Origin of the sequence: Streptomyces sp. NPDC014991, from assembly GCF_043080665.1 — a bacterium.
Classification (GTDB): Bacteria; Actinomycetota; Actinomycetes; order Streptomycetales; family Streptomycetaceae; genus Streptomyces.
The window spans coordinates 64,863-120,314 of the sequence record NZ_JBIBVY010000015.1 but is presented as its reverse complement, the minus strand read 5'-3'; the positions used below and the strand labels follow the sequence as shown (position 1 = coordinate 120,314).

Annotated in this window: 53 protein-coding genes, 1 tRNA gene and 1 pseudogene (1 of these 55 cut by a window edge); 31 read left to right on the top strand and 24 right to left on the bottom strand. The window is 73.4% G+C overall.

Annotation, left to right across the window (positions count from 1 at the left end):
- Together hmgA and ACF1BE_RS23355 are read right to left on the bottom strand one after the other, a co-directional pair.
- Window positions 1-1,266 carry the 5' portion of a homogentisate 1,2-dioxygenase gene (gene hmgA / locus ACF1BE_RS23360; protein WP_392201014.1) on the bottom strand. Its footprint begins 45 nt before the window's first position, so the window shows 1,266 of its 1,311 coding nt (coding positions 1-1,266); it begins with the start codon at window positions 1,264-1,266; its stop codon lies off the left edge, out of view.
- Between the two features lie 381 nt (window positions 1,267-1,647).
- Window positions 1,648-1,833, bottom strand: a complete 186-nt coding sequence (locus tag ACF1BE_RS23355) for a hypothetical protein (protein ID WP_392200949.1) — start codon at window positions 1,831-1,833, stop codon at window positions 1,648-1,650.
- Window positions 1,834-1,891: 58 nt separating this feature from the next.
- On the opposite strand from ACF1BE_RS23355, the gene ACF1BE_RS23350 reads away from it, so the two are divergent.
- The 8 genes from ACF1BE_RS23350 (at window position 1,892) to ACF1BE_RS23315 (ending at window position 11,888) form a co-directional block, all read left to right on the top strand.
- Entirely contained in the window at window positions 1,892-2,554 is a 663-nt protein-coding gene (locus ACF1BE_RS23350; RefSeq protein WP_392200948.1) for a TetR family transcriptional regulator, read from the top strand.
- Between the two features lie 186 nt (window positions 2,555-2,740).
- On the top strand, window positions 2,741-4,972 hold the full coding sequence (locus ACF1BE_RS23345) for a molybdopterin oxidoreductase family protein (RefSeq protein ID WP_392200947.1): 2,232 nt from the start codon (window positions 2,741-2,743) through the stop codon (window positions 4,970-4,972).
- A gap of 124 nt (window positions 4,973-5,096) precedes the next feature.
- The gene (locus tag ACF1BE_RS23340) at window positions 5,097-6,524 is read left to right on the top strand and encodes a CitMHS family transporter (RefSeq protein ID WP_392200946.1); all 1,428 of its coding nucleotides are present in this window, start codon (window positions 5,097-5,099) and stop codon (window positions 6,522-6,524) included.
- Window positions 6,525-6,547: 23 nt separating this feature from the next.
- Window positions 6,548-7,786, top strand: a complete 1,239-nt coding sequence (locus ACF1BE_RS23335) for an MFS transporter (RefSeq protein ID WP_392200945.1) — start codon at window positions 6,548-6,550, stop codon at window positions 7,784-7,786.
- Between the two features lie 101 nt (window positions 7,787-7,887).
- Entirely contained in the window at window positions 7,888-8,547 is a 660-nt protein-coding gene (locus ACF1BE_RS23330) for a hypothetical protein (RefSeq protein WP_392200944.1), read from the top strand.
- Window positions 8,534-9,247: a class F sortase gene (locus ACF1BE_RS23325; RefSeq protein WP_392200943.1), complete on the top strand. Its 714-nt coding sequence runs from the start codon at window positions 8,534-8,536 to the stop codon at window positions 9,245-9,247. The genes ACF1BE_RS23330 and ACF1BE_RS23325 overlap by 14 nt, the downstream gene beginning before the upstream one ends.
- A gap of 155 nt (window positions 9,248-9,402) precedes the next feature.
- A complete protein-coding gene (locus tag ACF1BE_RS23320; protein WP_392200942.1) occupies window positions 9,403-10,791 on the top strand; it encodes an aldehyde dehydrogenase family protein in 1,389 nt (462 codons plus the stop codon).
- 14 nt (window positions 10,792-10,805) lie between these two features.
- Window positions 10,806-11,888, top strand: a complete 1,083-nt coding sequence (locus ACF1BE_RS23315) for a Zn-dependent alcohol dehydrogenase (RefSeq protein ID WP_392200941.1) — start codon at window positions 10,806-10,808, stop codon at window positions 11,886-11,888.
- A 46-nt stretch (window positions 11,889-11,934) separates the two neighbouring features.
- Here ACF1BE_RS23315 and ACF1BE_RS23310 read toward each other — a convergent pair whose 3' ends face one another.
- Window positions 11,935-12,576 (bottom strand): TetR/AcrR family transcriptional regulator, encoded by a 642-nt coding sequence (locus ACF1BE_RS23310; protein ID WP_392200940.1) that lies wholly within the window; start codon window positions 12,574-12,576, stop codon window positions 11,935-11,937.
- Window positions 12,577-12,664: 88 nt separating this feature from the next.
- Between ACF1BE_RS23310 and ACF1BE_RS23305 the strand changes: the two genes are divergently transcribed.
- The 3 genes from ACF1BE_RS23305 to ACF1BE_RS23295 all read left to right on the top strand — a co-directional run bounded on the left by ACF1BE_RS23305 (window position 12,665) and on the right by ACF1BE_RS23295 (window position 14,888).
- The gene (locus ACF1BE_RS23305; protein WP_392201013.1) at window positions 12,665-13,816 is read left to right on the top strand and encodes an acyl-CoA dehydrogenase family protein; all 1,152 of its coding nucleotides are present in this window, start codon (window positions 12,665-12,667) and stop codon (window positions 13,814-13,816) included.
- Between the two features lie 60 nt (window positions 13,817-13,876).
- Window positions 13,877-14,164, top strand: coding sequence for a YiaA/YiaB family inner membrane protein (locus ACF1BE_RS23300; RefSeq protein WP_392200939.1), 288 nt, complete (start codon window positions 13,877-13,879; stop codon window positions 14,162-14,164).
- A gap of 100 nt (window positions 14,165-14,264) precedes the next feature.
- Window positions 14,265-14,888 (top strand): TetR/AcrR family transcriptional regulator, encoded by a 624-nt coding sequence (locus ACF1BE_RS23295; protein ID WP_392200938.1) that lies wholly within the window; start codon window positions 14,265-14,267, stop codon window positions 14,886-14,888.
- Window positions 14,889-14,901: 13 nt separating this feature from the next.
- Here the strand turns inward: ACF1BE_RS23295 and ACF1BE_RS23290 are convergent, their stop codons facing one another.
- On the bottom strand, window positions 14,902-15,363 hold the full coding sequence (locus ACF1BE_RS23290; protein ID WP_392200937.1) for a MaoC family dehydratase: 462 nt from the start codon (window positions 15,361-15,363) through the stop codon (window positions 14,902-14,904).
- A 105-nt stretch (window positions 15,364-15,468) separates the two neighbouring features.
- Here ACF1BE_RS23290 and soxR point away from each other — a divergent pair, with 105 nt between their 5' ends.
- Complete coding sequence (gene soxR / locus ACF1BE_RS23285; protein ID WP_392200936.1) at window positions 15,469-15,927, top strand: redox-sensitive transcriptional activator SoxR; 459 nt, start codon at window positions 15,469-15,471, stop codon at window positions 15,925-15,927.
- Between the two features lie 238 nt (window positions 15,928-16,165).
- Here the strand turns inward: soxR and ACF1BE_RS23280 are convergent, their stop codons facing one another.
- Window positions 16,166-16,768, bottom strand: coding sequence for a hypothetical protein (locus ACF1BE_RS23280; protein ID WP_392200935.1), 603 nt, complete (start codon window positions 16,766-16,768; stop codon window positions 16,166-16,168).
- A gap of 208 nt (window positions 16,769-16,976) precedes the next feature.
- Between ACF1BE_RS23280 and ACF1BE_RS23275 the strand changes: the two genes are divergently transcribed.
- Entirely contained in the window at window positions 16,977-19,763 is a 2,787-nt protein-coding gene (locus tag ACF1BE_RS23275) for a penicillin acylase family protein (RefSeq protein ID WP_392200934.1), read from the top strand.
- Window positions 19,764-19,781: 18 nt separating this feature from the next.
- On the opposite strand, the gene ACF1BE_RS23270 is transcribed toward ACF1BE_RS23275, so the two are convergent.
- Window positions 19,782-21,077 (bottom strand): serine-threonine protein kinase, encoded by a 1,296-nt coding sequence (locus ACF1BE_RS23270; protein ID WP_392200933.1) that lies wholly within the window; start codon window positions 21,075-21,077, stop codon window positions 19,782-19,784.
- An 81-nt stretch (window positions 21,078-21,158) separates the two neighbouring features.
- Window positions 21,159-22,451 (bottom strand): exo-beta-N-acetylmuramidase NamZ domain-containing protein, encoded by a 1,293-nt coding sequence (locus ACF1BE_RS23265; protein ID WP_392200932.1) that lies wholly within the window; start codon window positions 22,449-22,451, stop codon window positions 21,159-21,161.
- A gap of 170 nt (window positions 22,452-22,621) precedes the next feature.
- Between ACF1BE_RS23265 and ACF1BE_RS23260 the strand changes: the two genes are divergently transcribed.
- The 3 genes from ACF1BE_RS23260 to ACF1BE_RS23250 are packed head-to-tail and all read left to right on the top strand — an operon-like array spanning window position 22,622 to window position 25,674.
- Window positions 22,622-23,395, top strand: a complete 774-nt coding sequence (locus ACF1BE_RS23260; RefSeq protein ID WP_392200931.1) for an SDR family oxidoreductase — start codon at window positions 22,622-22,624, stop codon at window positions 23,393-23,395.
- Entirely contained in the window at window positions 23,392-25,053 is a 1,662-nt protein-coding gene (locus ACF1BE_RS23255) for a class I adenylate-forming enzyme family protein (protein WP_392200930.1), read from the top strand. The genes ACF1BE_RS23260 and ACF1BE_RS23255 overlap by 4 nt, the downstream gene beginning before the upstream one ends.
- Window positions 25,054-25,080: 27 nt before the next feature.
- Entirely contained in the window at window positions 25,081-25,674 is a 594-nt protein-coding gene (locus ACF1BE_RS23250; RefSeq protein WP_392200929.1) for a TetR/AcrR family transcriptional regulator, read from the top strand.
- Between the two features lie 26 nt (window positions 25,675-25,700).
- Here ACF1BE_RS23250 and ACF1BE_RS23245 read toward each other — a convergent pair whose 3' ends face one another.
- The 5 genes from ACF1BE_RS23245 to ACF1BE_RS23225 form a co-directional block, all read right to left on the bottom strand.
- Window positions 25,701-25,928 (bottom strand): hypothetical protein, encoded by a 228-nt coding sequence (locus ACF1BE_RS23245; RefSeq protein ID WP_392200928.1) that lies wholly within the window; start codon window positions 25,926-25,928, stop codon window positions 25,701-25,703.
- A gap of 11 nt (window positions 25,929-25,939) precedes the next feature.
- On the bottom strand, window positions 25,940-27,301 hold the full coding sequence (locus tag ACF1BE_RS23240) for a diaminopimelate decarboxylase (protein ID WP_392200927.1): 1,362 nt from the start codon (window positions 27,299-27,301) through the stop codon (window positions 25,940-25,942).
- Between the two features lie 228 nt (window positions 27,302-27,529).
- A complete protein-coding gene (locus ACF1BE_RS23235; RefSeq protein ID WP_392200926.1) occupies window positions 27,530-29,206 on the bottom strand; it encodes a PucR family transcriptional regulator in 1,677 nt (558 codons plus the stop codon).
- A 152-nt stretch (window positions 29,207-29,358) separates the two neighbouring features.
- Window positions 29,359-30,573 carry an acyl-CoA dehydrogenase family protein gene (locus ACF1BE_RS23230; protein WP_392200925.1) on the bottom strand — a complete coding sequence of 405 codons (1,215 nt, stop codon included), beginning with the start codon at window positions 30,571-30,573 and terminating at the stop codon, window positions 29,359-29,361.
- Between the two features lie 5 nt (window positions 30,574-30,578).
- A complete protein-coding gene (locus ACF1BE_RS23225) occupies window positions 30,579-31,601 on the bottom strand; it encodes a phosphotransferase family protein (protein ID WP_392200924.1) in 1,023 nt (340 codons plus the stop codon).
- A 220-nt stretch (window positions 31,602-31,821) separates the two neighbouring features.
- Here ACF1BE_RS23225 and ACF1BE_RS23220 point away from each other — a divergent pair.
- Window positions 31,822-32,438: pseudogene (locus tag ACF1BE_RS23220) on the top strand (NADP-dependent oxidoreductase); the annotation flags it as partial.
- Window positions 32,439-32,455: 17 nt separating this feature from the next.
- Here ACF1BE_RS23220 and ACF1BE_RS23215 read toward each other — a convergent pair.
- From ACF1BE_RS23215 to ACF1BE_RS23200, 4 genes are read right to left on the bottom strand one after another with little or no spacing between them, the layout of a single operon-like run.
- On the bottom strand, window positions 32,456-32,812 hold the full coding sequence (locus tag ACF1BE_RS23215) for a DUF202 domain-containing protein (protein ID WP_392200923.1): 357 nt from the start codon (window positions 32,810-32,812) through the stop codon (window positions 32,456-32,458).
- Window positions 32,800-33,192, bottom strand: coding sequence for a YidH family protein (locus tag ACF1BE_RS23210; protein WP_392200922.1), 393 nt, complete (start codon window positions 33,190-33,192; stop codon window positions 32,800-32,802). Before ACF1BE_RS23210 ends, ACF1BE_RS23215 begins: the two co-directional genes overlap by 13 nt.
- Window positions 33,193-33,213: 21 nt before the next feature.
- Window positions 33,214-33,729, bottom strand: coding sequence for an NUDIX hydrolase (locus ACF1BE_RS23205; RefSeq protein WP_392200921.1), 516 nt, complete (start codon window positions 33,727-33,729; stop codon window positions 33,214-33,216).
- A gap of 27 nt (window positions 33,730-33,756) precedes the next feature.
- Entirely contained in the window at window positions 33,757-34,653 is an 897-nt protein-coding gene (locus ACF1BE_RS23200; RefSeq protein ID WP_392200920.1) for a DMT family transporter, read from the bottom strand.
- 374 nt (window positions 34,654-35,027) lie between these two features.
- Between ACF1BE_RS23200 and ACF1BE_RS23195 the strand changes: the two genes are divergently transcribed.
- The 3 genes from ACF1BE_RS23195 (at window position 35,028) to ACF1BE_RS23185 (ending at window position 37,480) form a co-directional block, all read left to right on the top strand.
- On the top strand, window positions 35,028-36,002 hold the full coding sequence (locus tag ACF1BE_RS23195; RefSeq protein ID WP_392200919.1) for a hypothetical protein: 975 nt from the start codon (window positions 35,028-35,030) through the stop codon (window positions 36,000-36,002).
- 130 nt (window positions 36,003-36,132) lie between these two features.
- Entirely contained in the window at window positions 36,133-36,870 is a 738-nt protein-coding gene (locus tag ACF1BE_RS23190; RefSeq protein WP_392200918.1) for a molybdopterin-dependent oxidoreductase, read from the top strand.
- Window positions 36,854-37,480 (top strand): cytochrome b/b6 domain-containing protein, encoded by a 627-nt coding sequence (locus ACF1BE_RS23185; protein WP_392200917.1) that lies wholly within the window; start codon window positions 36,854-36,856, stop codon window positions 37,478-37,480. The genes ACF1BE_RS23190 and ACF1BE_RS23185 overlap by 17 nt, the downstream gene beginning before the upstream one ends.
- Before the next feature lie 234 nt (window positions 37,481-37,714).
- On the opposite strand, the gene ACF1BE_RS23180 is transcribed toward ACF1BE_RS23185, so the two are convergent.
- On the bottom strand, window positions 37,715-39,112 hold the full coding sequence (locus ACF1BE_RS23180; RefSeq protein WP_392200916.1) for a GntP family permease: 1,398 nt from the start codon (window positions 39,110-39,112) through the stop codon (window positions 37,715-37,717).
- 57 nt (window positions 39,113-39,169) lie between these two features.
- The gene (locus tag ACF1BE_RS23175; protein ID WP_392200915.1) at window positions 39,170-39,688 is read right to left on the bottom strand and encodes a gluconokinase; all 519 of its coding nucleotides are present in this window, start codon (window positions 39,686-39,688) and stop codon (window positions 39,170-39,172) included.
- 140 nt (window positions 39,689-39,828) lie between these two features.
- Here ACF1BE_RS23175 and ACF1BE_RS23170 point away from each other — a divergent pair, with 140 nt between their 5' ends.
- Complete coding sequence (locus tag ACF1BE_RS23170) at window positions 39,829-40,530, top strand: FadR/GntR family transcriptional regulator (protein ID WP_392200914.1); 702 nt, start codon at window positions 39,829-39,831, stop codon at window positions 40,528-40,530.
- 83 nt (window positions 40,531-40,613) lie between these two features.
- On the opposite strand, the gene ACF1BE_RS23165 is transcribed toward ACF1BE_RS23170, so the two are convergent.
- The gene (locus ACF1BE_RS23165) at window positions 40,614-40,991 is read right to left on the bottom strand and encodes a YchJ family protein (RefSeq protein ID WP_392200913.1); all 378 of its coding nucleotides are present in this window, start codon (window positions 40,989-40,991) and stop codon (window positions 40,614-40,616) included.
- Window positions 40,992-41,104: 113 nt separating this feature from the next.
- On the opposite strand from ACF1BE_RS23165, the gene ACF1BE_RS23160 reads away from it, so the two are divergent.
- A complete protein-coding gene (locus tag ACF1BE_RS23160; protein WP_392200912.1) occupies window positions 41,105-41,419 on the top strand; it encodes a dsRBD fold-containing protein in 315 nt (104 codons plus the stop codon).
- A 59-nt stretch (window positions 41,420-41,478) separates the two neighbouring features.
- Here the strand turns inward: ACF1BE_RS23160 and ACF1BE_RS23155 are convergent.
- Window positions 41,479-41,566 (bottom strand) — tRNA-Leu (locus ACF1BE_RS23155).
- Window positions 41,567-41,792: 226 nt separating this feature from the next.
- On the opposite strand from ACF1BE_RS23155, the gene ACF1BE_RS23150 reads away from it, so the two are divergent.
- The 3 genes from ACF1BE_RS23150 to ACF1BE_RS23140 all read left to right on the top strand — a co-directional run bounded on the left by ACF1BE_RS23150 (window position 41,793) and on the right by ACF1BE_RS23140 (window position 44,449).
- Window positions 41,793-43,118 carry a M20/M25/M40 family metallo-hydrolase gene (locus ACF1BE_RS23150; RefSeq protein WP_392200911.1) on the top strand — a complete coding sequence of 442 codons (1,326 nt, stop codon included), beginning with the start codon at window positions 41,793-41,795 and terminating at the stop codon, window positions 43,116-43,118.
- A 197-nt stretch (window positions 43,119-43,315) separates the two neighbouring features.
- Window positions 43,316-43,549: a chaplin ChpH gene (gene chpH, locus ACF1BE_RS23145; protein WP_392200910.1), complete on the top strand. Its 234-nt coding sequence runs from the start codon at window positions 43,316-43,318 to the stop codon at window positions 43,547-43,549.
- A 159-nt stretch (window positions 43,550-43,708) separates the two neighbouring features.
- A complete protein-coding gene (locus ACF1BE_RS23140) occupies window positions 43,709-44,449 on the top strand; it encodes a chaplin (protein WP_392200909.1) in 741 nt (246 codons plus the stop codon).
- A gap of 112 nt (window positions 44,450-44,561) precedes the next feature.
- Here ACF1BE_RS23140 and ACF1BE_RS23135 read toward each other — a convergent pair whose 3' ends face one another.
- Window positions 44,562-44,750: a DUF5703 family protein gene (locus ACF1BE_RS23135; RefSeq protein ID WP_014671721.1), complete on the bottom strand. Its 189-nt coding sequence runs from the start codon at window positions 44,748-44,750 to the stop codon at window positions 44,562-44,564.
- 47 nt (window positions 44,751-44,797) lie between these two features.
- Between ACF1BE_RS23135 and ACF1BE_RS23130 the strand changes: the two genes are divergently transcribed.
- A complete protein-coding gene (locus ACF1BE_RS23130) occupies window positions 44,798-45,535 on the top strand; it encodes a hypothetical protein (RefSeq protein ID WP_392200908.1) in 738 nt (245 codons plus the stop codon).
- 99 nt (window positions 45,536-45,634) lie between these two features.
- Here the strand turns inward: ACF1BE_RS23130 and ACF1BE_RS23125 are convergent, their stop codons facing one another.
- Both ACF1BE_RS23125 and ACF1BE_RS23120 read right to left on the bottom strand, forming a co-directional pair.
- On the bottom strand, window positions 45,635-48,004 hold the full coding sequence (locus tag ACF1BE_RS23125; protein ID WP_392201012.1) for a helix-hairpin-helix domain-containing protein: 2,370 nt from the start codon (window positions 48,002-48,004) through the stop codon (window positions 45,635-45,637).
- A 125-nt stretch (window positions 48,005-48,129) separates the two neighbouring features.
- A complete protein-coding gene (locus ACF1BE_RS23120) occupies window positions 48,130-49,113 on the bottom strand; it encodes an aldo/keto reductase (protein WP_392200907.1) in 984 nt (327 codons plus the stop codon).
- Window positions 49,114-49,382: 269 nt separating this feature from the next.
- On the opposite strand from ACF1BE_RS23120, the gene ACF1BE_RS23115 reads away from it, so the two are divergent.
- Window positions 49,383-50,438 (top strand): LLM class F420-dependent oxidoreductase, encoded by a 1,056-nt coding sequence (locus ACF1BE_RS23115; protein WP_392200906.1) that lies wholly within the window; start codon window positions 49,383-49,385, stop codon window positions 50,436-50,438.
- Window positions 50,439-50,669: 231 nt separating this feature from the next.
- Here ACF1BE_RS23115 and corA read toward each other — a convergent pair whose 3' ends face one another.
- Window positions 50,670-51,668 (bottom strand): magnesium/cobalt transporter CorA, encoded by a 999-nt coding sequence (gene corA, locus ACF1BE_RS23110; protein WP_392200905.1) that lies wholly within the window; start codon window positions 51,666-51,668, stop codon window positions 50,670-50,672.
- 61 nt (window positions 51,669-51,729) lie between these two features.
- Between corA and ACF1BE_RS23105 the strand changes: the two genes are divergently transcribed.
- The 4 genes from ACF1BE_RS23105 to mshC all read left to right on the top strand — a co-directional run bounded on the left by ACF1BE_RS23105 (window position 51,730) and on the right by mshC (window position 55,242).
- The gene (locus ACF1BE_RS23105; protein WP_392200904.1) at window positions 51,730-52,416 is read left to right on the top strand and encodes a histidine phosphatase family protein; all 687 of its coding nucleotides are present in this window, start codon (window positions 51,730-51,732) and stop codon (window positions 52,414-52,416) included.
- 104 nt (window positions 52,417-52,520) lie between these two features.
- Window positions 52,521-53,111 (top strand): DUF3090 domain-containing protein, encoded by a 591-nt coding sequence (locus ACF1BE_RS23100; RefSeq protein ID WP_392200903.1) that lies wholly within the window; start codon window positions 52,521-52,523, stop codon window positions 53,109-53,111.
- On the top strand, window positions 53,075-53,899 hold the full coding sequence (locus ACF1BE_RS23095) for an SCO1664 family protein (RefSeq protein WP_392200902.1): 825 nt from the start codon (window positions 53,075-53,077) through the stop codon (window positions 53,897-53,899). Before ACF1BE_RS23100 ends, ACF1BE_RS23095 begins: the two co-directional genes overlap by 37 nt.
- Before the next feature lie 113 nt (window positions 53,900-54,012).
- Window positions 54,013-55,242: a cysteine--1-D-myo-inosityl 2-amino-2-deoxy-alpha-D-glucopyranoside ligase gene (mshC, locus tag ACF1BE_RS23090; RefSeq protein WP_392200901.1), complete on the top strand. Its 1,230-nt coding sequence runs from the start codon at window positions 54,013-54,015 to the stop codon at window positions 55,240-55,242.
- The last annotated feature ends 210 nt before the right edge of the window (window positions 55,243-55,452 follow it).

The following is a 55,452-nucleotide window of genomic DNA, read 5'->3' as shown; positions in this document are numbered from 1 at the left end:
GCGCTGCTGGAGGTGGTCCGCCCTGGCCGCGAGCGGGGTCAGGGTCACCGGCCAGCGGGTCTCGAACATGAACGCCAGCCCGTCGTCGATCTTCTGCGGCCTCAGCTCGGCCGCGCTCGCCCGGTCGAACGTCTCCCGGTCCGGACCGTGCGCCGACATCATGTTGTGCAGCGAGCCACCACCGGGCACGAAGCCCTCCGCCTTCGCGTCGTACGCGCCCTCGATCAGGCCCATGTACTCGCTCATCACGTTCCGGTGGAAGTACGGCGGCCGGAAGGTGTCCTCGCCCACCAGCCAGCGCGGCGCGAACACGACGAAGTCGACACCGGCCAGGCCCGGGGTGTCCGACGGCGAGGTGAGGACCGTGAAGACGGACGGGTCGGGGTGGTCGTAGGAGATGGTGCCGATCACATTGAAGCGGCGCAGGTCATAGACGTACGGCACGTAGTTGCCATGCCAGGCGACCACGTCCAGCGGGCTGTGGTCGTAGGTCGCGGCCCACAGGTTGCCGCAGAACTTGTTCACCACCTCCACCGGCCCCTCCACGTCCTCGTAGGCCGCCACCGGCGCCCGGAAGTCGCGGGGAGCGGCGAGCCCGTTGGCGCCGATCGGGCCGAGGTCGGGCAGCCGGAACGGCGCCCCATAGTTCTCGCACACATAACCGCGCGCCGACTCGTCCAGCAGCTCCACACGGAAGCGGACCCCACGCGGAATCAGCGCCACCTCGGCGGGCTCCACATGGAGCCGGCCGAACTCGGTGTGCAGGAGCAGCCCGCCCCGCTCGGGCACGATGAGCAGCTCCCCGTCCGCGTCGGAGAAGATCCGCTCCATCGAGGCGTTGGCGTGGTACAGGTGCACGGCCATGCCGGCGCGCTGGTTCACGTCGCCGTTGCCGCCCAGCGTCCACAGGCCCGCGAGGAAGTCGGTGCCCGCCGCAGGCTCGGGCAGCGGGTTCCAGCGCAGCCGGTTGGGGTCGGGCACGGTCTGGGTGAAGGGCGCCGTGCGCAGCGTGCCGTTGCCGGTGCGGGCGAACGCCGGGTGGGCGGCCGACGGGCGGATGCGGTACAGCCAGGAGCGGCGGTTGTACGCCCGCGGCTCCGTGAACGCCGTACCGCTCAGCTGCTCCGCGTACAGCCCGAGCGGTGCGCGCTGTGGTGAGTTCCGGCCCTCGGGCAGGGCGCCCGGCACCGCCTCCGAGGCGTGTTCGTTGCCGAACCCGGTGAGATACGACAGCCCTTCGGCGGTCTTCCGCGCGTCCCCGCTCATCATCGCTCCCTTGCGCCACTGATTCCTATGCATCACCGTAGGAATCAAGCGGGGGGCTGCGCAAGAGGGTCCCGGCTCCTCCCTCCGGGGCAGGGGGACGACCAGACCCTTAAGGGGGATCCGGGGTGCCGGGCGGTGTCCTGCGCTCCCGGCCGTGTCGTGGACGAAGCGGACGCGTGGACCTCTCGCCGCGCTCGCGGTGTACGTCCTGCTGCCGCTCGGAGCGGCGGCCTGTGCGACGGGTGAGGCGCACGGGGGCATGGTCCCGTCCTCACCTGTGGCAACGGTGCTGGACGCCACCGACGGGGCCGGCCGTGATCTGCGCGAGGGGCCAGGAAGGACGCCCGGCCGCCGCCCTCGTCCCGCACGGTACCCACCACGTCACCGCCGGCTGTACGCGGACGACGGATGCATGCGGGCCGTACGGGGCAAGCCGGTCGAGAGCACCGCCGACGTGACCGTCTCGGGCGCGGAGGCGGACGCGGTGGAGACGGACGCGACGGCGGAGGCGGACGCGGTGAAGCCCCCGGCCGGCGGCGCGGCCCCCGCCCCGGCAGATGAGTGCATCGGCCACCCTTCTCCGTACTGTGGGACGAGCTTCACCGGACCCCGGGGGAAAGGCATCATGAAGCCCGTGCCCCACGCGACATCGCTCCGCCGCGCGCCCGTCCAACGGCGCAGCGCCGAACGGCTGACCAGGATCCTGGACGCCTGCGCCGAACTCCTCGACGAGGTCGGCTACGACGCCCTGAGCACCCGCGCCGTCGCCCAGCGCGCCGGGGTCCCCATCGGCTCGGTCTACCGCTTCTTCGGCAACAAGCGGCAGATGGCCGACGCCCTCGCCCAGCGCAACCTGGAGCGTTACGTCGAGCGTGTCACCGAGCGGCTGAAGAACGGCGGCGAGGCCGGCGCCCGCTCCCGGGACACCACGGGCGAGACCACTGGCGGGGGTGACTGGCGGGCCGCCATGGACGCCGTCCTGGACGAGTACCTGGCGATGAAACGCACCGCGCCCGGCTTCTCCCTGGTCGACTTCGGCAACCAGATCCCGGTCGGCAGCCGTCACAGCGAGCCCAACACCCGGGTCGCCGACCGGCTGACCGACCTGCTCTCCGGCTATCTCTCCCGCACCCCCGACGAGGAGTTGCGCCGGGTCTTCCTGGTCGCCGTGGAGAGCGCCGACACCCTCGTCCAGCTGGCCTTCCGGATCGATCCGCGGGGTGACGACGCGATCATCGCCGAGACCCGGGAGCTGCTGCGGGCCTATCTGGCACGCGCGCTCGACTGAACGGCCGGCCACCGGGACTCCCCAGCGGGCATACCGCTCGGTATGCTCCGACCGGGCCCGTCCGCGCTGTCGCGTCGACCCGTCCGCGTCCGTCCGTCCGCGTTGTCCGTGTCTGCCCGTCCCCGTTCTGGCCCGCCCGCCCCCGTCCGGGCCCGGGTGAGCCCCCGCCGACCCTCCGGAGGACCCGTGTCCCGCACCGCCCTGCGAATCTGCCCCCTGTGCGAGGCCACCTGCGGGCTGACCCTCACCGTCGAGGGCACCCGTGTCACCGGCGCCCGCGGCGACCGGGAGGACGTCTTCAGCAAGGGGTTCATCTGCCCCAAGGGAGCCTCCTTCGGCGCCGTCGACGGCGACCCCGACCGGCTGCGCACCCCGCTCGTCCGCACGGACGGCGCCCTGCGCGAGGCCACCTGGGATGAGGCCTTCGAAGCGGTCGCCGCCGGCCTCGGCCCGGTCGTGGAGCGGTACGGCCCGGACGCCGTCGGCGTGGTCCTGGGCAACCCCAACGTGCACACCATGGCCGGTGCCCTCTACCCGTCGGTGCTGCTCGGCGCCCTGCGCACCCGCAGCCTGTTCACCGCCTCGACGGTCGACCAGATGCCCAAGCACGTCTCCAGCGGGCTGCTGTTCGGCGACCCCAACGCCATCCCGGTGCCCGACCTCGACCACACCGACCACCTGCTCCTGATCGGGGCCAACCCCCTGGAGTCCAACGGCAGTCTGTGCACCGCCCCCGACTTCCCCGGCCGGCTCAAGGCGCTCAGGGCCCGCGGCGGCCGGCTCACCGTCGTGGACCCGCGCCGCACCCGCACCGCCAGACTGGCCGACCGGCACCTGGCGATACGCCCCGGTACCGACGCGCTGCTGCTCGCCGCGATGGCTAACACCCTCTTCGCGGAGGACCTGGCCGACCTCGGGGACCTGGCCCCGGACGTCGAGGGCCTGGCCGAACTCCGCGACGCGCTGGCCGACTTCACCCCCGAGGCCGTCGCCCCCGCCTGCGACCTGGAAGCCGGGGTCATCCGCACCCTGGCCCGCGAACTGGCCGCCGCCCCCGCCGCCGCCGTCTACGCCCGCATCGGCAGCTGCACCGTCCCGCACGGCACCCTGGCGAGCTGGCTGGTCGACGTCCTCAACATCCTCACCGGCAACCTGGACCGCCCCGGCGGTGCCCTCTTCCCGCAGGCCGCCACCGACCGGGCACCCCGCCCGGCGGGCCCCGGCCGCGGGTTCGCGCTCGGCCGCTGGCACTCCCGGGTCAGCCGGCACCCGGAGGCCAAGGGCGAACTGCCCCTGTCGGCGCTCGCCGAGGAGATCGACACGGCGACGGGCACCGGTGAACCGGTCCGCGCGCTGATCGCCGTCGCCGCCAACCCGGTGCTCTCCGCGCCCGACGGGGACCGGCTCGACAAGGCCCTGGCCTCCCTGGACTTCATGGTCAGCGTCGACCCGTACCTGAACGAGACCTCGCGCCACGCCCACGTCGTCCTGCCCCCGCCCCCGCCCGCCCAGAGCCCGCACCACGACTTCGCCTTCAACACCCTCGCCGTCCGCAACCAGGTCCGCTACACCCGCCCCGCGGTCCCGCTGGAGCCCGGCCGCATGGCCGAGAGCGAGATCCTGGCCCGGCTGGTCCTGGCGGTCTCCGGCATGCACGGCACGGACCCGGCCGCCGTCGACGCGATGGTCATCGACCAGACCCTCGCCAAGGCGGTCCAGGACGAGCACGCCCCGGTGCACGGCCGGGATCCGCGCGCCCTCGCCGCACAGCTCACCGGCGACAACGGCCCCGAGCGGCGCCTGGACATGATGCTGCGCCTCGGCCCGTACGGCGACGGCTTCGGCGCCCGGCCCGACGGGCTGAGCCTGGCCCGGCTGCTCGCCCACCCGCACGGCATCGACCTCGGCCCGCTGCGCCCCCGCCTGCCCCAGCCGCTGCGGACCCGCAGCGGCAGGATCGAGCTGCTGCCCGAGCCGATCGCCGGCGACCTGCCCCGGCTGCGCCGGGCCCTGAGCGAGCGCCCCGCGGGACTCGTCCTCGTCGGTCGCCGCCATCTGCGTTCCAACAACAGCTGGATGCACAACGTGCCCGCGCTCACCGGCGGCAGCAACCGCTGCACCCTGCACATCCACCCGGAGGACGCGGCCCGGCTCGGCGTCCGGGACGGCGCCGCAGTGCGCGTCAGGGGCGCCGGGGGAGAGGTGGTGGCTCCCGCCGAGGTCACCGACGGCGTCCGGCCCGGGGTCGTGAGCCTGCCGCACGGCTGGGGCCACGACCGCCCCGGCACCCGGCTCGCCCACGCCGCCACCGTGCCGGGCGTCAACGTCAACCAGCTGCTGGACGGCAGCCTGCTCGACCCCCTGTCGGGCAACGCGGTCCTCAACGGCATCCCCGTCGAGGTCGTCACACTGCCGTGACCTGGACTTCTGCGCTTATTGCTCGCACGTCAACCACTTGTTAACGCCGTTTGGACGGACCTAACGTCAACGCACCGCCGGCCCCCAGGTGGGATGTTCAAGGGCGAACGTTAGGTATCCATTCATGCTGACCATCCTCGGCTTCGCCATGATCGCGACCTTCCTGGTCCTGATCATGCTGAAGAAGATGTCGCCGATCGCGGCGCTCGTGCTCGTGCCCGCGCTGTTCTGTGTGTGCGTGGGCAAGGGCGCCGAGCTCGGCGACTACGTCATCGACGGCGTCACCAGCCTCGCCCCCACCGCGGCGATGCTCATGTTCGCGATCGTCTACTTCGGTGTGATGATCGACGTCGGTCTCTTCGACCCGGTGGTGCGGGGCATTCTGCGGTTCTGCAAGGCCGACCCGTTGCGCATCGTCGTCGGTACCGCGGTCCTCGCCGCGATCGTCTCCCTGGACGGCGACGGCTCCACCACATTCATGATCACCGTGTCGGCGATGTACCCGCTGTACAAGCGCCTGAAGATGTCCCTGGTCGTGATGACCGGCGTCGCCGCCATGGCCAACGGCGTGATGAACACGCTGCCCTGGGGCGGCCCGACCGCCCGGGCGGCCACCGCGCTGAAGGTCGACGCGAGCGACATCTTCGTGCCGATGATCCCGGCGCTGGCCGTGGGGATGGCGTTCGTGTTCGCCCTCGCCCTGGTTCTCGGCCGCCGTGAGCGCGGTCGGCTCGGCGTGCTCACGCTGGACGAGGTCCTGGTGGAGGAGACCGAGACCGTGCCGGCCGGCGCGGGCACGGGCAACCGCGCGGGAGGCACCGGTGGTCCGGCTTCCGGCAACGGCGCGAAGAGCACCGGTGGTCCGGGTTCCGGTACGGACTCTTCCCCCGGTGAGCCCGAGGACGACGGCTTGCAGGGGCTGGACCCGGACCGCGCCACCCTGCGCCCCCGGCTCTACTGGTTCAACGCGCTGCTCACGGTCGTCCTGCTCACCGCCATGATCATGGAGTGGCTGCCGATCCCCGTGCTGTTCCTGCTCGGCGCGGCCCTCGCCCTGACCGTCAACTTCCCCCACATGCCGGACCAGAAGGCCCGCATCGCCGCCCACGCCGAGAACGTCCTCAACGTCTCCGGCATGGTGTTCGCCGCCGCCGTCTTCACCGGCGTCCTCCAGGGCACCGGCATGGTCGACCACATGGCCGGGTGGCTGGTCGACAACATCCCCGCCGGCATGGGTCCGCACATGGCCGCCGTCACCGGCGTGCTGAGCATCCCGCTCACGTACTTCATGTCCAACGACGGCTTCTACTTCGGCGTCCTGCCGGTGCTCGCGGAGGCCGGCCACGCGCACGGCGTCTCCTCGCTCGAGATCGCCCGCGCCTCGATCATCGGCCAGCCCCTGCACATGTCCAGCCCGCTCGTCCCCGCCGTGTACGTGCTGGTCGGCATGGCCAAGGTCGAGTTCGGCGACCACACCCGGTTCGTGGTCAAGTGGGCGGCGCTCACCTCCCTGGTGGTGCTCGGCGCGGGCATCGTGTTCGGGATCGTCTGACCGGTCTGACGGAGGTCGTGTCCATGGCGTCCGGTGGGAACCGCGGCTGGCTGCTGCGCCTCGTCATCGCCTTCGGCTGCGCGCAGGGGGCGGTGTCGATGGCCCGGCCCGCCGTCTCCTACCGGGCCCTCACGCTGGGCGCCGACGAACGGGCGGTCGGTGTCATCGCGGGCGTCTACGCCCTGTTGCCGCTGTTCGTGGCCGTACCGCTCGGACGCCGCACCGACCACGGCCGCTGCGCGCCCCTTCTCCCGGCGGGAGTGGCCCTCGTCGCCGGTGGCTGCGTGCTCAGCGCTCTCGCCGGCTCGCTGTGGGCGATGGCCCTGGGGAGCGGGGTGATGGGCCTCGGCCACCTCTGCTTCGTGATCGGCGCCCAGTCGCTGGTGGCCCGCCGGTCCGCTCCGCACGAACAGGACCGCGATTTCGGCCACTTCACCATCGGCGCCTCTCTCGGTCAGTTCGTCGGGCCCGTGGCCGCGGGCGCCCTCGTCGGCGGCCCCGACATGGCGCGCAGCAGCGCGCTCGCCCTCGTCACGGCGGGCGCGGGCGCGGCCGCCGCGTTCACGTCGCTGTGGCGCGTGGAGGACCGTACGGCCGTCACCCCCCGCCCCGGGCGGGGCGCACGCGTGCCGGTCGCCGGCATCCTGCGTGCCCGGGGCGTGCCCGCCGGCATGCTGATCAGTCTGTCGGTGCTGTCCGCGACCGACATCCTCACCGCCTACCTGCCGGTGGTCGGCGAGCACCGGGGTATCGCCCCTTCGGTGATCGGCCTCCTGCTCGGCCTCCGTGCCGGTGCCACTCTCGCCTGCCGGCTCGTCCTCACCCCGTTGCTCCGGCTGCTCGGCCGGCCGGCGCTGCTCACCGTGACCTGTCTCCTGGCGGCCCTGCTGTGCGCGGGGGTCGCGCTGCCGGTGCCGGTGGAGGTGCTCGGTGCGATGCTCACGGCGCTCGGCTTCTGCCTGGGGGTGGGCCAGCCGCTGTCGATGACGACGGTGGTGCGGGCCGCGCCCGCGCAGGCCCGGTCCACCGCGCTCGCCCTGCGGCTGACCGGGAACCGGCTCGGCCAGGTGGCCGCGCCGGCCGCCGCGGGTGTGGTCGCCGGTCTGGCGGGGGTGGCGGCGCCGTTCGTGATGCTGGGGGGTCTGCTGCTGCTGTCGTCGGCCGTCGCGCTGCGCTCACCGGGCCGGCCGGAGGGATCGCCGGGACGGGAGGACGAGGCCCGGCCGGAGCGCCCGGGACTGCGCCGCACGAGCGATCTCTGACGGCGCGTCGGGCGTCGCTCCCGGCTCGCGCGGGGTGGATGACGCAGAGTCCAGGCGAAAGAGCGATTTGTATGAAAATCGTCTGACTCGGAGGAACATCCATGCCCACCCTGAAACTCCCACGAAGCCTCGGCTCGCGCGCGGGCGCCACCGTCATTCTCTCCGCTCTCGCGGCGTCCGGCGCGTCGTGGGTGGCGGCGCCGGCGGCGGTGGCCCAGGGGGAGAACGGCGACATCAGGATCCACCGCGTGGGCGTGCCCTTCGGAGTCTCGAAGGACGATCCGGTGGTGTGCAGGTTCTACCTCGACGCCGTCAACTTCGACGTACTGCCCACCATCGCCTACACCATCACACCGCAGCCCCCGCTGCCCACCTCGGCCACCGTCGCCGGCACCATCCCGCTCGCCGGGGGCGCCGGTCACACCGACCCGCTCGGCCTGGCGGACGGTCAGTACCGGCTCACCTGGGTGGTGGCGGGCGCCCCCAAGGAGAAGGTCTTCCGGGTCCGGTGCAAGGACGAGCACCAGGAGGGGCACGAGGGCCCGAACGGCCAGATCGCCGACGACCAGCACAACGACGGGGCCTGGGGGAAGAGCGACCCGGGCGGCCCCAAGGGCGGGGTGCACGCGGGCGGCGGCGGTCTCATCGACACGGCCGCCGCGTACGCGCCGGTGGCTGCCGCGGCCGCCGTCGGCCTGATCGCCGTCAGCGGTGTCGTGTACGTCCGGGTGGCCCGCCGGCGGCCCCATGGTGCCGCGTAGGCGCCGACGCAGGCCCTGGTACCGGACCCGCGCCTACCGGCTGGCCAGGACGGCTCTGCTCGTGGTCGTCCTGGTGACGGTCGGCCACCGGTGCGGGCGGGACGGCGGGCCGGCCCCGCCCGGCCGGCCGGGCGGCCCGGACGCCGTGGCGGCCCCCGGCGCGGGCTCCGCCCGGGCCGACGGACGGGGCCCCGGCCCGGACGAACCCGAGCCCGCCGCCGCGGGGCCCCCGCCGCGCCCGCTGCCCCGGTCCCGGCCGACGTCCTTCCGGGTGCCCTCCCTGGGGATCGACGCCCCGGTCACCCCGTTGCGCCTGGACGCGAACCGGCAGCTGGAGACGCCACCCGTCGACCGGCCCAGACTGGTCGGCTGGTACCAGGGCGGCCCCACGCCGGGCGAGTCCGGCACCGCGGTCGCCGTCGGCCACCGCGACACCAGGACCGGGCCCGCCGTGTTCGCCGGGCTCGCCCTGGTCCGGCCCGGCAAACCCGTCGAGGTGCGGCGGGCGGACGGCCGTACCGCCGTCTACACCGTGGACCGCGTGAAGGTCTTCGACAAGGCGGGCTTCCCCGACAAGGAGGTCTACGGGCCCTCCGGGCGTCCGGAGCTGCGGATCCTCACCTGCGGCGGCCTCTTCAGCCGGCGGACCGGCTACACCAGCAACGTGGTGGTCTTCGCCCACCTGACCTCGACGAAGTGACCGGTGGACCGGCCGGTACGGGTTCTTCCGACCGTACCGGCCGGTCCTTCGCGATGCTGACCCGGAACGTCCGGGGACCGGGAACGTCTGGCGCCCGAAAACTATCACCGCTAGTTTGTGTCCCGGACGACGCGGACCCGCCGGGAGGAAGCAGCATGAAGGCACACGACGCCCTGTACATCGACGGCGCCTGGCGCCCCGCCGACGGCGCGGACGTGATCGAGGTCGTGAACCCCGCCGACGAGGAAATCATCGGCCGGGTCCCGGCGGGCGGGGCCCTGGACGTGGACAACGCCGTCCGGGCCGCGCGCGCCGCCCTTCCGGCCTGGGCCGCCACGCCCCCGGCCGAGCGGGCCGCACGCCTGGCCGCCCTCCGGGACGCCCTCGTGGCCCGCAAGGACGAGATCGCCGCGACGGTCACCGCCGAACTGGGCTCACCCCCGCAGTTCTCCCAGACCGTGCACGCCGGCGTGCCGATCGCGGTCGCCGGCTCCTACGCCGAGCTGGCCGCCGCCCACCCCTTCGAGGAGCGGGTCGGCAACTCCACCGTCCTGCACGAACCGGTCGGCGTGGTCGGCGCGATCACCCCCTGGAACTATCCCCTCCACCAGATCGTCGCCAAGGTCGCCCCCGCGCTCGCCGCGGGCTGCACGGTCGTCCTCAAGCCCGCCGAGGACACGCCGCTCACCGCCCAGCTGTTCGCCGAGGCGGTGCACGAGGCGGGCGTACCCGCGGGCGTGTTCAACCTGGTCACCGGCCTAGGGCCGGTCGCCGGACAGGCCCTCGCCGAGCACCCGGGCGTCGACCTGGTCTCCTTCACCGGCTCCACGGCGGTCGGCCGGCGGATCGGCGCTGTGACCGGCGCGGCCGTGAAGAAGGTCGCCCTCGAACTGGGCGGCAAGTCCGCCAACGTCATCCTGCCGAGCGCCGACCTCGCCAAGGCCGTCAACGTCGGCGTGGCCAACGTGATGTCCAACTCCGGCCAGACGTGCAGCGCCTGGACCCGCATGCTGGTCCACCGTGACCGGTACGCCGAGGCCGTCGAGCTGGCCGCGGCCGCCGCCGCCAAGTACGGCGACCGCATCGGTCCGGTGGTCAGCGCCGCCCAGCGGGCACGGGTGCGCGGTTACATCGAGAAGGGCATCGCCGAGGGCGCCCGCCTGGTCGCCGGCGGCCCCGAAGCGCCGCGCGAGAAGGGCTACTTCGTCAGCCCGACCGTCTTCGCGGACGTCACCCCGGAGATGACCGTCGCCCAGGAGGAGATCTTCGGACCGGTGCTGTCGGTCCTGAGCTACGACGACGAGGACGACGCCCTGCGCATCGCCAACGGCACGGTGTACGGCCTCGCGGGCGCCGTCTGGGCCGCCGACGAGGCCGAGGCGGTGGCCTTCGCCCGCCGCATGGACACCGGCCAGGTCGACATCAACGGCGGCCGGTTCAACCCCCTCGCGCCCTTCGGGGGCTACAAGCAGTCCGGAGTCGGCCGGGAACTCGGCGCGCACGGACTCGCGGAGTACCTCCAGACCAAGTCCCTCCAGTTCTAGGGAGTCCCTGACCCATGGCCGTACGAGCCGCCGTCCTGCCCGCCATCGGCGCCCCGCTGGAGATCACCGGCATCGAGCTGCCCGACCCGGGACCCGGACAGGTCCGGGTCCGTCTCGCCGCCGCCGGCGTCTGCCACTCCGACCTGTCCCTGGCGAACGGCATCATGCGGGTGCCGGTCCCGGCGGTCCTCGGCCACGAGGGCGCCGGCACGGTCGTCGCCGTCGGCGAGGGCGTCACCCATGTCGCGCCCGGCGCGTCCGTGGTCCTCAACTGGGCGCCGTCCTGCGGCACCTGCCACGCCTGCACGCTCGGCGAGGTCTGGCTGTGCGCCAACGCACTGAACGGCGCGGCGGACGTCCACGCCCGCACCGCCGACGGCACCGGCCTCCACCCCGGCCTCAACGTCGCCGCGTTCGCCGAGGAGACGGTGGTCGCCGCCGCCTGTGTGCTGCCGTTGCCGGAGGGGGTGCCGCTGGTGGACGCCGCCCTCCTCGGCTGCGCCGTGCTCACCGGGTACGGCGCCGTCCACCACGCGGCGAAGGTCCGGCCCGGCGAGACGGTCGCCGTGTTCGGTGTCGGCGGGGTCGGCCTCGCCACCCTCCAGTCGGCCCGCATCGCGGGTGCCTCCCGCGTCATCGCGGTCGACGTCTCGCCCGGCAAGGAGGAGCTGGCCCGCGCGGCCGGCGCCACGGACTACGTCCTCGCCTCCGACACCACCGCGCGCGAGATCCGCGCGCTCACCGGCAAGCAGGGAGTGGACGTCTCCGTGGAGTGCGCGGGCCGCGCGGTCTCCATCCGGGCGGCCTGGGATTCCACGCGCCGGGGCGGCCGTACGACGGTCGTCGGCATCGGCGGCAGGGACGAGCACGTCACCTTCGACGCACTGGAACTCTTCCACTGGGGCCGCACCCTGTCCGGCTGCGTCTACGGCAACAGCGATCCCGCCCGCGACCTCCCGGTCCTCGCCGCGCACGTACGGGAGGGCCGCCTGGACCTGTCCCGGCTGGTGACCGAGCGGATCACCCTGGAGGGCATCCCGGCGGCCTTCGACAACATGCTGGCGGGCAAGGGGGGCCGGGCGCTGGTGGTGTTCTGAGGGACGTGTACGCCCGGGACGTGTACGCCCCGGGCGTGGACGCCCCCTACGCGCCCTCCCGCAGCTGCTGGTACTGGTGCGCGAGCCCGTCCAGCAGCGCGGTGAGCCCCGTCCCGAAGGCCCGCTCGTCGATCTTCTCCTGCTGCTCGGCGAGGAGGTGGGCCTGGCCGAGGTGGGGGTAGTCGGCGGGGTCGTAGGCGCTGGCGTCGTCCACGAAGCCGCCGGCGAACGAGCCGAGCGCCGAGCCCATGATGAAGTACCGCATCAGCGCGCCGATGGACGTCGCCTGCGCCGGCGGCCAGCCCGCGTCGACCATCGCGCCGTAGACCGCGTCGGCCAGGCGCAGCGCGGCGGGGCGGCGGCCGGGGCCCCGGGCGAGGACCGGGACGATGTTCGGGTGGTCGCGGAGGGCGGCCCGGTAGGACACGGCCCAGTCGTGCAGCGCGGTCCGCCACTCCCGGCCGTCCTCGAACATCGACAGGTCCACCAGCCCGCTCACCGAGTCCGCGACCGCCTCGAGGATCTCGTCCTTGGTGCGGAAGTGGTTGTACAGCGAGGGACCGCTCACCCCCAGCTCGGCGGCGAGCCGGCGCGTGGAGACGGCCGCGAGACCCTCCCGGTCCACGAGGTCCCGGGCCGTCTCGACGATCCGGTCGGTGCTGAGGAGGGGCTTGCGCGGTCGGGCCATGGCGCACATAGTAGGGCTGCGAGCAGAAACTAGCAGTGCTAATTTAAATGTACAGCTTTCAAGATCCATCTGGTGGGGTGATCTCGTGGTGAACCTGGGGCTCAGCGAGGAGCAGACGGCCGTACGGCAGCTCGCCCGGGACTTCGTGGAGCGCGACATCGCCCCGCACGTGGTCGCCTGGGACCGGGCCGAGGAGGTCGACCGGGGCATCGTCGGGAAGCTCGGCGAGCTCGGCTTCCTCGGCCTGACCATCGACGAGGAGTACGGCGGCTCGGGCGGCGACCATCTCGCGTACTGCCTGGTCACGGAGGAGCTGGGCCGCGGTGACTCCTCGGTCCGCGGAATCGTGTCCGTCTCCCTCGGGCTCGTCGCCAAGACGATCGCCGCCTGGGGGAGCGAGGAGCACAAGCGGCGCTGGCTGCCGGGGCTCACCTCCGGCGCGTACGTCGGCTGCTTCGGCCTGACCGAGCCGGGCACCGGATCCGACGCGGGCAGCCTCACCACCCGCGCCGTGCGCGACGGCGGCGACTACGTCATCAACGGCACCAAGATGTTCATCACCAACGGCACCTGGGCCGACGTCGTCCTGCTCTTCGCCCGCTCCACCGACGCCCCCGGCCACAAGGGCGTCTCCGCCTTCCTCGTGCCCACCGACACCCCCGGCCTGACCCGCCGCACCGTCCACGGCAAACTCGGCCTGCGCGGCCAGGCCACCGCCGAACTCGTCCTGGAGGACGTCCGGGTGCCCGCCTCCGCCCTGCTCGGTGAGGAGGGCAAGGGCTTCTCCGTCGCCATGTCCGCGCTCGCCAAGGGCCGGATGTCGGTGGCCGCGGGCTGCGTCGGCATCGCCCAGGCCGCCCTGGACGCCGCCGTGCGGTACGCCGGCGAGCGCGAGCAGTTCGGCAAGCCGATCGCCCGCCACCAGCTGGTGCAGGAGCTGATCAGCGACATCGCCGTCGACGTGGACGCGGCCCGGCTGCTGACCTGGCGGGTCGCCGACCTCGTCGACCGCGGCGAACCGTTCGCCGTCGAGTCCTCCAAGGCCAAGCTGTTCGCCTCCGAGGCGGCCGTCCGCGCGGCCAACAACGCCCTCCAGGTGTTCGGCGGCTACGGCTACATAGACGAGTACCCGGCCGGCAAACTCCTGCGCGACGCCCGCGTGATGACCCTCTACGAGGGCACCAGCCAGATCCAGAAGCTGCTCATCGGACGTGCCCTGACCGGCGTCTCGGCGTTCTGAGTACGTCCCTGAGTATCCCGGCGGATGTGGCGCGGGCCGCGTCCGCCGATGCTGTGTCCCATGAGTGACACACCGGTCAAACAGCAGAGCACGGCCGCCTTCCACGGCCAGGCCGTCGCCTCCTTCGCCGTCGCCCTGGCGGCCACCGCCATCGGCGTCTACCGGCTGGACGCCGGCGCCTGGGTCCGCGGCTTCCTCGCGATCGCCGTCCTCTACCTCGTCACCTCCGCCTTCACCCTCGCCAAGGTCGTCCGGGACCGCCAGGAGGCCGGGTACATCGTCAGCCGCGTCGACCAGGCCCGCCTGGAGAAGCTGCTCGCGGAGCACGACCCCTTCGACAGGCCGTGAGGCCGGACGGCCCGGGTGACCCGGCCGAGCCGCCACGCTAAGCGCCCGCTCATCGTCGGCGGTATGGTGGTGCTCCTGTCACGAGAGGGGCGAACGAGCGATGAGTACGGCGGAGGAGACGACCGGCGGCGAAGTGGAGCCGTGGGAAGAGGTCACCCCGGACGCGGCCCGGCGGCTGCTCGTCGCCGCCGTGGAGGCCTTCGCCGAGCGCGGCTACCACGCGACGACGACCCGTGACATCGCGAGCCGCGCCGGCATGAGCCCGGCCGCGCTCTACATCCACTACAAGACCAAGGAAGAGCTGCTTCACCGGATCAGCCGGATCGGCCACGACAAGGCCCTCGGCATCCTGCGCACGGCGGCCCGCCGCGAGGGCCGCGCGTCCGAGCGGCTGGCCGACGCGGTCAGCTCCTTCGTCCGCTGGCACGCGGGCCGGCGGACCACCGCGCGGGTCGTGCAGTACGAACTCGACGCCCTCGGCCCCGACGCCCGCGCCGAGATCGTCGCGCTGCGCCGCCAGGTGGACGCCGAGGTGCGCGGGATCATCGAGGACGGCGTGGCCTCGGGCGAGTTCGACGTGCTGGACGTCAAGGGCACCACGCTCGCCGTGCTGTCGCTGTGCATCGACGTGGCCCGGTGGTTCACCGTGGACGGCCCGCGCACCCCCGAGGAGGTCGGCGCGCTCTACGCCGACCTCGTGCTGCGGATGGTGGGGGCGGGATAGCCCGCCCCCGGGTTCACAGGTAGTACCGGGCCACCGACTCCGCGACACACACCGGCTTGTCGCCGCCCTCGCGCTCCACGGTGAAGGCGACCGCCACCTGCACCCCGCCCGTGACGTCCTCCACACCGGTGATCGTCCCGGTGGCGCGCAGCCGCGAGCCGACGGGGACCGGGGCGGGGAAGCGGACCTTGTTCGTCCCGTAGTTCACACCCATCTTCACGCCCTCGACCCTGATGAGCTGCGGCCCGAACAGCGGCAGCAGCGACAGGGTGAGGTAGCCGTGGGCGATCGTGGTCCCGAACGGCCCGGCGGCGGCCTTCTCCGGGTCCACGTGGATCCACTGGTGGTCGCCGGTCGCCTCGGCGAACAGGTCGATCCGCTTCTGGTCGACCTCCAGCCAGTCGGTGTGGCCCAGCTGCTCGCCCACGGCCGCCTTCAGCTCGTCGGGGGAGGTGAAGGTCCTCGGTTCTGCCATGTTCCCGGCCTCTCGCTCGTGTCTCTAAGCAACTGCTTAGCATGGTCGGGCGGGAGGTCGATGTCAACGGAGGGCCCGGCCGGCCGGGTGGGTAATCTCTGGGGAGTGCCCCAGATTCCGGAGAAGATCCACGAGCTGACCGTCGGCCAGTTGTCCGCGCGCAGCGGCGCCGCGGTGTCCGCCCTGCACTTCTACGAGGCCAAGGGCCTGATCACCAGCCGGCGCACCCCGGGCAACCAGCGCCGGTACAGCCGCGACACCCTGCGCAGGGTCGCGTTCGTCCGCGCGGCCCAGCGGGTCGGTATCCCCCTGGCCACCATCCGTGAGGCCCTGTCCGGACTGCCGGAGGAGCGGACGCCGACCAGGGAGGACTGGGCGCGGCTGTCGGACAAGTGGCGTTCCGAACTGGAGGAGCGGATCCAGCAGCTGAACCGCCTGCGGGACCATCTGGCCGACTGCATCGGGTGCGGATGCCTGTCCCTGGAGAACTGCGTCCTGTCCAACCCGGACGACGTCTTCGGCGACCGCCTGACGGGCTCCCGGCTCCTGGCCGAGGGCCGCTGACACCCGAAGAGGGACGACCGGCCGGTCCCAGGTCCGCCACATGGGCACCCCCGCACCGCCGACGGTCGAGCGGCGCCCGTTGAGACACACCTGAGCCATGACCCGATGGTGCCGGACGCCGGCGACGGCCCCGGTCACCGCGCCGGCCACGCCTCGCGGAAGGGGTGCGGCATCCCCTGCGCACCCCGCACCGGGTGCCGGCCCGCCGCTCGGGCCGCGCCCGGTGACACCCCAGCGCTCAGGCCGACATGAGCAGGCGCTCCCGCTTGGCGTACTCCAGGGCCCGCGACGTGAGTACGGGCCGCGGCACGAGGATGCCGCAGTCCGCGCAGACCGGTCCGGACGACGGCTCGTGGTCCAGGCCGTACTTCCAGACCAGGCGTTCCCCGTCGCACACCGGGCAGGACGAGCCCGGTGCCCGTTCCAGCGCGGCGATCAGCCGGCGCAGCACCACCGCCAGCGGCTCACCGGGGTGGACGCGGGGGTCGTCGCACCAGGCGACCCCGAAACCGCCCCAGGTCAGCCGGTGCCAGTCGTCGACACTGCCCGGCCGGCGCAGCCCGTCGTGCTTCTCCTTCTTACGTCGGTCCGTGAAGTCGGTCTCGTAGGCGAGCCAGACGTCACGGGCCTCCTCCAGTTCCTCCAGCGCGGCCACGAGCCGCACCGGATCGGGGGAGCGGTCCTCCGGGCCGAAGCCCGCCCGGGAGCACAGATGGTCCCAGGTCGCGCGATGCCCGTAAGGGGCGAACTTCTCGAGGCACTTGCGCAGTGAGTACCGCCGCAGCGCCAGATCGCAGCGCGGATCGCGTACTTGTCTCGCCAGACTCCGGAAACCTGCCATCGTCCTGCACCTCCGTCACACCTGCACCTGCACTTCGGTCACTTCGGCGTCGTCGCACGGACGTCGCCGAATAGACGTATCGACAGGCGATTCGGCTCCATCTCTTCTTCGTCTCTCCTTGCCGACTCCCGAAAGTGACGCATGTTCACCTTTGAACGTGGGGATACCGCCGGTAACGTTCGGCCACCCCCTGTCGCTAGGAGCCGCCATGCCACGGCGAAGCCCACGTACTGCCCCTGACAGACTGAGAACGTCCCGTCGTCTTCCCGGGTTCCTGAAGACCGCGTCCGTATGCGTCCTCGTCGCCGGTCTCCTCTCTCCCTTCACTCGGACAGCGGCGGCGGCCGACGCGACCGCCCCGAACGACTACTGCGGCGGCCAGTGTTCGGACATCGTGCCGCCCGGCGAGAACGGCAACGCGACCCTCGCGCAGATCCTGCTCAACCAGGCCTTCGGCACCCAGCCGTCGCACGCCGAGGACCAGCTCGGCCCTTACGCCAACCTGGCCACCGGCTACAAGGGACTGACCGACGCCACCATCAACACCTTCTTCAACGACGCCTCGTTCGGCGTCCCGTCGGGGCAGGTCGCCTCCACCGAGAAGCCGGCCGGCCGCGGCGACGTGACGATCGTGCGTGACAAGAAGTCCGGTGTGCCGCACATCACCGGCACCACCCGGTACGGCACCGAGTTCGGCGCCGGTTACGCGGCGGCCGAGGACCGGCTGTGGCTGATGGACGTCTTCCGGCACGTGGGCCGCGGCCGGCTGACCTCCTTCGCGGGCGGCGCCCCCGCCAACCAGGGCCTGGAGCAGCAGTTCTACCGCGACGCGCCCTACACCGAGGCCGACCTCCAGGCGCAGATCGACAACGCGGTCGCGAAGAACGGCGCGCGCGGCCAGCAGGCCCTCGGCGACGTCAACGCCTACCTCGCCGGCGTCAACGCCTATATCGACGCCTCCGACAGCGGCCGTTACTTCCCCGGCGAGTACGTCCTGACCGGCCACAAGGACTCGATCACCAACGCCGGCACCATAGAACACTTCAAGGTCACCGACATGGTGGCCCTCGCCTCCGTCATCGGCTCGCTGTTCGGCTCCGGCGGGGGCGGCGAGGTGAACAACGCCCTGTCCCTGCTCGCCGCCCAGGCCAGGTACGGCGTCGAGGAGGGCACCCGGGTCTGGGAGTCCTTCCGCGAGCGCAACGACCCCGAGGCCGCCCTCACCGTCCACGACGGCCGAGGCTTCCCGTACGCCGCCAAGCCCGCCGACGCCCAGGGCGGGGCGTTCCCCGACGCAGGCTCGGTGGCCCAGGAACCGCTCGTGTACGACCGCACGGGCAGCGCGGCCACGGCGAGTGCCCGCAAGATGTCCGCCACGGCCGCCAAGACGGCGCTCGGCTCGGCCCGGCGGGGCATGTCCAACGCCCTGGTGGTGAGCGGTGAACACACCGCCGGCGGCCACCCGATCGCCGTCTTCGGCCCGCAGACCGGCTACTTCGCGCCGCAGCTGCTCATGCTCCAGGAGATACAGGGCCCCGGCATCAGCGCCCGCGGCGCGTCCTTCGCGGGGCTGAGCATGTACGTGGAACTCGGCCGCGGCCAGGACTACTCCTGGAGCGCCACCACGTCCGGCCAGGACATCATCGACACCTACGCCGTCGAGCTGTGCCAGGACGACCACCACTACCTGTACCACGGCACCTGCACCGCCATGGACCAGGTCGAGCAGAAGAACGCCTGGTCGCCGACGGTGGCCGACGGCACGGCCGCGGGGTCGTACACCATGCGCGTGTGGCGCACGAAGTACGGTCCGGTGGCGTACCGGGCGACCGTCGGCGGCAAGAAGGTCGCCTACACCACCCTGCGCTCCTCCTACCTGCACGAGGCCGACTCGATCATCGGCTTCCAGATGCTCAACGACCCCGACTACGTCAAGGGGCCCCAGGACTTCCAGAGCGCCGCGCGGCACATCAACTTCACCTTCAACTGGTTCTACGCGGACTCCCGGCACACCGCCTACTACAACAGCGGTGACAACCCGGTCCGGGCGGACGGCGTCGACGCCGAGTTCCCCGTCTGGGGCCGGCCGGCGTACGAGTGGCGGAACTGGGACCCGGCCACCAACACGGCCGACTACACCCCGGCCTCCGCGCACCCCAACTCCGTCGACCAGGACTACTACATCTCCTGGAACAACAAGCAGGCCAAGGACTACACGACCGCGTCCTGGGGCGACGGCTCCGTGCACCGCGGCGACCTGCTGGACGACCGTGTCAAGAAGCTCGTCGCGGCCGGCGGGGTGACCCGTACCCAACTGGTACAGGCCATGGCCGACGCGGGCCTCGCCGACCTGCGCGCCGAGGATGTGCTGCCCGAGCTGCTGAAGGTGGTCGACTCCGCGCCGGTGACCGACCCCACGGCCGCCGCGGCGGTGGGCAGGCTCAAGGCCTGGCTGACCGCGGGCGCCAAGCGCACCGAGACGTCGGCCGGTTCGAGGACGTACGCCGACGCCGACGCGATCCGCATCCTGGACGCCTGGTGGCCGCTGCTGGTGAAGGCGGAGTTCGAGCCGGGACTCGGCAGCGACCTGTACACCGCGATCACCGGCAGCCTGCCGGTCGACGAGGCGCCGTCCGCCGGCCACGGCCCGACCGGCTCGCACGCCGGAAGCTCCTTCCAGTACGGATGGTGGAGCTATGTCGACAAGGACATCCGCGCGGTGCTCGGCGAGCCCGTGCGGGGCGGCCTGGCGCACACGTACTGCGGCGGTGGCGGTCTCGGCGCCTGCCGTGACGTCCTGCTCGGCACGCTGAAGCAGGCGGCCGGCGTGACCGCCGCGCAGGTCTACCCGGGCGACGACCAGTGCTCGGCCGGCGACCAGTGGTGCGCCGACTCGATCGCCCAGCGCACCCTGGGCGGCATCAAGCACGGCAGGATCAGCTGGCAGAACCGGCCGACGTTCCAGCAGGTCGTGGAGTTCACCTCGCACCGCTGAGGTGATCCGGGCGGCGGGTCAGCCGATGCGGCCCGCCGCCACCACCAGCCGGGCCAGTTCGGGGTGGATGATGTCGCTGTGCGCCCCGGTCGGTGCGCCTCCGCGCCGCACCACGGACGCCGCGTCGACGTTCACGCACCCCGACGCGGGCAGCGCACCGCTCAGGGCCGCCGCCAGGTCCAGCCGGGCGGTGCCCGGCACCCCCTGCACCCCGTCGTGGCCCAGGGCGCCCCAGCGTGGGCCCAGCACGGCCGCGATCTCGCTGCCCCCGCAGGAACGGTCGTCCCCGGCCAGCCGGGAGGCCAGCGGGTAGAACGTGCCGAGAGCCGCGTCGAAGTGCGAGTAGCAGCACACCAGCGGTCCGTCGACGCGCCGCTGCCGGTCCCTGAGCGTCCCCGCCCGGTCCGGGGCGTGCGGCAGCCGGGCGGTGAACGCGTAGTGCGAGAACGCCCCCTGGAGCAGGGTGACCGACTTGACCGTGTCCACCCCCTCGGGCAGCCCGCGCAGCGCGAAGGCCACCAGCCGGCCGCCGAAGCTGTGCCCGACCAGGTGCACCCGCAGCCCGGGTGCCACCGCCGCCAGCCGCCCGAGCAACGGCCCCAGACCCCGCTCCCCGACCGTCCCGGCCCTGCCTTTCATCTGGTGGTACGTCAGCTGCCGCAGCAGTTCCTTGGCGCCGTCCCACGGGTTGGGCAGGCTGAACCGCGCGGCGCCTTCCGCCGGGTCGAGCGCGGCCAGCGCCTCGGCGAACTGCTCGCACACGGCCACCGGATCCCCGCCGAACACGGCCGGTTCGCCCGCCTCGTCGGTGTCGGCGGCCCCCGGCGGCTCCCCGTCCGGCAGCAGCCGCACCAGCCGGCCGAACTCCGCCAGCCCCCCGGCGCCGCCCGGTCTCTCGTCGAGCATCCGGGCCAGCCGGTCCACCACCGCCGCCCGGCCCGGGAAGGACTCCGACAGCGCGCGCCGGGTGTCCTCGTCCAGTCCCCGGCGCGGTGCCGCCGCCTCCACGGCCGCCACCGGCCTCGGGAAGTCCGGGATCGGCTCGTCGCTGAACCGCATCGACGGCCAGATCACGCCGGCGTACCCGAGCCGGGCCTTCGGCGCGAGCCGCGGGAACGGGGCGAGGAAGCGGCGGTACAGCGCGGTAGCGCCCGAGCGGTCGTTGTTCCAGCCGTGCGAGAAGACGACCAGGTCACGCACGCCGTGCTCGGTGACCTGCGTCAGCAGCCGGTCGCGTTCGGAGCCGTCCCCGTCCCCGTCCGCGTCGAAGGTCAGCTCCCAGTAGGGAGTCACGCTCGTCCCAGGATCCGTCATGCCAGGCTCCCTCGTCCCGCGCCACGGCGTGGTGCGCCCGTATCGTCCTGCGGGGACGAGGGGTTGGCCATACGGCGCGGCTCACTTGTAGAGGAGGTATTCCCTCCGGGTGCGCCGGAACGCGGTCAGTTCGTCCTGCCAGGCCCCCGTCACCTCGTCGGTGCCGGCACCCGCGTCGATCATCGTGCGCACCCGGGCGGAGCCGGTCAGTCTGTCGATCCAGTCGTCGGACCGCCAGGCGAAGCCGTCCCAGACCTTTCTGGCGGTCACGAGCAGGGCGATCCCGGTCCGTACGGGGTCGTAGGCGGCCCGGTCGGTCACATGGATCTGGACCCCGCCGACCGTCCTGCCCTGGAACTTGGAGAACGTGGGCGTGAAGTACGCCTCCCGGAACCGCACGCCCGGCAGGCCGAGCCCGTTCACGGCGGCGGCCCAGCGTCCGTCGACGCCCTCGGCGCCGAGGAGTTCGAACGGCCGGGTCGTGCCGCGCCCCTCGGAGAGGTTGGTGCCCTCGAACATGCAGGTGCCGGAGTACACCAACGCGGTGTCCGGGGTCGGCATGTTCGGGCTCGGCGGCACCCAGGGCAGGCCGCAGTCGTCGTAGAAGGCCTCGCGCCGCCAGCCCGACATGCGGACGGTCTCCAGGTCGACGGGTGTGGCCAGGAACTCACCGTTGAACAGGCGGGCCAGCTCCGCGACGGTCATCCCGTGCGCCTGCGCGATCGGCTGCCGGCCGACGAAGGTGGCGAACTCCCGGTGCAGGACCGGTCCCCGTGCCTCGCGGCCGGTCACCGGGTTCGGGCGGTCCAGGACGACGAGGCGCAGGCCGGCGAGCTGGGCCGCCTCCATGCAGTCGTACAGGGTCCAGACGTACGTGTAGAACCGGGCACCGACGTCCTGGATGTCGAAGACGACCGTGTCGACGCCGGAGGCGGTGAAGACGTCGGCGAGTGCCCGGCCGCTCTTCAGGTAGGTGTCGTAGACCGGGAGGCCGGTCGCGGGGTCCTCGTGGCGGCCCTCGGAACCGCCCGCCTGCGCGGTGCCCCGGAAGCCGTGTTCCGGGCCGAAGACCGCGGTCAGCGTGACGCGGGGGTCGGCGTGCAGGACATCGACGATGTGACGGGTGTCCCGGGTGATGCCGGTGGGGTTGGTGACGACGCCGACGCGCCGGCCCTCCAGCAGGGCGTACCCGTCGGCCGCCAGTCTCTCGAAGCCGGTGCGCAGGCGCTCGCCGTGCCGGGACGCGGTGGGGACGGCCGCGGGTTCGCCGGGCCGGGACGTGGTCGGGACGGCCGCGGGTTCGCCGTGCCGGGGTGCGGCGGGGACGGCCGCCACCGCGGCCGATCCGAGCAGATTCCGTCGGGACAGGTGCATGGGATGGCCTCCGTGGGGATGGAAGGTACCGGCGGGTCCGTGGTCGCTCGCGCGGCTTCCCGCGTGGTGGGAGGGTGACGCAGTCAGCCATTCCCTTACACATACCGACTGGTTAGTCTGTCCCCGGAAGAGCCGCGCACGCCGCGCGAAAGTCGTGTCGAAGGAGACCGATGGTGGAAGCCGTGCAGAATGCGGGAGTGATCGTCACCGGAGCGGGCGGTGGGATCGGGGCCGCGCTGGCCCGGCGGTTCGCCGCCGAGGGCGCCCGGGTCGTGGTCAACGACCTGGACGCCGGGAAGGCCGAGGCCGTGGCCGGGGAGATCGGCGGGATCGCCGTGCCCGGCGACGCCTCCACGATCGTCGGCCCGGCCCGGGACGCGCTCGGCGGCACGGTCGACGTCTACTGCGCCAACGCCGGTGTCGCCTTCGAGGACGGCGACCTCGGCGGCACCCTGGACGAGCACTCCTGGGCGACGTCCTGGGACGTCAACCTGATGGCCCACGTCCGCGCGGCCCACACCCTGCTGCCGGACTGGGTGGAGCGCGGCGGCGGCCGGTTCGTGTCCACCGTCTCCGCCGCCGGGCTGCTGACGATGATCGGCGCGCCCTCCTACAGCGTGACCAAGCACGGCGCCTACGCCTTCGCCGAGTGGCTGTCGCTGACGTACCGGCACCAGGGGATCAAGGTCCACGCCATCTGCCCGCAGGGTGTCCGCACCGACATGCTGTCCGCCACCGGCAGCGCGGGCGACCTGGTGCTCCAGCCCACCGCGATCGAACCGGAGGACGTGGCCGAGGCGCTGTTCCGGGGCATCGAGGAGGACCGTTTCCTGATCCTGCCGCACCCCGAGGTCGCCGGCTTCTACCGGACCCGGGCCACAGACCCCGACCGCTGGCTCGCCACCATGAACCACATCCAGCAGAAGTGGGAGGCCGGCCGGTGACCGCCTCCCGCTACGCCGCCCGCCCCTGGCTCGCGCTGCTCGACGAGGCCCAGCGCGCCCCGGTCACGCCCGCCGACTCGCTCGTGCACGCCCTGCGCGAGGCCGTGGCCACGGCACCGGACCGCACCTTCCTCGCCTACTTCGACGCCCGCCTGAGCTACCGCGAGGCCGACGAGCTGAGCGACGGCGTGGCCGCCCACCTGGCCGCCCGCGGCCTCGCCCGGGGCGACCGGGTGGCCGTCCTGCTCCAGAACTCCCCGCACTTCGTGCTCGCCGTCCTCGGCGCCTGGAAGGCGGGCGCGACCGTCGTCCCCGTGAACCCCATGTACAAGGCGGGCGAGGTGGGGCACGTCCTGCGGGACGGCGAGGTGACCGCGCTGGTCTGCTCCGACCGGGCCTGGGAGTCGTACCTGCGGGAGACGGCCGCCGGCTCGCCGGTGCGGATCGTCCTCACCGCCTGCGAGCGGGACTTCCAGACCCGCGACGACCCGCGCGTCCTGTCCTTCGAGCGGCTGCCGCCGGCCGCGGACGCCGACGACCTGGTCACCGTGGCCCGGCAGGGCGGCCCGGCCCCCGAGGACCGCGCGCCGCGCCCGGACGACATCGCGCTGATCAGCTACACCTCGGGCACCAGCGGCACACCCAAGGGCGCCACCAACACCCACGCCAACATCATGCACAACGCCGAACGGCAGGCCACCGGGCTCGGCCTGCCCCAGCCGCCCGTCTACCACGCCCTGGCGCCGCTGTTCCACATCACCGGCATGGTCTGCCAGTTCGGCGCCTGCCTGAACAGCGCGGGCACCCTGGTCCTCACCTACCGCTTCGAGCCCGGCGTCGTCCTCGAGGCCTTCGCCGAGCACCGCCCGCACTACACGGTCGGCCCCTCCACCGCCTACATGGCGCTCGCCGCCCACCCCGACGTCACCCGCGAGCACTTCGCCTCCTTCACCAACATCTCCTCCGGCGGCGCCCCGGTGCCGCCGGCCCTGGTGGAGAGGTTCCGCGAGCGCTTCGGGCCGTACATCCGCGTCGGCTACGGCCTCACCGAGTGCACCGCCCCGTGCGCCTCCGTCCCGCCCGGCCTGGAGGCACCCGTGGACCCGGTCTCCGGGACGCTGTCCGTCGGCCTGCCCGGCGCGGACACCGTGGTGCGCATCCTGGACGAGCAGGGCGAGGAGGTGCCCTTCGGGGAACAGGGCGAGATCGTCGTACGAGGCCCCCAGGTGGTCCCCGGCTACTGGCGGCGCCCCGACGCCACCGCCGAGACCTTCCCCGGCGGCGAGCTGCGCACCGGCGACATCGGGTTCATGGACGAGCAGGGCTGGCTCTACGTCGTCGACCGCAAGAAGGACATGATCAACGCCTCCGGCTTCAAGGTATGGCCGCGCGAGGTCGAGGACGTCCTGTACACCCATCCGGCCGTGCGCGAGGCGGCCGTCGTCGGCGTGCCCGACGGGTACCGTGGCGAGACCGTCAAGGCCTATATCAGCCTGCGTCCGGGAGCCGAGGCGGACCCGGACGAACTCGCGGGGTACTGCAAGGAGAGACTGGCCGCCTACAAGTACCCGCGTCAGGTGGAGATCCTGCCCGAACTGCCCAAGACGGCGAGTGGGAAGATCCTCCGTCGGGAACTGCGTTCCCGCACCGACGACTAGCAGCAGACCGGAAGGCAGGTGGCGGCAGTGCCCAGGACGACGGACGGAGACGGTACGCCCGTCCCGCAGCGGCTGCTGGCCGCCGCCACCCGGCTCTTCGCCGAGCGCGGTTACGACCGCACCTCCGTGCAGGAGATCGTGGAGGCGGCCGGCGTCACCAAGGGAGCGCTGTACCACTACTTCGGCTCCAAGGACGACCTGCTGCACGAGGTGTACGCGCGCGTGCTGCGCGTCCAGCAGGAGCGGCTGGACCACTTCGCGGGCCTGGACGCTCCCGTCGAGAAGCGGCTCAGGGAGGCGGCGGCCGACGTGGTCGTCACCACGATCGACAACCTCGACGACGCGATGATCTTCTTCCGCTCCATGCACCACCTGAGCCCGGAGAAGAACAAGCAGGTCCGCGCCGAGCGCCGGCGCTACCACGAGCGGTTCCGCGCGCTCATCGAGGAGGGCCAGAAGGCGGGGGTCTTCTCCACCGCGACCCCGGCCGACCTGGTGGTGGACTACCACTTCGGCTCCGTCCACCACCTGTCGACGTGGTACCGCCCGGGCGGCCCCCTCACCCCCCAGGAGGTCGCCGACCACCTCGCCGACCTGCTGCTGCGGGCACTGCGCCCCTAGGATCCGGCGTTCCCGGTAGACCGGGCTCAGTCGATGATCTCCCGGAAGAACAGGACGGCCGTGGCGGACGTGCCGCTGCCCACGCTCACCGCCACGGGCCACGCGTTGCCGGCCAGCGCCGCCAGGACGGTGGCCCCGATGCCGGCCAGCGCGGCCAGCAGGAAGACCATGGCGGCGCGCTGCGTCAGGAGCGGTCCGGCCCGCTCCGGCCGCGGCCGGTCCCGCTCGGACGACGGCCGGCCGGCCGGGGGCACCCTGGTGCTCCTCACCGGGCGTCGCCGGCCCGGACGGGCACCGGGTCCTGGGTCAGCGGGTCCACGCCGTCCTGCTCCGTCAGCCGCCACGGGTCCTGCGCCGGGCGGACGAGGGTGAACGCGACGCCGCCGTCCGCGCCCGCCCGGACGCCGTACACGGCGGGCTCGGCGAGGCTGTTGTACTTGAACGGCGTCGAGAAGTAGTAGGCGCCGGTGTCCGGCACCACCACGAGGTCGCCGGGCTCCAGCGGGGGCAGCGCGCGGTCGCGGGCCAGCAGGTCGCCGGCGAAGCAGGCGGGGCCCGCGACGTCCTGGCGTACGGGCCGCCCCCGCTTGGCCGTGCCGGACGGGTCGTGCGCCTCGATCCGCAGCGGCCAGGCGTCGGGACCGAACACGGTCCGGGTGGCGACCTGGACCCCGGCATGGGTCACCGCGATCGGCCGGCCCCCCGCGCTCTTGGTGTACTCGACGTACGCGGCCATGAACCCGTTCTTGGCGAGGAGGGACCGGCCGAACTCGGTGACGACCGCGTACCTGCCCTCGAAGAGCCGCGGGGCGTGTGCCCTCAGCTGCTCGACGTACATCCCGAACGTGGGGGTGACCTCGTCGTCGGCGAAGTTGACGGGGAGCCCGCCGCCGATGTCGAGGCCCGCGACCCTGCCCTCCCCGAACGCCGCCGTGACCTGGTCGGCGAACTCCACCGCCTGCGCCACCCCGCGGGCCATCAGGTCCAGGGGGCAGCCCTGCGACCCGGTGTGCGTGTGCACCCAGCTCAGCCACGGGTAGGTGTCGAACGCCCGCATCAGCCGTTCCCGGTTGCCCGGATCCGTCAGCGGGACACCGAACTTCGAGGTGCTCGTGGCGGTGCTCATCGCGGCGATGGCACCCCCGCCGACCTGGCAGTTGAGGCGCACACCGATCCGTGAGACCGGAACACGGCCGCCGAGCAGCAGATCGATCCGCTCCAGCTCCTGGAAGCTGTCCGCGTTGACGGCCACCCCCAGCTCCAGTGCCCGCTCCAGCTCCGCCCGGGTCTTGGCGGGGGAGTCGAAGACGATGTGTCCGGCCGGGAACCCGGCCGCCAGCGCCCGGGCCAGCTCACCCCCGGTCGCGACCTCGCAGCCCATGCCGTGCCCTGCCAGCTCCCTCAGGACGGGCACGAGGCTGTTGGCCTTCGCGGCGAACGTGTGCAGGACACCGCGGACCTCGGGGGAACCGGGGAAGGCCTCGTGCAGGGCCTGGACGGTGGCCGCGACGCCGTCGAGGTCGACGAAGGCGGCCAGCAGGGACTGCTCCGGGTCCAGCAGCCTCTGCCGCACGGCCTCCTGGAGAACGCGTTCGCGCCGTACGGCGTCGAGGGGCACAGCGGTCATGGTGAACCTTCCGGTGTGGGACGAGGCGGCCGGGGCCGATTCCCCGGGCGTGTTTCCAGGTTGCGGGCCGCGCACCCGTGCCGTCATCGTCGGTTCCTCAAAGGCTCACCCCCCGCGCCGGCGGCCGGGCCGGGCGGCCGGCCCCGGCCGGCCGCGCCGTTGTGCGCGGCGACGAGGACGGCGCCCCGCGTTGGTGCGGGCGCACGAAACGCGACCGCGGGCACGCCCTCACGACCCGGGTTCCGCCTCCCCGTCCGGGTCCCCGAGCCGCAGTTGCAGCTGCGCCAGCAGACGGGCGTCCGGACTGCCGAGATCCAGGTCCGAGACCGCGGTGATCCGGCCCAGCCGGTACCGCAGGCTGTTGGGGTGGACCGAGAGCGCGTGCGCCGCCGCGGACACGTCACCGAAGTGGTCGAGGTAGGCCCGCAGCGACTTCACGAGGTGGCCTCCGCCCGGTCCGGCGTCGGACGCGGCCAGTCGCGCCACCGAGGTTCCCGGCGGCAGCTCCAGGTCCCGCAGCGCCTCCAGTACCTGGAGCACGCCGATCGTGTCGGCCACGTCCGCCACCCGGGCGACGGTACGGGCGCCCCCGGTCCGGACGAGGGCCCTCAGGGCCTGTTCGGCGCTCCGGCGCGACTCGGCGGCCCGCGCCAGCGCCGGCACCACCTCGCCCAGGCCGGCCCGCACCGGTGTGCCCGTCGTGGCCGACAGCCGGTCGGCCAGCGACGTCCCCAGCTTCGTCAGCTGCTCACGGGCCCCGTCCGGGTCCTGGTCGAGCGCGGTCACCAGCACCAGAACCCTGCCGCCGGCCGGTACCACCACGATCCGGTGGCCGAGTGCCGCACAGTGCAGGGCGAGCGGACCGTACAGCCGCGACGGGTCCTCGGGCGCGGCCTGTCCGGACGCGCCCGCACCGAGGCCCACCGCCAGCACGGCGCAGGGCTCGTGCGCCGGCAGCGACGCCCGCGCGGCCAGCACCTCGGCCGAGCCGCGCTCCTGAAGCAGCGCCCGTGCCGCGTCCTCCACGAGCCGGCTGTCCGCGCCGCGCGTGCGGTGGTGCAGCAGATGGGCGGCGGCCTCCCGGGACGCCGCGCGCAGGGCCTCCGACGCGTTCGGGGACAGGGGCCGGCCGCCGACCGCGGCCACCCAGACGGATCCCAGCACCTCGCTGCCCGCGCGTACGGCGCACACCAGGCGCTCGGGGTTGTCGCCCTGCGCCCTGCGGTGCAGCACGTCGTCCGCCGTCCACAGGGCACGGAAGAATCCGGCGTCCCGCATGGCGGCCACGCGCCAGGGGGGAACGCGCCGCCCGAGAATGGTCAGCCGGCGCATCTCGTCCACGTTCTCCTCGGTCGAGGAGAACGCCAGCACCCGGGACTCGGTGTCCTCGATGGTCACCGAGCCGCCGACCAGCGCGGCCACCGCGTCGGCCAGCGCGTCGAGGTCCCCCAGGGCCGGCCCGGGGGCCGCGGGTAACGGCGCGGCCCCCGCCGCGGCCAGCCCGGCCCGCAGCACCACGACCAGCTCGTCCCACCGGTACCAGGTGCGGAAGAACACCGCCGTACCGGCCTCCCGGGCCGCCGCCCGCAGGGCACCGGCGGCGGCACCCTCGGGACGCTCCGGGCCGAAGACCACACCGGCGGCCCCGGCGTCCCCGGCCCGGCGCAGGACGTCCACCGCCTGGGGTGAGCCGGCACCGACACCGACCGCGAGCACCAGCTCCCGCGGCCGGATCGCGGGATCCAGCACGTCCAGCACGGCGACACCGCCGACGGTGACGGCCAGCCCGCCGGGCGCCGTGTCCAGCTCCAGGGCCCCCGGCCCCACCACCGACAGCAACCGCTCCAGGGTCACCTTGTTCTCCGCCGCCATGCCCCACGCCGGCTGCTCCCGCGAATCGGCCACGCTTCCCCCTCGCCCCACCGCCCGGCCGTGCCCGGCCGCGTCCGGAACAGGTACGACACCACAGCCGGGGCCCGCGCTCAACAGCGCACGGAAACACACGGTAGGGGCAGGGCCGGCCGGGGAACCGGGGGTGGCGGCCCCGGCCGGGTCGGTCAGCTGTACTTCTTCAGTTCCCTGCGGGCCAGTGAGCGCTGGTGCACCTCGTCCGGGCCGTCGGCGAGCATCAGGGTGCGGGCGCTCGCGTACAGCTCGGCCAGCGGGGAGTCCTGGCTCACGCCGCCCGCGCCGTGCAGCTGGATCGCGCGGTCGAGGATGCCGACCACCGCGCGCGGCGTGGCGATCTTGATGGCCTGGATCTCCGTGTGGGCGCCCCGGTTGCCGACGGTGTCCATCAGCCAGGCCGTCTTCAGCACCAGCAGCCGCAGTTGCTCGACGGTGACCCGGGCGTCGGCGATCCAGTTCTGGACCACCCCCTGCTGGGCCAGCGTCTTGCCGAACGCGGTACGGGAGACGGCCCGCCGGCACATCAGCTCGATCGCCCGCTCGGCCATGCCGATCAGCCGCATGCAGTGGTGGATGCGGCCGGGGCCGAGCCGGGCCTGGGCGATGGCGAAGCCGCCGCCCTCCTCGCCGACGAGGTTGGCCACCGGCACGCGCGCGTGGTCGAAGACGACCTCGGCGTGGCCGCCGTGGGAGTGGTCCTCGTACCCGAACACCCGCATGGCGCGCCGCACGGTGACGCCCGGGGTGTCGCGCGGGACCAGGACCATGGACTGCTGGCGGCGGATGTCCGCCCCGTCCGGGTCGGTCTTGCCCATGACGATGAAGAGGGCGCAGTCCGGGTTCATCGCCCCGGAGATGTACCACTTGCGGCCGGTGATGACGTACTCGTCGCCGTCCCGCTCGATGTGCGTGGTGATGTTCGTGGCGTCGGAGGAGGCCACCTCCGGCTCGGTCATCGCGAACGCCGAGCGGATCTCACCGGCGAGCAGCGGCTCCAGCCACTGCTTCTTCTGCTCCGCGCTGCCGAACTGCGCGAGCACCTCCATGTTGCCGGTGTCGGGCGCGGCGCAGTTCGTCGCGGTGGGCGCGAGGTGCGGGGAGCGGCCGGTGATCTCGGCGAGCGGCGCGTACTGGAGGTTGGTCAGCCCGGCACCGTACTCGGTGTCCGGCAGGAACAGGTTCCACAGACCCTGCCTGCGGGCCTCGGCCTTCAGCTCCTCGACCACGGCCGGGGTGTCCCAGGGGGACGCCAGCCGGGCCCGCTGCTCCTCGGCCACGGCCTCGGCCGGGTGGACGTACTCGTCCATGAAGGCGAGGAGCCTGGCGCGCAGCTCCTCCGTGCGCGCGTCGAACGCGAAGTCCATACCGGTCAGCCTTCCTGAAGAGTGGTCAGTCCGTGGTCGATGAAGACGGGGACGAGTTCGCCGATGCGGTCGAAGCCGCCGCCGACCGTCTGGCCCAGCGTGTACCGGTAGTGGATGCCCTCCAGGATCACGGCGAGCTTGAACCAGGCGAACGCCGTGTACCAGGAGACGGCGGAGACGTCGCGCCCCGAGCGCGCGGCGTACCGCTCGATCAGCTCCTGCGGGGACGGGTGCCCCGCCGCCTCGGCGGTCGTGGAGACGGGGGAGTGCGGCATCCCGAGCGGCCGGCTGTACATCACCAGCAGGCCCAGGTCGGTCAGCGGGTCCCCGAGCGTGGACATCTCCCAGTCGAGGATCGCCTTGATCCGGTCGTCGTCGCCGATCAGGACGTTGTCCAGGCGGTAGTCGCCGTGGACGACGGCCGGGGCGGGAGAGGCCGGCAGCGCCCGTCCGAGAGCGGCGTGCAGCTCGTCGATGCCGGGCAGGTCGCGGTTGCGGGAGGCGTCCAGCTGCTTGCCCCAGCGGCGCAGCTGCCGGTCCAGGAAGCCCTCAGGGCGCCCGAAGTCGGCGAGCCCCACCTCGGCTGGGTCCACCGCGTGCAGCTCGACCAGCGTGTCCACGAGGGACAGCACCGCCTCGCGGGTGCGCTCCGCACCGAGCGGGGCGAGCTGCTGGGCGGTGCGGTACGGGGTGCCCTCGACGAACTCCATGACGTAGAACGGCGCGCCCAGCACCTCCTCGTCCTCGCACAGCAGCACCGGCCGCGGCACCGGCACCCGGGTGGGGTGCAGGGCGCTGATCACCCGGTGTTCGCGACGCATGTCGTGCGCGGTGGCCAGCACGTGGCCGAGCGGGGGCCGGCGTACGACCCACCGGGCGGTGCCGTCGGAGAGCGCGTAGGTGAGGTTCGACCGTCCGCCCTCGATCAGCCGGCCGGTCAGGGGGCCGCTGACCAGACCGGGGCGCTCGCGGTCGAGCAGGACGCGCAGCCGGTCCAGGTCGAGTCCGGGCGGGTGGTCGGCGCTCATACATCACTCCTACGAACGGGTGAACACGACTCGACTCATGATGCCGACCGGTCGGTATGTCGTCCAGTGCGGGGGCCGAACGTGACGGTAAACGTGACCGGAGCCACCATAGGCCGTCCGCCCCGGTGCCGCGCCGCCCGGCGCTCACCTCGGCGCGCACCGGGGCAGCCCGGTTGCGTGGCGCCCGCACCCCACGGAGGGTCGAGGGCATGAAGGGCCTGAGTACGTGGCCGCTCCCGTGCGCACCCTGGCCCGCAAGCCGAGCACCCTGTCCTTCGAGGAGGCCGCCGGACTGCCACTGGCCGGGCTCACCGCCCACCAGGTCCTGGTCAAGGTGCTGGAGGTGAAGCGCGGCGGGACCGTCCTGGTGCACGCGGCGGCCGGCGGGGTCGGCTCGCTCGCGGTCCGGCTCGCCGCCCGCATCGGCGCCCGGGTGATCGGCACCGCGGGCGAGCACAACCACGACTTCGTCCCCGGCCTCGGCGGCGAGCCGGTCACGTACGGCGAGGGGCTGGCCGAACGGGTGCGCGGGCTCGCCCCCGAAGGCGTGGACGCGGTCCTCGACACCATCGGCGGCGACACCTTGAGGACCTCCGCCGACCTGCTCGCTCCCGAGGGCGGCTCGCGTCCGTCCCCGACCCGGCGGTGGTGGGCCACGGCGGCCGGTACGCCTTCGTCCGCCCGGACGCCGAGGACCTCACCGTGCTCGCCGCGCCGGCCGATCAGGGAGCGCTCTGCGTCCACGTCCAGGAGACGGTCCCGCTGGAGCGCGCGGCGGACGCCCACCGGCTGAGCGAGCGGGGCCGCACCCGGGGCGGGATCGTGGTCAGCGTCGACCGGCCCACCGACCCCGGTCAGCGGGCGGGACCGAGCACCAGCACGGCCGCGCACACCGCCGTCGCCACCGCGCACAGCGCCGCCGTCGCCGCGTGTCGGCGGGCGAGCGCGGGCGGCGGGGTGCCGGCGGACAGCGCGCGGATGCGGTGGTGGGCCACCAGCAGGAAGCCCAGCCACAGCCCGCAGCACACCGCGCACACGACGACCGCGCCGGCCGGGGCGCCGCCGTGCAGCGCCGACTTCACGGCGAGTACGGCGGCCACGGCGGCCGACAGCGTCGTACGCCGCCAGGCCAGCCGGGTGCGCTCGGGCTGGAGCCCCGGATCCCGGGCCGCCGGGCCCGCCGCCCCCGCGGCCGCCGTCACTCCTCCCACCCGACCAGCACGACCACGACCATCGCCACGGCCACCACCGCGACGACCAGACTCAGCAGCACCGGGAACCGGGACGCGGGCAGGTCCTCGCCGCGCCGCATCGCCCGCTCGCAGCGCACCCAGTGGTTCACCGCCCGCAGCGAGCACAGCACACCGGCGCCCAGCAGCGCGAGCGCGAGACCGGCCCGCCACGCCCAGCGCAGGTCCGGCAGGAACTGGTCCACCGCGAATCCGCCGCCGATCAGCGCGAGCGCGGTCCGCAGCCAGGCGAGGAAGGTGCGCTCGTTGGCCAGCGAGAACCGGTAGTCGGGAGTGCCGCCCTCGTCCCGCACCCGCTCCGGCGCGAACCACAGCCGGATGTTCCGTACGAACTCGATCACATGGCCGACCCTACCGGCGGCTCACCGGCCCGCCCGGTACGCCTTCAGGCGCTCGTACGCCGCGAGCCCGTCCGGCACCCACTCCCACTCGGCGAGCCGCCGCCCGACCTCCTCCTCGGTGAGGAAACCGTGCCACTGGACCTCCTCCGCCTGCGGCCTCACGGGCAGGTCGCAGCGCACCTCGTACACCGCGGACCACCAGCTCCTCCCGGCGCCGTCGTCGTACAGGAACGTGAACAGGCGGGCCGGCCGCGGCAGGCCGCTGACGCCCAGCTCCTCCTCGGCCTCGCGCAGTGCCGCCGCGTCGTAGGACTCGCCCGCGCCGACGACCCCGCCGACGAACATGTCGTACAGGGACGGGAACACCAGCTTGGTGGCCGTGCGCCGGTGCACGAAGAGCCGGCCGGCCGCGTCCCGGGCCTGCACGAAGACACAGCGGTGACGCAGCCCGCGGGCGTACGCCTCACCGCGCGGGCACTGGGCGACGACGCGGTCGTGCTCGTCGACGATGTCGAGGATCTCGTCAGCGGGATTCATGCCCGTCATCCAAGCAGGGCGGCGGGCTCAGCGGCGCTGGAGGTCCCGGGCCGGCGGCTCCGCCCGCGTGGCGCCGCACGGCATCGCCGGGTGCAGCCCCAGCAGCACGATGCCCGCCACCACGGCGGCGAGCCCGGCCGCCTCCCAGGCGAGCGCCCCGGTGTCGGTGCGCAGCCGGTCACCGAGGAAGCCCACCCCGCACAGGATCCCGGCGAGCGGCTCGGCCGCGGTCAGCGCGGGCAAGGACATGCGCAGGGGGGCCGTCTCGAACGCGCTCTGCACCAGGACCAGCCCGGTGATCCCGCACGCCAGCACGCCGTACGGCTGCCAGCCCGTGAACAGCTCGGTGAGACCGCCGTCGCCGAAGCGCGTGCCGCTCACCCGGGTCAGCGCGTCCTGGATGCCGTACAACAGGCCGGCGGCGGTGGCCAGCAGCCCCGGCCCCCAGCTCAGCCGGGAGCGCTTGGCGTACGCCGTCAGGATCAGCGCCACGCCCACCACGGCCCCGATGATCAGCCAGTGCCGCAGCGGATCGGCGACCGCCGTGCCGGCGCGCGGCTCGCCCGCCATCAGGAACGCGCTCACGCCGCCCGCGAGCAGCAGCAGCCCGGCCCAGCCCTGGCGGCCGAGGGACTGTCCGGTCCGGTACCGGGAGAGTGCGAGGGCGAACAGCAGGTTGGTCGCGAGCAGCGGCTCGACCAGCGAGACCTCGCCCTGGCCGAGGGCGACCGCGCCCAGCACCATGCCGGCCACCATCAGGCCGAGGCCGCCCAGCCAGCGCGGCATCCGCATCAGGTCGAGCAGCAGCCGGAAGGACAGGAAGTCGCTGAGCGGTGCCTGCTGCGCCGCGTTCTGCTGGAGTACGAATCCGAAGCCCAGACAGCAGGCCGCGCTCACGGCGAGAACGAGAACCAGAACCGACACGCTGTGTACCTCATCATCCGGCGGGACCACGGGCGCGTAGTGGCCGACTGTAGCGTTCCGGGGACGGTATTGCCCCGGAAGCACCCGAAACCGGGCAGTTGACTCGCCATGGTCCGGTGCCGGGGCGTCCGGCGCCATGGCGTACGCCACACGGGCCGGGGCGCACGTTCCGCACAGGCCGTGGCATACGCCACAGGGGCTTTCCGCCCACAGCGGCGGCGGACCCCGGCCACCTGCGCCGGTCACTCCAAGTTCCGTTCGTGGCAAGGATGTTGAAGCGGGGAGCACCAGGGTTCCGCTTGACGCGAGCCGTGGCTGGGGGTTTGCTGTGTGTGATCGGTTGATGGCAGCCCGAGAAAACAGGAAGTCCCCCGGTGCCCCCTCTCCCGCCTGCGCCCGGCCTGCGCCGGGCCCCCACGGACGCGTCCGGCGACCTCGCCGGGGACGCCACCGGTGCCTTCGACGATGCCCTCGGCGACGCCACACTCCGCACCGCACGCACCGCGCTGGCCCAGGGCCGCCGGCAGGCCGCCCGCTCCCTGCTGATCCACACCGGCGACGACTGGGACCGCCGCGGCCACCGCCTCACCGTCCTCGCCCGGGACCCCCGCGCCGCCGCCCGGGCAGGTGACTGGCTGACCGCCGAGCCCCGGTCCGCCGACGCCGCCACCCTTCTCGCCCTGGCCCTGGTCCACCGCGCCCTGCGCGGCAGGGACGAACCCGACCGGGCCCGCGAGGCCTGCGACACGGCCGCCGCGCTCGCCCCGGCCGACCCCACCCCCTGGCTCGGCCGGCTGCTGCTGGCCCGCGCCTTCGGGTCCGAACGCGAGCTGATCGGGACCTTCACCGAGCTGCGCCGCCGCCACCCCGAGCACCACCACGCCCACCACCTGCTGATCGCCCGCCTCGCGGAACGGCCCGCGGGCGGCCGGGCCGAGGTCCACGAGGTGTACGACGTCGCCGAGCTGGCCGCCGCCGAGGCCCCCGCCGACTCACCCCTCGCCGTGCTGCCCGTCGTCGCCTACGCCGAGCGGTACCGGGTCCTGGCCGCCACCGGCCTCACCCCCGCCGACCCGGCCGCCTCCGGGCACTGGTCCGGCCCCCGGGCCCGCCGCATCCTGCGCACCTGCTTCGACTGGTGGCTGGAGTGGGAGCACGACGACCACCCGCGCCGCCACCTCGACCTCAACCACCTCGCCTTCGCCCTGTCCTGCGCCGGCCGCCCGGCCGAGGCGGCGGCCCTCTTCCAGCGCATCGGCCGGCACGCCACCCCGGCGCCCTGGTCCTACGTCCACCGCGACCCCTGGACGGCCTTCCGCACGGCCCGCGGCCACGCGCTCGGCCGGTGAGGAACAGGGCTCCCGCCGACCACAGGGCTCCCGCCGCCGTACAAGGTTCCGCCGCCGTACGCGAGAAGAGATGACGAAAGTCTGACCGGTGACCCCGATCCCTGGCCCCGCGGGGCCAGGGAGTGCTCGAATGGGCCACGTGAACCCTGACCAACCCGAGGAGCGGGACGGCCGGCCGGTCGGCCGCCGCATCTTCCTCGGCACCCTCGGACTCGGCGCGCTCGGCGTCCTGGGCGCGCCCGTGCTGCAACGCGGTACGGAAGGCTTCCTCGGCGAAGTCGCGGGCAAGGACCCCACGGGCCTGACCGGGCTGCTGCCCAACGGCGGCGGATTCCGGTACTACTCCGTCGCCGCCTCCGTCCCGCAGCCGAGCGCCACCGACTACCGCCTCACCGTCGACGGCCTGGTCGACCGCCCGCACAGCTACACCCTCGCCGAGCTGCGCGCCCTGCCGCAGACCCGGCTGGTCAGGGACGTCCAGTGCGTCACCGGCTGGCGGGTCCCGGGCACCCCCTTCGAGGGCGTACGCCTCTCCCGGCTGCTGGACGCCGCCGGCGTCCACCCCTCGGCCAGGGCCCTCCGCTTCACCTGCTTCGACGGCACCTACACCGAGAGCCTCACCCTGGCCCAGGCCCGCCGCCCGGACGTCCTGGCCGCCCTGCGCATGCAGGACCACGCCATCGGCCACGACCACGGCGGCCCCGTCCGCCTCTATGTGGCGCCCATGTACTTCTACAAGTCGGCCAAGTGGCTCTCCGGCATCACGGTCACCGACCGCGTCCGGCCCGGCTACTGGGAGGATCTGGGCTACGACGTCGACGCCTGGGTGGGCCGCTCGAACGGACGCACCGATGCGCCTACCGGCTGACACCCCGGCCCCGCCGGGCACCCGCGTCCACCGCTTCACCCCGGCCGAACGCCGGGTGCACCGCGGCACGGCCGCGCTGATGGGGCTGTGCGTGCTGACGGCCGCCGTCCTCTACATCCCGCAGCTGGCGATCCTCGTCGGCCGCCGCGAACTGGTCGTGCGCGTCCACGAGTGCGCGGGCCTCGCCCTGCCGGCCCCGGTCCTGCTGGGCCTCGCCTCCCGCGCCTTCCGCACCGACCTGCGCTTCCTCGACCGCTTCGGCCCGCACGACCGGATCTGGCTGCGCGCCGTCCTGCGCCGCGCCACCGGGCACGCCTCACGTCCGGCCGGCAAGTTCAACGCCGGCCAGAAGATCTACGCCGCCTGGATCGCCGGCGCCACCCTCGTCATGCTCGGCACCGGCCTGATGATGTGGTTCACCCACCTCACCCCGCTGATGTGGCGCACGTCGGCCACCTTCGTGCACGACTGGCTGGCCCTGACGACCGGCGTGGTCCTGGCCGGCCACATCGGCATGGCCCTGGCCGACCCGGAGGCGCGCAAGGGCCTGCGCACGGGGACGGTGAGCGAGGAGTGGGCCCGGCGGGAGCACCCGCTGTGGCGCCCCTGACCGTGCCGGACCGGCCCGCCCGCTCACCGATTCCTCCCGGACCCCGAGGAACAGCTGGACCCCGAGGAACGGCTAGGGTCTTTCGTTCGGATCGGGCCGGATCAGGGAGCGGGTCCTGGTGCCGTGCATCGCACGGCGGAGGAGGGCGCCATGGCGGCGCCATGGCAACCGACGACAACGCGGCGAGGCGCGGTGCCAGGGCCCGCGAGCCCGGCATGATCCGAACGAGAGGGCCTAGACCACGAGGGACAGCAGCAGGACCAGGCCGCCCGCGACCACCGAGATGATCGTCTCCATCACCGACCACGTCTTGACGGTCTGCCCGACACTCAGCCCGAAGTACTCCTTCACCAGCCAGAAACCGGCGTCGTTGACCTGGCTGAAGAAGAGCGAGCCCGCGCCGATGGCGAGGACCAGGAGAGCGGTGTGCGTGGTCGACATGTCGGCCGCGAGCGGCGCGACCAAACCGGCCGCCGAGACCGTCGCCACCGTCGCCGAGCCGGTCGCCAGCCGGATCGCCACCGCGATCAGCCAGCCCAGCAGCAGCGCGGGGATCGACCAGTCCCTGGAGACGTCCAGGATCATCTGGCCCACCCCGGAGTCGATCAGCGTCTGCTTGAAGCCGCCGCCCGCGCCGACGATCAGCAGGATGCCGGCGATGGGCATGAGGCCCTTCTCGACGGTCTGCTGCAAACGTTCCCTGGTGAACCCGGCCGGCCGGCCCAGCGTGAAGAAACCGACGAGCACGGCGGCGAGAAGAGCGATCAGCGGCGAACCGACGACGTCGAAGACCCGCTGGGTCCGGTCCGTACTGTCGTCCACGACGATGTCCACCAGCGCCTTGGCCAGCATCAGCACCACCGGCAGCAGCACGGTCACGAGTGTCGCGCCGAAACCGGGACGGCGCTCCAGCTCGTCCGACGCGCGCGCCGGCAGCATCCGGTCCGGCGCCGGCACGTCCACCCAGCGGGCCGCGACCTTCGAGAACAGCGGACCGGCGATGATCACCGTCGGGACGGCGACGAGGATGCCGAACGCCAGGGTCACACCCAGGTTGGCGTGCAGCGCGTCGATCGCGACCAGCGGTCCGGGGTGCGGCGGGATCAGGCCGTGCATCACGGACAGACCGGCCAGCGCCGGGATGCCGATGCGCATCAGGGAGTAGTTGCCGCGCCTGGCGACCATCAGCACGACCGGGATCAGCAGCACGATGCCGACCTCGAAGAACAACGGCAGGCCGATCACCGAGGCGATCAGGACCATCGCCCACGGCATCGCGCGCCCGCCCGCCCTGGCGAGGATCGTGTCGACGAGCTGGTCGGCGCCGCCGGAGTCGGCGAGCAGCTTGCCCAGGATCGCCCCGAGCGCGATCAGGACGCCGACGCCGGCCACGGTGGCACCGAGCCCGGTGGTGAAGCTGGTGATGGCCTTGTCGAGCGGCGCTCCGGCGACCGCCCCGAGCACCAGCGACCCGATGATCAGGGCCAGGAAGGCATGGAGCTTGAACTTGGTGATGAGCAGGACGATCGCGGCGATGCCCACGAGCACGGCGATGCCCAGCTGGGCGTGTCCGGCGGAGGTGATCGGCGGAGGCGTGTCCGCTGCCAGCATCTCGACGCTGAGTCTGGTCACGGGGGTTCCCTTGCGGTTACGGAAACATGTTCGGGAGTCAGGGCCGAACGAAAGGCCCTAGGCGGATGCGGCGGGAAGGGCGTCCAGCGCCCGCACGGCGCGCTCGGTGATCTCCTGCGGGCTGCCGGCGACGTCCACGGCGACTCCCGGCTCGTCGCGCTCCAGCGGCTGGAGGGTCGCGAACTGGGAGTCCAGCAGCGCGGTGGGCATGAAGTGGCCCTGGCGCCCGGACATCCGCTCCTCGATCAGCTGCCGGTCCCCGGTGAGGTGCAGGAACACGATCCCGGGGGCCACGGCCCTGAGCCGGTCGCGGTAGGACCGCTTGAGCGCTGAGCTGCTGACCACCCCGCCCAGCCCGGCCCGGCTGTGCGCCCAGTGCCCGATGGCCTCCAGCCACGGCCACCGGTCGGCGTCCTCGAGCGGGATCCCGGCCGACATCCTGTCGATGTTGGCCTGCGGGTGGAAGTCGTCACCCTCGGCGTACGGGACGCCCAGCCGCGCGGCGAGCAGAGGACCGATCGTGGTCTTGCCCGTCCCCGCGACGCCCATCACGACGACGACCTGGGGGCTTCGCATCGCTGCCTCGCTGTCTTCCTCGACATCCGACGCCACTGCGGCGTCGCCACACTGAAACCCATTAGGTACGACGAATTCAAGACTCTGTGACGTATAAGTCTGACTTTTTGTCTCCGTGATCCAGGCCGTACGCTGAGTGCATGAGCACACCGGGCCGGGGCCTGCACGGCCGTGTACTGGACACTCTCGGCCCCGCGATCACGGCGGGCGAGTACCCGCCGGGCAGCGTTCTGCGCACGGACGAACTCGCACAGCACTTCGAGGTGTCACGCTCCGTGATGCGCGAGGCGGTCCGGGTCCTGGAGTCGATGCACCTGGTCGCGTCCCGTCGCCGGGTCGGCGTGACGGTCCGCCCGAAGGCCGAGTGGAACGTCTACGACCCCCAGGTCATCCGCTGGCGCCTCGCGGGCGCCGACCGCCCGCACCAGCTCCGTTCCCTGACCGTGCTGCGCTCCGCGGTCGAACCCGTCGCCGCCGGCCTCGCCGCCCGGCACGCCACGCCCGGGCAGTGCGCCGAACTCACCGAGTGCGCCCTCGGCATGGTGGCCAACTCCCGCGGCCACAGGCTGGACCAGTACCTGGTCCACGACGTCGCCTTCCACCGGGTCGTCCTCATCGCCTCCGGCAACGAGATGTTCGCCCGCCTCGGTGACGTCGTCGCGGAGGTGCTGGCCGGGCGCACCCAGCACGAGGTCATGTTCGAGGACCCCGACCCGGCGGCCGTCACCCTGCACGTGCAGGTCGCGGAGGCGGTCCGCGCGGGCGACGCGGCCCGCGCCGAGGAACTGACCAGGCAGATCACCGTGGGCGCCCTCCAGGAACTGGACATCCTGGCGCCCTGAGGCGCGCGGTGGAAGTGCCGGGGAAGGGCGCCGGTCGCAGCGACTGTCCGGGGTCGTGGGCCGGCGGGGCCGCCCCCGCCGGTCTACTCGTCCGGGAAGTCGCCGTCCACGTACACCCACGCCCCGTCCACCCGCTCGAACCTGCTGCGCTCCAGCAGCGAGCCGCCCCGGTAGGTGGCGCGGAAGGTCACCGTGCCCGTCGTGTGGAAGGCCGACCCGTCGGTGGAGCCGAGGACCTCGAGGCCCGTCCACCGCGTCCGCGGATCGAGGTCGAGCCGCTCCGGCCGGGTCCGGGGATGCCAGGTGCGCAGCAGGTACCCCGCGTCCCCCCGCACATACGCGCTGTACCGCGACCGCATCAGCAGTTCCGCCGTCGGCGCGGCGGCCGGGCCGGAGTGGAAGCGGCCGCAGCAGGCGTCGTAGGACCGGGGGAGCCCGCAGGGGCACGTGCGCGAGGTCATGGCCCACATTCTGCCCGCGGCCGGGCGGCGTCCGCCCGCGCAGGGGGTACACAGTGGGAGGGGCCCCTCCGGCTCCCCGCCGGGCCCCGGCGCGCAGGGAGGAGAGACGGACGATGAACCGACCCCTCGGCAACCGTCCGCCCGCCATCAGGGAGTGGCGGCTGAACCTGTACCTGTCCGAGCACGATCCGGACACCACGGCCCGGATCGTCCTGGACACCGGCGACAGCGTCCTGGAGAGCCGCGCGGAGGCCCGCCGCAGCCCCTACGACCCGGCGATGCCGGACATCGGCGACGAACTCGCCGCCGGCCGCGCGCTCATCGCCATGGGCCGCATGCTGCTGCGCGCCGCCGACGGCGACATGAGGGCGACCGGAGCCGCCGGCACGGACGCCGCGCTGACGCCGCTCTGGCTGACCCGCGAGTGACCAGCGGGTCCGCGCCCGTCGGGGCAACGCGAAAGGCCCCCGCACCGCGGGGGCCCTGCTGGTGTCCGAGGGGGGACTTGAACCCCCACGCCCGATAAAGGGCACTAGCACCTCAAGCTAGCGCGTCTGCCATTCCGCCACCCGGACAAGGTGTCTGTCGTACGAGATTTCCCTTTCGGCAGGGTTTCCCTCGCGGCGACGAAGGAAACATTACCAGGCTTTCCGGGGAGGCCGATCACCCCCCTCCCGCGGCGCGGACCCGGGCAGCTCGCGCGTGAACGGCGTGTGACGGGCCCGGACCCGTCTTGGGCCGGGGGTGCGCCCGGAGAGAGGATGAGCGGGACCACCAGCAGTGACAGCGGGAGGAAGCAGCGTGAGCGAGACGGACACGGCCAGGAGCGTCACCGGTGAGGACGAGGTCGTGGACCTCTGCCGCGAGCTGATCCGGTTCGACACCAGCAACTACGGCGACCACTCCGGACCCGGCGAGCGCAAGGCCGCGGAGTGGGTCGCGGAGAAGCTCGCCGAGGTCGGGCTGGAGCCGGAGATCTACGAGTCGCACCCCGGCCGCGCCTCCACGGTGGCCCGCATCGAGGGCGAGGACCCGTCCCGGCCCGCGCTGCTGATCCACGGCCACCTGGACGTCGTACCGGCCAACGCCGACGACTGGACCCACCACCCCTTCTCCGGCGAGATCGCCGACGGGTGCGTGTGGGGGCGCGGGGGCGTCGACATGAAGGACATGGACGCCATGACGCTGGCGGTCGTGCGGGACCGGCTGCGCAGCGGACGCCGGCCGCCGCGGGACATCGTGGTCGCCTTCCTCGCCGACGAGGAGGCGGGCGGCACGTACGGCGCCCGCTACCTGGTCGACCACCACCCCGAGCTGTTCGAGGGCGTCACCGAGGCGATCAGCGAGGTCGGCGGCTTCTCCTTCACCGTGAACGAGCAGCGGCGGCTCTATCTGATCCAGACGGCCGAGAAGGGCATGCACTGGATGAAGCTGACCGTGGCCGGGACCGCCGGGCACGGGTCGATGATCCACCGCGACAACGCGATCACCGAGCTGTCCGAGGCCGTCGCCCGCGTCGGCCGGCACAAGTTCCCGGTGCGCGTCACCAGGACGACCCGGGCCTTCCTCGACGAGCTGGGCGACGCGCTCGGCACCGAGCTGGACCCGGAGGACATGGAGTCCACCCTCGCCAGGCTCGGCGGCATCGCCAAGCTGATCGGCGCGACCCTGAGCAACACCGCCAACCCCACCCAGCTGAACGCCGGCTACAAGGTCAATGTCATCCCGGGCGAGGCCACCGCGCACATCGACGGCCGCTTCCTGCCCGGCCACGAGGAGGAGTTCCTGAGCGACCTCGACCGGCTGCTCGGGCCGCACGTCCGCCGCGAGGACGTGCACGCCGACAAGGCGGTCGAGACCAGCTTCGACGGCGCCCTGGTGGAGGCCATGCAGTCCGCGCTGCTCGCCGAGGACCCCACGGCCAGGGCCATCCCGTACATGCTCTCCGGCGGCACCGACGCCAAGTCCTTCGACGACCTCGGCATCCGCGGCTTCGGCTTCGCGCCCCTGAAGCTGCCGCCGGAGCTGGACTTCGCGGGTATGTTCCACGGCGTGGACGAGCGGGTACCGGTGGACGGGCTGCGGTTCGGCGTGCGCGTGCTCGACCGGTTCATCGACGCGTCGTGAGTGCTGCCCCGGGGTGACCGGGCGACCGGGCAACCGCGCCGGCGGTCGGACGGCCGTACCGAGATCACAATCGGGCAGCCGTACGAGATCGCCTGAGAGGGTGAATGCGACGATAGGTTCGTAGCTTCATCAGTCCCTCCTCGTTACAGCCGATGTGATCCCGCACCTTGGGGTCGCACTGCCAACTAGGAGGAACAATGATCAAGAAGGTCGTCGCCGCCGCGGCTGCCACCGGTGGGCTGGTTCTCGCGGGCGCGGGCCTCGCCGTCGCCGATGCCGGGGCCGAGGGTGCCGCCGTGAACTCCCCGGGTGTGGTCTCCGGCAACGTCATCCAGGTGCCCGTGCACGTCCCGGTGAACGTGTGCGGCAACACGATCGACGTGATCGGGCTTCTGAACCCCACCTTCGGCAACGCCTGCGTCAACAAGTGAGGCCGGCTCCCCGAGGGACATCCCTCCCGAGGGGGCCTCTTTCCTGAGCCGTCGGCCCCGGAGCGCGCGCCATGCGCTCCGGGGCCGACCGGTCTTGGCGGCTGGCCGTCCTCGTCACGGCCGGCCCTTCACAGCATCGAAGGCAGGGGGGAATCCAGCATGCGACACAGCACGCGCAAAGGCCTGATGACCATGGCCGCCGCGACCGGCGTGATCGCCGCCGCGGGCGGCTACGCACACGCCGACTCGGCCGCCACGGGCGCCGCCGCCGGCTCGCCCGGCGTACTGTCCGGCAACACGGTGCAGGTGCCGGTGCACGCGCCGGTGAACATCTGCGGCAACACGGTGAACGTCATCGGACTCCTCAACCCGTCGGCGGGCAACACCTGCGCCCAGCACGGCGGTACGCCGGCGGAGCACCACAGCGGCTCCGGCGGTTCGCACGCGGGCGGCGGGAGCGGCGGCTCGCCGGGCGTCGGCTCCGGCAACACCGTGCAGGTGCCGGTCGACGTCCCGGTGAACGTGTGCGGCAACAGCGTCGACGTCATCGGTGCCGGCAACGCCACCGTGGGCGACGACTGCGGCAACGCCGGCGGGCACTCCGCGCAGCCGCCGGGCGGCGGGCACGGCAGCCCGCCCGGGAAGCCGGCCCGACCCGGTCACCCGGACCGCCCCGGCAACCCGGTTCAGCCCGGTCACCCTGGTGATTCCGGTCACTCCGGTCACCGGGACACCCCGCGGCATCAGGCGCAGTGGACGGACCGCTCCGGCCGGCCCGTGACCACCGCCCAGCTCGCCCACACCGGCAACGGCATGCCGCTCGGCGTCGCGCTGCCGGCCGCCGGGGGCGCGCTGCTCGCGGGCGCCCTGCTCTACCGCAGGGCGCGGTCCGCGGCGTAACGGACACGCCGGACACGAAGGCGGTACGGGCCCCACGGCAGGGCCGTACCGCCCGGAAAACGGTGCGGGCCCTGCCATGCCGGCGGGGCCCGCACCGTTCAGCTGTCCCGCGTCACCACGTGGCACGCACCTGGCGGATGATCCGCCGGCGCAACCGCACCCTGCGGCTGCCGTCGCGCAGCAGGCTCAGTCGGTCCAACTCCCAGTGTCCGTACTCGGCATGGTCGGTCAGCAGACGCGTCGCCTCTTTGCGGGAGACCCCGCGCGGCACGTACACGTCGACAAATTCGTATTCCGGCATCGCATCTATTGTGCGGGCTGGTGCCCGGTACGGATAGCGTCTGCACTATGTCTGATGCTGCGCAGCCCACCGCTGCCGAGGTACGCGCCGCCGCCGAGGCGGTCAAGACCGCGCTCGACCGCCATCTGGCTGCGGTCGAACGCCGGTCGGGGGAGGACGACCCGGCCGTCTCCGAGGCGTTCAACCAGCTGGCCGCTGCCGCCGAGGTGTACGACGAGCTGCTCTACGACCGCTACGACGAGGTCACACCCTTCGAGATCCCCGGTGCGGAGGAAGCCCTGCCGCCGTACGCCGGACCCGACGAACCGAACGCGATCAGTGTGCTGATCCGCCGCGACTACACCGTGGTGGAACCCCAGCGGCTGCTCGCCCAGGCCCAGCGGATCGAGGCGGCGGAGTACGACGACCGTGCGGACGACGACGAGGCCGCCCGCTCCGTCCCCGGAGCGCTGGGCATCCTCTTCGGCGAGTTCGAACCGGACGAGATCGCCTCACGGCACAAGGAGTTCGGTCTGGAGGAGGGCGACTCCACGCTGTGGGTCACCGCGGCGGAGGAACCACCCGAGGCCGGGGAGTGGCTGGAGGCGCCGTTCGAGAACTTCGACCCGCAGCAGGTGGTGTGCCGCTTCGACGTGAGCGCGGTGTTCGACGACGAGACCTCCGACATCGAGGACGATGACATCGACTTCGTCGAGGAGGACCACGAACACCCCGAGGACGACGGGGAGCACGAGGGCGACGACGGCGACGAGGACGAGCTGGAGCCGCTCGACGCCGGGAAGTGAACGGGGTGGCGGCGCCGTGGAGGGCCGGGCCCCCGCGGCGCCGCCGGTTTCCGCCGCCGCGGGTGACCGCCCGCGCCGCCGACCCGGGCGGGCGAAGGGTCAGGGCGTCGGGGACTGCGTCCGCAGCAGATCCCGCAGGCGGGTCGTGCGCGGTCTGGCGGGGATCTCCGCGACCGCCTTCGGCAGCGCCTGGTCCACGCCGTGCACCACGGACAGGTGCCGGTCCGCCCGCCCGAACGCCGTGTACACCCACGGTCTGCTGAGAGTCTGCGCCGCGTCGCCGGGCAGCACCACGACCGCCGCCGGCCAGCGCGCGCCGACCGCCTGGTGCGCGGTCAGCGCCCAGCCGTGCCGCACCCCGCTCTCCACCCGCTCCCGCGGTACGACGACAGGGGCTCCCGCACACGACAGGTGCAGCCCGTCGGCGTCGGCCTTCACCACCACGCCCGGCACCGTACGGCCCGGCGCGGGGGAGTAGGCGACCCGGTCACCGGGGTCGAAGCCGCCGAACCGGCCAGGGCCGGGGTTGAGCCGTTCCTTCAGCGCGGAGTTGAGGGCACGGGTGCCCGCGGCGCCTCCGTGGCCAGGAGTGATCACCACGGTCTGGTCGGCCGGCACGCCGATCGCCCGCGGCACCGAGTCCGCGACCAGCTGCACGGTCCGGTGCACGGCCTCGCCGGCGTCCCGCACCGGCACGATCACGACCTCCTTGCCCGGGGCGGCGACCTGGTTCAGCTCGCCGACGCCGATGCCGGAGACCAGTTCCCCCACCGGACCCGGGTCCGGCACGCGGGACACGGCCTGCGGGCAGACGCGGGCCGCGAGCAGGTCCGCGAACACCCGGCCCGGACCGGCCGACCACAGCACCGCCGGGTCACCGCTCAGCACCAGCCGGGCCCCGTCGGGCAGCGACTCCACCAGCATCGCGGCGGCCTCCACGTCGAGCTGCGGGGCGTCCAGCACGATCAGCAGGTCGAGTTCCAGGGCGCCCTCCGCGTCCCGGCCGGGCCCCTCGGTGCCGGACAGCAGACCGGCGACCGTGCCCACCGCCTGCTCCGAGCTCTCGCCGTCCAGCAGCGCGGCGAGACGCCGGCGGCCGTCGGGGGTGTGGCAGGCGGCGAAGGCCCGCAGGCCGGCGGTTCGGGCGGCACCGAGGAGCGCGGCCGGTTCGGCGCGGGCCGCCTCCCCGCCGGTGTGCAGCACCAGACCGTGCCCGGCGACCGCACGGGCCAGCTCGGCCGCACCGCCGGAGACTGCGGAGGCAGCCGCTTCCCAGGGCTGACCGGGCTCCGGCGCCAGGGAGTTGACCAGCCGGGCCAGGCCGTCGGCGAGGCTCTCCTCGGCCAGCGCGTAGCGCTCCAAGCCGACCGTGACCCGGACCGGCCGCTCCCGCTCCTCCTCGGTGTCCTGGGGTTCGGGGGCGCCGGCCTCCTCCAGGGCGTCCTGGAACACCAGGGCCTCGCCCTCGGCGAGCGCGCTCCGCACCGCCGTGTCCGGGTCCGGAACCGCCTGCCGGGCCAGCGCCGCGGTGAGCGCGGGCAGCTCCAGGGCGGTGTGCCCGGCCAGGGCCGCCTGTTCCAGCAGCCAGACGGTCACCGCGCGGCCCCGCCGCTCGTCGTCGGGGCCGCAGCCGGCACCGAGGAGTGCCCGCGCGAACCCGTCGGCCCGGTCCGGCCGGACGCCGCCGACCCGGAGCAGTTGCCAGGGGTCCTCCCGGAGCGTGGTGCCGGCGTTCTCGCCGAGGACCGCGGCCACCTGGGGGGCCAGGCCGTCGGGCGCGCCGCCCTCGGTCAGCACCCGGCGCACGGCCTCCACGGCCTCCGGAGCGGGGGCGCCGGGCGCGACCACGGCCGGGGTGGGCCGGGGCCCGCGCACGGGCTCCGGTGCGGGGCGGCGCGGTGCCGGTGCGGGCTCGGCGAACACCGCGGCCACCGGCTTCTCGCCGCTCTCCACGGCCCGCACCGCCGCGAGCAGGTCGGCCGCCTTGCCGCTGAGCTTGGCGCCGGCGGCGACCGGTCCCCCCTTCTCGGCCTTGCGCCGCTCGATCCGCTCCCGCTCGATCCGCTGCGCAGCCAACTCGGCCTCCGCCTCGGACACCCCACCCGCGGCCCCGGCCCCCTCCGGCACGGCCCCGGCACCTCCCGCGGCTCCCGTGCCGCCGTCGGCCCCGGCCCCCGCCGCGGCTTCCGCGCCGCCGGTTGCCACGGGCGTTTCCGCGCCGGCCTCGGCGCCGCCCCCGGCAGGGGCCTGCGCCCCGTCCGCGGCTTCCGTGTCACCCGGGGAGCCGGCCCCGGCGGGGTCTTCCGTGCCGCCCGCCGTCGCCGCGCTGTCCACCGCCTCGGCGCCGCTTCCGACACCGGCCTCCGCCGCGGCTCCCGCGCCGCCCGCGGCGTCGTCCCCTGCCGCGGCCCCCGTACGGTTCCCGGAACTCCCGGATCCGGCGTCCTCCGCGCCTCCGGCACCCGCCACGCTGCCCGCGCCCCCACGGTCCCCGGTAACGGCCGGGCTGTCCGCCCTCCCCGTGCTCGCGGCCGGGGCGGCCCCCGTCTCCGGTGTCCCCGGCCCGGCTTTCTCCGTGGTCTCCGGCTCCGTGCTCACAGCGTGCTCCAGTCGTGATCGGGATAGCGGTGCACGGGCGCCGACACATCGTCCAGCGCCCGGCAGATCTCGTCAGGAAGACTAAGGGCCTCCACTGACAACGCCGCCGCGAGCTGCTGAGCGTTGCGCGCGCCGACGATCGGCGCGGCCACCCCGGGCCGGTCGCGGATCCAGGCGAGGGCGACCTGGAGCGGGGTGACGGCGAGCCCGTCCGCGGCCGTCGTCACCGCGTCCACGATGCGGGTCGCGGTGTCGTCGAGGTACGGCTCGACGAACGGCGCCAGATGCTCGGAGGCACCGCGCGAGTCCTGGGGAGTGCTGTGCCGGTACTTGCCGGTCAGCACGCCCCGGCCGAGCGGGGAGGACGGCAGCAGGCCGACGCCGAGGTCGAGCGCGGCCGGCAGCACCTCGCGCTCCACGCCGCGCTGGAGCAGCGAGTACTCCATCTGCGTGCTGGCCAGCCGGGTGCGCGTACCCGGCGCCGCGAGCTGCCAGGTGGCCGCCTTGGCCAGCTGCCAGCCGCAGAAGTTGGACACCCCGGCGTACCGGGCCCGGCCGCTGCTCACCGCGAGGTCGAGGGCCTGGAGGGTTTCCTCCAGTGGGGTGTCGGGGTCGTAGGCGTGGATGTGCCACACGTCGACGTACTCCGTGCCCAGGCGGGCCAGGGAGGCGTCGAGCGCGGCGAGCAGATGGCCGCGGGAGCCGTCGAAACGGCGGTCGCGGTCCGGGATGCTGCCCGCCTTGGTGGAGATGACCAGGTCCCGGCGCGCCACCAGTCCTTCCATGAGCTGCCCGAGCAGATACTCAGCCTCCCCGTCGCCGTACACGTCCGCCGTGTCGACGAGGGTGCCGCCGGCCTCCCAGAACGCCTTGAGGATGTCCGCGGCGTCGTGCTCGTCGGTGCCCCGGCCCCAGGTGAGGGTGCCGAGTCCGATCCGGGACACGCGAAGGCCGGTCCGGCCGAGATGCCTCTGCTCCATGTCCGCGAGATTACTGGCCACACCTGCTGCCGTGGGTTGCCTGTGGACAACGCGACCGGTCCCGTGCGAACGACCTGGTCGCGCCCGGCGCCAAGGCTCCGGTCGCCCCCGCGCGCGACGCTCCGGCCACGCCACCGCCGACGCCTCGCCCCCCCGGCGCACCCGCGCGATCCGGCCGTTCCGTCCCCGGCCACGCCCTGCCGCCGGCAGCCGGCCGCGCGCTAAGGTGCGCGCACAGAGACGTTACTCATCGGTAAGGGGAATCGCGCATGCAGCTCGGGATCAACCTCGGCTACTGGGGTGCCGGAATGGACGGCGACAATCTGGCCGTGGCGCAGGAGGCCGACCGGCTGGGCTACTCCGTGTGCTGGGCCGCCGAGGCGTACGGCTCCGACGCGGCGACGGTGCTCAGCTGGGTCGCCGCGCAGACCGAGCGCATCGACGTCGGCTCGGCCATCTTCCAGATCCCGGCCCGCCAGCCCGCGATGACCGCGATGACCGCGGCCACCCTGGACTCGCTGTCCGGCGGCCGGTTCCGGCTCGGCCTCGGCGTCTCGGGCCCCCAGGTCTCCGAGGGCTGGTACGGCGTCGAGTTCGACAAGCCGCTGGCCCGCACCCGCGAGTACGTGGAGATCGTCCGCCGGGCGATGACCCGGGAGCGGCTGACGTACGAGGGCGAGCACTGGACGCTGCCGCTGCCCGGCGGCCCGGGCAAGCCGATCAAGCTGACCGTGCACCCGCAGCGCGAGCACATCCCGCTGTACATCGCCGCGATCGGCCCGAAGAACCTGGAGCAGACCGGCGAGATCGCCGACGGAGCGCTGCTGATCTTCCCCTCCGCCGAGCACCTGGAGGAGACCACGGTCAAGTACCTGCGCGCGGGCCGGGAGAAGGCGGGCCTGACCCTCGACGGGTTCGACGTGTGCCCGACCCTGCCGATCGCCCTGGGTGACGACAAGGACGTCTCCCGGCTCGCCGACACCTTCCGCCCGTACACCGCGCTGTACGTCGGCGGCATGGGCAGCGCGAAGCAGAACTTCTACAACCAGCTCGCCCAGCGCATGGGATACGAGAAGGAGGCGGCGGAGATCCAGCGGAAGTACCTGTCCGGGGACAAGCAGGGAGCCGCCGCCGCGATCCCGCAGGACCTCGTCGACAACACCACGCTGCTCGGTTCCGTCGACCGTATCGCCGACCGGATGAAGGCCTACGCCGCCGCCGGGGTCACCACGCTCAGCCTGGCCCCGGCCGGCTTCACGCTGGACGAGCGGCTCGCGTCCCTGCGGGCCGGCAGCGAGGCCCTGGAGCGGGCCGGACTCGCGTAGAAGGAGTTCAGCGGCCGTGGTGGGGGCTCGGGGGTCTTCCCCGCCACGGCCGTCACCCGGAACAACGCGCCCGGCGCCGCGCGGTTACGACTCCCGTGGTGCTTCTTCCCGCCGATCCGGGATCCGGCCCGCACCCCTGTTCGGCGTCGGTCCCGCCGGCGACGGGTCGCGCCGGGAACGAACCGCCGACCGTACGGGACAGCGGGACGTCGTCGTTCGCGCGCTCAGGCCTCACAGCCAGCCGCGCTGCTTGAACTGCCGGTACAGCAGCACCTCCAGCACCGCCATCAGCACGATCACCGCGGGGTACGACCACACCCAGTGCAACTCCGGCATGTGGTCGAAGTTCATGCCGTAGACGCCCGCGATCATCGTCGGGACCGCGGCCATCGCCGCCCACGCGGAGATCTTGCGCATGTCGTCGTTCTGCCGCACGCTCATCTGCGCCAGATGAGCGGACAGGATGTCCGACACCAGCCGGTCCAGGGCCTCCACGGACTCGTTCACGCGCGTGAGGTGGTCGCCCACGTCCCGGAAGAACGGCCGCGCCTTGTCGTGCACGAACGGCACCCCGCCGCCGCCGGCCGGGCCGTTGCCGGAGAGCCGGGACAGCGGCAGCGTCAGCGGCACGGTGGCCCGCCGGAACTCCAGGACCTGCCGCTTGAAGGTGTAGATCCGGGACGCGGTGTTGCGCGACCCCCCGCCGTCCGGCCGGAACACCTCCGCCTCCAGCTCGTCCAGGTCGGTCTGCAGCTCCGTCGCCACCTCCAGGTAGTGGTCGACGGTGGCGTCCGCGATCGCGTACAGCACGGAGGTGGGGCCCTTGTCGAGCAGCTCGGGCTCCTCCTCCAGCCGGTGCCGGACGGCGGCCAGCGGCGCGCCCTCGCCGTGCCGTACGGTCACCACGAAGCAGTCACCGACGAAGACCATCACTTCGCCGGCGGAGACGGCGTCGCTGTCGGGCTCGTACACGACCGGTTTGAGCACCAGGAACAGGGAGTCGTCGTACACCTCCAGCTTGGGCCGCTGATGGGCCTTGAGGGCATCCTCCACGGCCAGCGGATGCAGTCCGAACTCCCTGGTGACCAGGTCGAACTCCCGCTCGGACGGTTCGTGCAGCCCGATCCACACGAAGCCGCCCGCCGCCCTCGCCTCGGCGAGCGCGTCGGACAGGTCCTCCGGGCCCTCGGTACGGTGCCCCTGCCGGTAGACGGCGCAGTCCACGATCACGCGGCGCATTCTCCCTTCGGCCGATCATCGGCACATCACGTGATGCGCCTACCCTGTCCGCATGCCCACGCTCATCCTCGTAAGGCACGGACGTTCCACCGCCAACACCTCGGGCCTCCTCGCCGGCTGGACGCCCGGCGTCGCCCTGGACGAGCGCGGCACCGCCCAGGCCGCCGCGCTGCCCGGACGGCTCGCCGGCCTGCCGGTCTCCGAAGTGGTCGTCAGCCCGCTCCAGCGCTGCCAGGAGACCGTGCGGCCGCTGCTGGCCGCCCGCCCGGAGCTGCGCGCCCACACCGACGAACGGATCGGCGAGTGCCACTACGGCGACTGGACCGGCCGCAAACTCACCGAGCTGATGGACGAGCCGCTGATGGAGGTCGTCCAGGCCCACCCGTCCGCCGCCGCCTTCCCCGGCGGTGAGTCGATGCGGTCCATGCAGACCCGCGCCGCCGAGGCGGTACGCGAGTGGAACGCCCGCGTGGAGCGCGATCACGGGGCCGACGCCGTCTACCTCATGTGCTCCCACGGCGACATCATCAAGTCGCTCGTCGCCGACGCCCTCGGGCTCCATCTCGACCTCTTCCAGCGGGTCTCCGTGGAGCCGTGTTCCGTCACCGCGATCCGCTACACCCGCCTGCGGCCGTTCCTCGTCCGCCTCGGCGACACCGGGGATCTCGCTTCGCTCGCCCCGCGCGAGGAACACGGCGAGGGCGACGCACCGGTCGGGGGTGGTGCGGGCGCACCGTGATCGTCGGCCGCAGTAGGGTGAAGCGGTCCGCACGGCCCGCGCAGCCGAAGAGCCGCGCATCCGAACGGCCCGCACCGCACCTCTCGAATCAATGGAGACAGGACGTGTCCCGTCAGGTGTTCCTCTACGACCAGCCGGACCGCTTCGTGGCCGGCACGGTCGGACTGCCCGGGCGCCGTACGTTCTTCCTCCAGGCCACCGCAGGCCCCCGGGTGACCAGCGTGGTCCTGGAGAAGACCCAGGTCGCCGCGCTCGCCGAGCGCATGGACGAACTGCTCGACGAGGTCGTACGGCGCAGTGGCGGCAGCGCCGCCGTGCCCGCCGTGGCGCCCTCGGAGATCACCGACACCGCCCCGCTGGCGAGCCCCGTCGAGGAGGAGTTCCGCGTCGGCACCATGGCGCTGGCCTGGGACGGTGAGGACCAGCGCATGATCGTCGAGGCCCAGGCGCTCGTCGAGCTGGACGCCGACACCGAGGAGGACCTCGCCGAGGCCGAGGAGCGGCTGCTCCAGGACGAGGAGAACGGGCCCCCGATGCTGCGGGTCCGGCTGACCGGCGCGCAGGCCCGGGCCTTCGCCAAGCGCGCCCTCGACGTCGTCAACGCCGGGCGGCCGCCGTGCCCGCTGTGCAGCCTCCCGCTCGATCCGGAAGGACACGTATGTCCGCGCCAGAACGGATACCGCCGCGGAGCGTGACGGCGGACCCCGACCCCGCCGAGCTGCTCGCGCGCGGTGAGCTGACCGTGCGCGGGCGGATCCGCGAGGCGTCCAACGCGGCGCTGTTCTGCACGGTCGCCCTGGACGGCCGCGAAGCCTCCTGTGTGTACAAGCCGGTGGCGGGGGAGCGGCCCCTGTGGGACTTCCCCGACGGCCACCTCGCGGGCCGTGAGGTCGCCTCCTACGAGGTCTCCGAGGCCACCGGCTGGGGGCTCGTGCCGCCGACCGTGCTGCGCGACGGGCCGTACGGCGAGGGCATGTGCCAGCTGTGGATCGACGTGAGCCCCGAGGCGGAGCTGCTCGCCCTGGTCGACGGCGAGGAACCGGAGCCGGGCTGGAAGGCGATCGGGCTCGCCGAGGTCGGCGAGGGACGCACCGCGCTGCTGGTGCACGCCGACGACGAGCGGCTGCGCCGGCTCGCCGTCCTCGACGCGGTGATCAACAACGCCGACCGCAAGGGCGGCCATCTGCTGCCCACCGCCGACGGCAGGCTCTACGGCATCGACCACGGCGTCACCTTCAACGTCGAGAACAAGCTGCGCACGCTGCTGTGGGGCTGGGCCGGGGAACCCCTGACCCAGGAGGCCGTCGGTGTCCTCAAGGGGCTGCGGGACGCCCTGGACGGGCCGCTGGGCGAGCGGCTGGCCGGGCTGGTCACGGAGGCCGAGACCGACGCCACGCGCGCACGTGTCGAGGCGCTGCTCGCCTCGGGCCTGCACCCGGAGCCGAGCGGGGAGTGGCCGGCGATTCCCTGGCCGCCGGTCTGAGCGACTCGGCGGTGTGTATGGCACACCCGGTGCCAAGACGCAAGACCGCAGAACCGGCCGTCCGGCCCGATCCCGTTCGTACGCGCGGCTCGGCGCCGGTTAGGCTCCTGTACATGCATGCCTGGCCCGCTTCCGAGGTCCCCGCCCTGCCTGGTCAGGGCCGCGACCTGAGGATCCACGACACCGCGACCGGCGGTCCGGTCACCCTCGACCCCGGTCCCGTCGCCCGAATCTACGTGTGCGGCATCACCCCGTACGACGCGACCCACATGGGTCACGCGGCGACCTACAACGCGTTCGACCTCGTCCAGCGCGTGTGGCTCGACACCAAGCGGCAGGTCCACTACGTCCAGAACGTCACCGACGTCGACGATCCGCTGCTGGAGCGCGCGGAGCGGGACGGCGTCGACTGGGTCGCCCTCGCCGAGAAGGAGACGGCCCTCTTCCGCGAGGACATGACCGCCCTGCGGATGCTCCCGCCGCGGCACTACATAGGCGCCGTCGAGGCGATACCGGGCATCGTGCCGCTGGTGGAGCGGCTGCGCGACCTCGGCGCGGCCTACGAACTGGACGGTGACGTCTACTTCTCCGTCGAGTCCGACCCGCACTTCGGCACGGTCTCGAACCTGGACGCCGCCGCCATGCGGCTGCTGTCCGCCGAGCGCGGCGGCGACCCGGACCGCCCGGGCAAGAAGAACCCGCTGGACCCGATGCTGTGGTCGGCGGCCCGGCCGGGCGAGCCCAGCTGGGACGGCGGCACCCTCGGCCGGGGACGGCCCGGCTGGCACATCGAGTGCGTGGCCATCGCCCTCGACCACCTCGGCATGGGCTTCGACGTCCAGGGCGGCGGCTCCGACCTGGCCTTCCCGCACCACGAGATGGGCGCCTCGCACGCCCAGGTGCTCACCGGCGAGTTCCCGATGGCCCGGGCGTACGTGCACGCCGGCATGGTCGCCCTGGACGGCGAGAAGATGTCCAAGTCCAAGGGCAACCTGGTCTTCGTCTCCCGGCTGCGCCGTGACGGCGTCGACCCGGCGGCGATCCGGCTCACGCTGCTGGCCCACCACTACCGTGCCGACTGGGAGTGGACCGACGAGGTCCTCGAGGACGCCGTGGCCCGGCTCGGTCGCTGGCGCGCGGCCGTCTCCCGGCCCGACGGACCGTCCGCCGACGCGCTCGTGGAGGAGATCCGCGAGGCACTGGCCGACGACCTGGACGCGCCGGCCGCGCTCGCCGCGGTGGACCGCTGGGCGGCCCGGCAGGAGCGGGACGGCGGCACCGACACCGGCGCCCCGGGCCTGGTCTCCCGGGCCGTCGACGCCCTGCTGGGCGTGGCGCTCTAGGAAGACACCCCACGGCCGTGTCGCGCCCGCGCGAGCGGCGGTGCCGGGACGCGCGGCGGGCTCGGCGGCCCGCCGCGGTGGCCGCCGTACGCACACGGAGAAGGGGGGGGTCGCGGGTCGCGGACCCCCCCGGCACCCGGTGGTCCGGGCGCGGGGTGAGGCCTCGGCGGCGGCACCCCAGTACTGAGGTAGGGAGAGCGGGGGGTTGGG

What these genes read in the sequence shown, in the direction of transcription:
- ACF1BE_RS23230 (WP_392200925.1), bottom strand. Translation starts at nt 30,573, where the DNA reads ATGGACTTCGCGTTCGACGCGCGCACGGAGGAGCTGCGCGCCAGGCTC.
- ACF1BE_RS23295 (WP_392200938.1), top strand. Translation starts at nt 14,265, where the DNA reads ATGAGTACGGCGGAGGAGACGACCGGCGGCGAAGTGGAGCCGTGGGAA.
- ACF1BE_RS23310 (WP_392200940.1), bottom strand. Translation starts at nt 12,576, where the DNA reads ATGGCCCGACCGCGCAAGCCCCTCCTCAGCACCGACCGGATCGTCGAG.
- ACF1BE_RS23095 (WP_392200902.1), top strand. Translation starts at nt 53,075, where the DNA reads ATGTCCGCGCCAGAACGGATACCGCCGCGGAGCGTGACGGCGGACCCC.
- ACF1BE_RS23340 (WP_392200946.1), top strand. Translation starts at nt 5,097, where the DNA reads ATGCTGACCATCCTCGGCTTCGCCATGATCGCGACCTTCCTGGTCCTG.
- ACF1BE_RS23350 (WP_392200948.1), top strand. Translation starts at nt 1,892, where the DNA reads ATGAAGCCCGTGCCCCACGCGACATCGCTCCGCCGCGCGCCCGTCCAA.
- ACF1BE_RS23325 (WP_392200943.1), top strand. Translation starts at nt 8,534, where the DNA reads ATGGTGCCGCGTAGGCGCCGACGCAGGCCCTGGTACCGGACCCGCGCC.
- ACF1BE_RS23265 (WP_392200932.1), bottom strand. Translation starts at nt 22,451, where the DNA reads ATGCACCTGTCCCGACGGAATCTGCTCGGATCGGCCGCGGTGGCGGCC.
- ACF1BE_RS23185 (WP_392200917.1), top strand. Translation starts at nt 36,854, where the DNA reads ATGCGCCTACCGGCTGACACCCCGGCCCCGCCGGGCACCCGCGTCCAC.
- ACF1BE_RS23165 (WP_392200913.1), bottom strand. Translation starts at nt 40,991, where the DNA reads ATGACCTCGCGCACGTGCCCCTGCGGGCTCCCCCGGTCCTACGACGCC.
- ACF1BE_RS23115 (WP_392200906.1), top strand. Translation starts at nt 49,383, where the DNA reads ATGCAGCTCGGGATCAACCTCGGCTACTGGGGTGCCGGAATGGACGGC.
- ACF1BE_RS23190 (WP_392200918.1), top strand. Translation starts at nt 36,133, where the DNA reads ATGGGCCACGTGAACCCTGACCAACCCGAGGAGCGGGACGGCCGGCCG.
- ACF1BE_RS23170 (WP_392200914.1), top strand. Translation starts at nt 39,829, where the DNA reads ATGAGCACACCGGGCCGGGGCCTGCACGGCCGTGTACTGGACACTCTC.
- ACF1BE_RS23160 (WP_392200912.1), top strand. Translation starts at nt 41,105, where the DNA reads ATGAACCGACCCCTCGGCAACCGTCCGCCCGCCATCAGGGAGTGGCGG.
- ACF1BE_RS23175 (WP_392200915.1), bottom strand. Translation starts at nt 39,688, where the DNA reads ATGCGAAGCCCCCAGGTCGTCGTCGTGATGGGCGTCGCGGGGACGGGC.
- ACF1BE_RS23225 (WP_392200924.1), bottom strand. Translation starts at nt 31,601, where the DNA reads ATGAGCGCCGACCACCCGCCCGGACTCGACCTGGACCGGCTGCGCGTC.
- ACF1BE_RS23280 (WP_392200935.1), bottom strand. Translation starts at nt 16,768, where the DNA reads ATGGCAGGTTTCCGGAGTCTGGCGAGACAAGTACGCGATCCGCGCTGC.
- ACF1BE_RS23275 (WP_392200934.1), top strand. Translation starts at nt 16,977, where the DNA reads ATGCCACGGCGAAGCCCACGTACTGCCCCTGACAGACTGAGAACGTCC.
- ACF1BE_RS23355 (WP_392200949.1), bottom strand. Translation starts at nt 1,833, where the DNA reads ATGCACTCATCTGCCGGGGCGGGGGCCGCGCCGCCGGCCGGGGGCTTC.
- ACF1BE_RS23205 (WP_392200921.1), bottom strand. Translation starts at nt 33,729, where the DNA reads ATGAATCCCGCTGACGAGATCCTCGACATCGTCGACGAGCACGACCGC.
- ACF1BE_RS23335 (WP_392200945.1), top strand. Translation starts at nt 6,548, where the DNA reads ATGGCGTCCGGTGGGAACCGCGGCTGGCTGCTGCGCCTCGTCATCGCC.
- ACF1BE_RS23140 (WP_392200909.1), top strand. Translation starts at nt 43,709, where the DNA reads ATGCGACACAGCACGCGCAAAGGCCTGATGACCATGGCCGCCGCGACC.
- ACF1BE_RS23320 (WP_392200942.1), top strand. Translation starts at nt 9,403, where the DNA reads ATGAAGGCACACGACGCCCTGTACATCGACGGCGCCTGGCGCCCCGCC.
- ACF1BE_RS23315 (WP_392200941.1), top strand. Translation starts at nt 10,806, where the DNA reads ATGGCCGTACGAGCCGCCGTCCTGCCCGCCATCGGCGCCCCGCTGGAG.
- chpH (WP_392200910.1), top strand. Translation starts at nt 43,316, where the DNA reads ATGATCAAGAAGGTCGTCGCCGCCGCGGCTGCCACCGGTGGGCTGGTT.
- ACF1BE_RS23135 (WP_014671721.1), bottom strand. Translation starts at nt 44,750, where the DNA reads ATGCCGGAATACGAATTTGTCGACGTGTACGTGCCGCGCGGGGTCTCC.
- ACF1BE_RS23300 (WP_392200939.1), top strand. Translation starts at nt 13,877, where the DNA reads ATGAGTGACACACCGGTCAAACAGCAGAGCACGGCCGCCTTCCACGGC.
- ACF1BE_RS23105 (WP_392200904.1), top strand. Translation starts at nt 51,730, where the DNA reads ATGCCCACGCTCATCCTCGTAAGGCACGGACGTTCCACCGCCAACACC.
- ACF1BE_RS23290 (WP_392200937.1), bottom strand. Translation starts at nt 15,363, where the DNA reads ATGGCAGAACCGAGGACCTTCACCTCCCCCGACGAGCTGAAGGCGGCC.
- ACF1BE_RS23270 (WP_392200933.1), bottom strand. Translation starts at nt 21,077, where the DNA reads ATGACGGATCCTGGGACGAGCGTGACTCCCTACTGGGAGCTGACCTTC.
- ACF1BE_RS23260 (WP_392200931.1), top strand. Translation starts at nt 22,622, where the DNA reads ATGGTGGAAGCCGTGCAGAATGCGGGAGTGATCGTCACCGGAGCGGGC.
- ACF1BE_RS23130 (WP_392200908.1), top strand. Translation starts at nt 44,798, where the DNA reads ATGTCTGATGCTGCGCAGCCCACCGCTGCCGAGGTACGCGCCGCCGCC.
- ACF1BE_RS23330 (WP_392200944.1), top strand. Translation starts at nt 7,888, where the DNA reads ATGCCCACCCTGAAACTCCCACGAAGCCTCGGCTCGCGCGCGGGCGCC.
- ACF1BE_RS23240 (WP_392200927.1), bottom strand. Translation starts at nt 27,301, where the DNA reads ATGACCGCTGTGCCCCTCGACGCCGTACGGCGCGAACGCGTTCTCCAG.
- mshC (WP_392200901.1), top strand. Translation starts at nt 54,013, where the DNA reads ATGCATGCCTGGCCCGCTTCCGAGGTCCCCGCCCTGCCTGGTCAGGGC.
- ACF1BE_RS23120 (WP_392200907.1), bottom strand. Translation starts at nt 49,113, where the DNA reads ATGGAGCAGAGGCATCTCGGCCGGACCGGCCTTCGCGTGTCCCGGATC.